The 57,671-nt window shown below is 57.6% G+C and carries 48 protein-coding genes (1 of these 48 running past the window's edge); 40 read left to right on the forward strand and 8 right to left on the reverse strand.

The annotated features are described in order from the left end of the window. On the reverse strand, window positions 1-381 hold the beginning of the coding sequence (locus AC6I8J_RS07410; RefSeq protein WP_161736077.1) for a sugar-binding transcriptional regulator. 576 nt of this gene lie to the left of the window's left edge; 381 of the gene's 957 nt are visible here — the first part of the coding sequence; its start codon is at window positions 379-381; its stop codon lies beyond the left edge, outside the window. 183 nt (window positions 382-564) lie between these two features. Between AC6I8J_RS07410 and AC6I8J_RS07415 the strand changes: the two genes are divergently transcribed. The 8 genes from AC6I8J_RS07415 (at window position 565) to AC6I8J_RS07450 (ending at window position 9,610) form a co-directional block, all read left to right on the forward strand. Then, on the forward strand, window positions 565-1,506 hold the full coding sequence (locus tag AC6I8J_RS07415; RefSeq protein ID WP_013357546.1) for a D-ribose ABC transporter substrate-binding protein: 942 nt from the start codon (window positions 565-567) through the stop codon (window positions 1,504-1,506). Between the two features lie 2 nt (window positions 1,507-1,508). Next, the gene (locus tag AC6I8J_RS07420) at window positions 1,509-2,108 is read left to right on the forward strand and encodes a DUF2291 family protein (protein ID WP_497825204.1); all 600 of its coding nucleotides are present in this window, start codon (window positions 1,509-1,511) and stop codon (window positions 2,106-2,108) included. Further along, window positions 2,108-3,622 carry a sugar ABC transporter ATP-binding protein gene (locus AC6I8J_RS07425; protein ID WP_440829396.1) on the forward strand — a complete coding sequence of 505 codons (1,515 nt, stop codon included), beginning with the start codon at window positions 2,108-2,110 and terminating at the stop codon, window positions 3,620-3,622. Before AC6I8J_RS07420 ends, AC6I8J_RS07425 begins: the two co-directional genes overlap by 1 nt. Before the next feature lie 2 nt (window positions 3,623-3,624). Continuing rightward, the gene (locus tag AC6I8J_RS07430) at window positions 3,625-4,731 is read left to right on the forward strand and encodes an ABC transporter permease (protein WP_161736073.1); all 1,107 of its coding nucleotides are present in this window, start codon (window positions 3,625-3,627) and stop codon (window positions 4,729-4,731) included. Between the two features lie 182 nt (window positions 4,732-4,913). Beyond that, a complete protein-coding gene (locus tag AC6I8J_RS07435) occupies window positions 4,914-5,744 on the forward strand; it encodes a transketolase (RefSeq protein ID WP_033732315.1) in 831 nt (276 codons plus the stop codon). Beyond that, window positions 5,737-6,681: a transketolase family protein gene (locus tag AC6I8J_RS07440; protein WP_161736072.1), complete on the forward strand. Its 945-nt coding sequence runs from the start codon at window positions 5,737-5,739 to the stop codon at window positions 6,679-6,681. Before AC6I8J_RS07435 ends, AC6I8J_RS07440 begins: the two co-directional genes overlap by 8 nt. 2 nt (window positions 6,682-6,683) lie before the next feature. After that, window positions 6,684-8,171, forward strand: coding sequence for an FGGY family carbohydrate kinase (locus AC6I8J_RS07445; RefSeq protein WP_222924167.1), 1,488 nt, complete (start codon window positions 6,684-6,686; stop codon window positions 8,169-8,171). 20 nt (window positions 8,172-8,191) lie between these two features. After that, the gene (locus AC6I8J_RS07450; protein ID WP_161736070.1) at window positions 8,192-9,610 is read left to right on the forward strand and encodes an L-fucose/L-arabinose isomerase family protein; all 1,419 of its coding nucleotides are present in this window, start codon (window positions 8,192-8,194) and stop codon (window positions 9,608-9,610) included. Between the two features lie 111 nt (window positions 9,611-9,721). On the opposite strand, the gene AC6I8J_RS07455 is transcribed toward AC6I8J_RS07450, so the two are convergent. After that, window positions 9,722-10,852: a mechanosensitive ion channel family protein gene (locus AC6I8J_RS07455; protein ID WP_497825205.1), complete on the reverse strand. Its 1,131-nt coding sequence runs from the start codon at window positions 10,850-10,852 to the stop codon at window positions 9,722-9,724. Window positions 10,853-10,948: 96 nt separating this feature from the next. After that, a complete protein-coding gene (locus tag AC6I8J_RS07460; protein WP_161736068.1) occupies window positions 10,949-11,683 on the reverse strand; it encodes a flagellar brake protein in 735 nt (244 codons plus the stop codon). A gap of 209 nt (window positions 11,684-11,892) precedes the next feature. Between AC6I8J_RS07460 and AC6I8J_RS07465 the strand changes: the two genes are divergently transcribed. Further along, window positions 11,893-12,141, forward strand: coding sequence for a GlsB/YeaQ/YmgE family stress response membrane protein (locus tag AC6I8J_RS07465; RefSeq protein ID WP_031375306.1), 249 nt, complete (start codon window positions 11,893-11,895; stop codon window positions 12,139-12,141). A gap of 66 nt (window positions 12,142-12,207) precedes the next feature. Here the strand turns inward: AC6I8J_RS07465 and AC6I8J_RS07470 are convergent, their stop codons facing one another. Next, window positions 12,208-14,307: a TonB-dependent siderophore receptor gene (locus AC6I8J_RS07470; RefSeq protein ID WP_480343618.1), complete on the reverse strand. Its 2,100-nt coding sequence runs from the start codon at window positions 14,305-14,307 to the stop codon at window positions 12,208-12,210. Window positions 14,308-14,498: 191 nt separating this feature from the next. Next, window positions 14,499-16,184 carry an alpha,alpha-trehalase TreA gene (treA, locus tag AC6I8J_RS07475; RefSeq protein WP_497825206.1) on the reverse strand — a complete coding sequence of 562 codons (1,686 nt, stop codon included), beginning with the start codon at window positions 16,182-16,184 and terminating at the stop codon, window positions 14,499-14,501. Window positions 16,185-16,393: 209 nt separating this feature from the next. On the opposite strand from treA, the gene ghrA reads away from it, so the two are divergent. Genes ghrA through AC6I8J_RS07490 form a run of 3 tightly spaced genes read left to right on the forward strand, consistent with a single transcriptional unit; the run spans window position 16,394 to window position 18,707 of the window. After that, complete coding sequence (gene ghrA, locus AC6I8J_RS07480; protein ID WP_161736065.1) at window positions 16,394-17,335, forward strand: glyoxylate/hydroxypyruvate reductase GhrA; 942 nt, start codon at window positions 16,394-16,396, stop codon at window positions 17,333-17,335. A gap of 39 nt (window positions 17,336-17,374) precedes the next feature. Further along, on the forward strand, window positions 17,375-18,112 hold the full coding sequence (locus tag AC6I8J_RS07485) for a phosphatase (protein WP_161736064.1): 738 nt from the start codon (window positions 17,375-17,377) through the stop codon (window positions 18,110-18,112). A gap of 28 nt (window positions 18,113-18,140) precedes the next feature. Then, entirely contained in the window at window positions 18,141-18,707 is a 567-nt protein-coding gene (locus AC6I8J_RS07490) for a TorD/DmsD family molecular chaperone (RefSeq protein ID WP_497825207.1), read from the forward strand. A gap of 1 nt (window position 18,708) precedes the next feature. Here AC6I8J_RS07490 and AC6I8J_RS07495 read toward each other — a convergent pair whose 3' ends face one another. After that, window positions 18,709-20,088, reverse strand: coding sequence for a CoA transferase (locus tag AC6I8J_RS07495; protein WP_497825208.1), 1,380 nt, complete (start codon window positions 20,086-20,088; stop codon window positions 18,709-18,711). Between the two features lie 46 nt (window positions 20,089-20,134). Further along, window positions 20,135-21,019 (reverse strand): DMT family transporter, encoded by an 885-nt coding sequence (locus AC6I8J_RS07500; RefSeq protein WP_222924163.1) that lies wholly within the window; start codon window positions 21,017-21,019, stop codon window positions 20,135-20,137. Window positions 21,020-21,191: 172 nt separating this feature from the next. On the opposite strand from AC6I8J_RS07500, the gene AC6I8J_RS07505 reads away from it, so the two are divergent. Beyond that, complete coding sequence (locus AC6I8J_RS07505) at window positions 21,192-21,917, forward strand: glutamine amidotransferase (protein WP_161736060.1); 726 nt, start codon at window positions 21,192-21,194, stop codon at window positions 21,915-21,917. Here the strand turns inward: AC6I8J_RS07505 and AC6I8J_RS07510 are convergent. Next, window positions 21,905-22,468 carry a class I SAM-dependent methyltransferase gene (locus AC6I8J_RS07510; RefSeq protein WP_161736059.1) on the reverse strand — a complete coding sequence of 188 codons (564 nt, stop codon included), beginning with the start codon at window positions 22,466-22,468 and terminating at the stop codon, window positions 21,905-21,907. The two genes, AC6I8J_RS07505 and AC6I8J_RS07510, sit on opposite strands and share 13 nt — an antisense overlap. A 233-nt stretch (window positions 22,469-22,701) precedes the next feature. Here AC6I8J_RS07510 and exaC point away from each other — a divergent pair, with 233 nt between their 5' ends. From exaC to AC6I8J_RS07645, 27 genes are all read left to right on the forward strand, one after another. After that, complete coding sequence (gene exaC / locus AC6I8J_RS07515; RefSeq protein WP_222924162.1) at window positions 22,702-24,222, forward strand: acetaldehyde dehydrogenase ExaC; 1,521 nt, start codon at window positions 22,702-22,704, stop codon at window positions 24,220-24,222. Between the two features lie 1,046 nt (window positions 24,223-25,268). Continuing rightward, entirely contained in the window at window positions 25,269-25,868 is a 600-nt protein-coding gene (locus AC6I8J_RS07520) for an SH3 domain-containing protein (RefSeq protein ID WP_161736237.1), read from the forward strand. 23 nt (window positions 25,869-25,891) lie between these two features. Further along, window positions 25,892-26,389, forward strand: coding sequence for a type VI secretion system lipoprotein TssJ (gene tssJ, locus AC6I8J_RS07525; protein WP_497825209.1), 498 nt, complete (start codon window positions 25,892-25,894; stop codon window positions 26,387-26,389). A 5-nt stretch (window positions 26,390-26,394) separates the two neighbouring features. Then, complete coding sequence (tssK, locus tag AC6I8J_RS07530; RefSeq protein WP_260058082.1) at window positions 26,395-27,735, forward strand: type VI secretion system baseplate subunit TssK; 1,341 nt, start codon at window positions 26,395-26,397, stop codon at window positions 27,733-27,735. Window positions 27,736-27,752: 17 nt separating this feature from the next. After that, the gene (locus AC6I8J_RS07535) at window positions 27,753-28,991 is read left to right on the forward strand and encodes a DotU family type VI secretion system protein (protein WP_161736239.1); all 1,239 of its coding nucleotides are present in this window, start codon (window positions 27,753-27,755) and stop codon (window positions 28,989-28,991) included. Window positions 28,992-28,994: 3 nt separating this feature from the next. Next, on the forward strand, window positions 28,995-32,624 hold the full coding sequence (tssM, locus tag AC6I8J_RS07540; protein ID WP_260057953.1) for a type VI secretion system membrane subunit TssM: 3,630 nt from the start codon (window positions 28,995-28,997) through the stop codon (window positions 32,622-32,624). 14 nt (window positions 32,625-32,638) lie between these two features. Beyond that, window positions 32,639-33,355: a type VI secretion system-associated protein TagF gene (gene tagF / locus AC6I8J_RS07545; protein ID WP_013357572.1), complete on the forward strand. Its 717-nt coding sequence runs from the start codon at window positions 32,639-32,641 to the stop codon at window positions 33,353-33,355. Between the two features lie 16 nt (window positions 33,356-33,371). Continuing rightward, on the forward strand, window positions 33,372-34,388 hold the full coding sequence (gene tssA, locus AC6I8J_RS07550; protein ID WP_222925485.1) for a type VI secretion system protein TssA: 1,017 nt from the start codon (window positions 33,372-33,374) through the stop codon (window positions 34,386-34,388). Window positions 34,389-34,467: 79 nt separating this feature from the next. After that, complete coding sequence (gene tssB / locus AC6I8J_RS07555; RefSeq protein ID WP_013357574.1) at window positions 34,468-35,001, forward strand: type VI secretion system contractile sheath small subunit; 534 nt, start codon at window positions 34,468-34,470, stop codon at window positions 34,999-35,001. Continuing rightward, on the forward strand, window positions 34,998-36,497 hold the full coding sequence (gene tssC, locus AC6I8J_RS07560) for a type VI secretion system contractile sheath large subunit (protein ID WP_013357575.1): 1,500 nt from the start codon (window positions 34,998-35,000) through the stop codon (window positions 36,495-36,497). The genes tssB and tssC overlap by 4 nt, the downstream gene beginning before the upstream one ends. Before the next feature lie 545 nt (window positions 36,498-37,042). After that, on the forward strand, window positions 37,043-37,525 hold the full coding sequence (locus AC6I8J_RS07565; protein WP_033779371.1) for an Hcp family type VI secretion system effector: 483 nt from the start codon (window positions 37,043-37,045) through the stop codon (window positions 37,523-37,525). A 124-nt stretch (window positions 37,526-37,649) separates the two neighbouring features. Beyond that, window positions 37,650-38,525: a DUF8812 domain-containing protein gene (locus AC6I8J_RS07570; RefSeq protein WP_253421648.1), complete on the forward strand. Its 876-nt coding sequence runs from the start codon at window positions 37,650-37,652 to the stop codon at window positions 38,523-38,525. Between the two features lie 12 nt (window positions 38,526-38,537). Further along, window positions 38,538-38,939 (forward strand): lysozyme inhibitor LprI family protein, encoded by a 402-nt coding sequence (locus tag AC6I8J_RS07575; protein ID WP_222924158.1) that lies wholly within the window; start codon window positions 38,538-38,540, stop codon window positions 38,937-38,939. 142 nt (window positions 38,940-39,081) lie between these two features. Then, window positions 39,082-39,480, forward strand: a complete 399-nt coding sequence (locus AC6I8J_RS07580) for a lysozyme inhibitor LprI family protein (RefSeq protein WP_497825210.1) — start codon at window positions 39,082-39,084, stop codon at window positions 39,478-39,480. A gap of 386 nt (window positions 39,481-39,866) precedes the next feature. After that, a complete protein-coding gene (tagH, locus tag AC6I8J_RS07585) occupies window positions 39,867-41,726 on the forward strand; it encodes a type VI secretion system-associated FHA domain protein TagH (protein ID WP_497825211.1) in 1,860 nt (619 codons plus the stop codon). Then, entirely contained in the window at window positions 41,723-42,514 is a 792-nt protein-coding gene (locus AC6I8J_RS07590) for a PP2C family protein-serine/threonine phosphatase (protein WP_013357582.1), read from the forward strand. The genes tagH and AC6I8J_RS07590 overlap by 4 nt, the downstream gene beginning before the upstream one ends. A 10-nt stretch (window positions 42,515-42,524) precedes the next feature. Then, window positions 42,525-43,502: a hypothetical protein gene (locus AC6I8J_RS07595; protein ID WP_222924155.1), complete on the forward strand. Its 978-nt coding sequence runs from the start codon at window positions 42,525-42,527 to the stop codon at window positions 43,500-43,502. Window positions 43,503-43,518: 16 nt separating this feature from the next. After that, window positions 43,519-44,346, forward strand: coding sequence for a type VI secretion system accessory protein TagJ (locus AC6I8J_RS07600; RefSeq protein ID WP_222924154.1), 828 nt, complete (start codon window positions 43,519-43,521; stop codon window positions 44,344-44,346). After that, window positions 44,336-44,911 (forward strand): type VI secretion system baseplate subunit TssE, encoded by a 576-nt coding sequence (tssE, locus tag AC6I8J_RS07605; RefSeq protein ID WP_161736253.1) that lies wholly within the window; start codon window positions 44,336-44,338, stop codon window positions 44,909-44,911. Before AC6I8J_RS07600 ends, tssE begins: the two co-directional genes overlap by 11 nt. Before the next feature lie 2 nt (window positions 44,912-44,913). Then, window positions 44,914-46,785 (forward strand): type VI secretion system baseplate subunit TssF, encoded by a 1,872-nt coding sequence (gene tssF / locus AC6I8J_RS07610; protein WP_497825212.1) that lies wholly within the window; start codon window positions 44,914-44,916, stop codon window positions 46,783-46,785. Beyond that, window positions 46,782-47,828: a type VI secretion system baseplate subunit TssG gene (tssG, locus tag AC6I8J_RS07615; protein ID WP_497825213.1), complete on the forward strand. Its 1,047-nt coding sequence runs from the start codon at window positions 46,782-46,784 to the stop codon at window positions 47,826-47,828. Before tssF ends, tssG begins: the two co-directional genes overlap by 4 nt. 54 nt (window positions 47,829-47,882) lie before the next feature. Then, entirely contained in the window at window positions 47,883-50,492 is a 2,610-nt protein-coding gene (tssH, locus tag AC6I8J_RS07620; RefSeq protein WP_480343630.1) for a type VI secretion system ATPase TssH, read from the forward strand. 27 nt (window positions 50,493-50,519) lie between these two features. Continuing rightward, window positions 50,520-52,022, forward strand: a complete 1,503-nt coding sequence (locus tag AC6I8J_RS07625; protein ID WP_161736257.1) for a serine/threonine protein kinase — start codon at window positions 50,520-50,522, stop codon at window positions 52,020-52,022. 16 nt (window positions 52,023-52,038) lie between these two features. Next, complete coding sequence (locus tag AC6I8J_RS07630; RefSeq protein ID WP_497825214.1) at window positions 52,039-54,186, forward strand: type VI secretion system Vgr family protein; 2,148 nt, start codon at window positions 52,039-52,041, stop codon at window positions 54,184-54,186. A gap of 2 nt (window positions 54,187-54,188) precedes the next feature. Beyond that, complete coding sequence (locus tag AC6I8J_RS07635) at window positions 54,189-55,343, forward strand: DUF2169 family type VI secretion system accessory protein (RefSeq protein ID WP_497825215.1); 1,155 nt, start codon at window positions 54,189-54,191, stop codon at window positions 55,341-55,343. After that, window positions 55,336-56,598, forward strand: coding sequence for a Tle-like phospholipase domain-containing protein (locus tag AC6I8J_RS07640; RefSeq protein WP_497825216.1), 1,263 nt, complete (start codon window positions 55,336-55,338; stop codon window positions 56,596-56,598). The genes AC6I8J_RS07635 and AC6I8J_RS07640 overlap by 8 nt, the downstream gene beginning before the upstream one ends. Then, on the forward strand, window positions 56,595-57,317 hold the full coding sequence (locus AC6I8J_RS07645) for an ankyrin repeat domain-containing protein (protein ID WP_497825217.1): 723 nt from the start codon (window positions 56,595-56,597) through the stop codon (window positions 57,315-57,317). Before AC6I8J_RS07640 ends, AC6I8J_RS07645 begins: the two co-directional genes overlap by 4 nt. The last annotated feature ends 354 nt before the right edge of the window (window positions 57,318-57,671 follow it).

A 57,671-nucleotide genomic window follows, 5' to 3' on the forward strand; every position in this document is an offset into this window, starting at 1 on the left:
CACCATCGCCCGGATAGTGCCGCTCCACGACGAAATACCAATCAGCTCATCGTTGCGCAGCCGGGTCTCCAGATAGTGAGCAGCCGCCGAACCAATCGCCTGTTTAATCTGCAGCGGCGAGGCCTGATCCGGCACATCCACCACAATCGCCTGCGGCAGGTTGTAGGTCTGCTCAATCGCCTTTTCCAGTTCCGGATAGACGTTGGCCGGTGGCACCACGCTGATCTTGACCACCCCCTCTTTCACGCTGCGATTAAGAATGCGTGAGACAAATGATTGCGATAGGGTCAGCGACTGCGCGATCTCTGACTGCTTCAGCCCTTCGACATAGTAAAGCGTGGCAATCTTCACCATCAGTCGCTGTTCATCCTGTTTTGCCATCGGTTTTTCCCTCTCTGAATCTGCCCGGTATTGTTAACCAGGATGATCAAAATCACAACGCAGGCTAATTTGTGATCGTTTTCGCTTTTTAACGATCGCGCATTGGACGGCGCGTCAGCGCAGGCGCATAGTCATTATGCATATAAAATCGCGTGTGAATATATATTCAAGCGGAGAGAAATAATGACGCGTCCTCTGATTAAACTGACCCTGCTGGCTTCGATGTTCGCTTTTTCTGCAACGGCGCTGGCGGCAGAGCAAGGCCTGCTGGCGATTATTACCCCATCCCATGACAACCCGTTTTTTAAAGCCGAGGCAGAAGGCGCGTTAGCTAAAGCCAAAGAGCTGGGTTATGCCACGCTGGTAGCGTCGCACGACGATGACGTTAACAAGCAAAACCAGCTGATTGAGACCGCGATTGCGCGCAAAGCGAAAGCGATCATTCTGGATAACGCCGGCGCGGACGCCACCGTCGGGCCGGTGCAGAAAGCCAAAGATGCCGGTATCCCGACCTTTCTGATTGACCGTGAGATCAACAAAACCGGTATCGCCGTGGCGCAGATCGTCTCCAATAACTATCAGGGTGCGCAGCTGGGTGCAGAGAAATTTGCAAAGTTGCTGGGCGGCAAAGGCGAGTACGTTGAACTGCTGGGCAAGGAGTCTGACACCAACGCGGGCGTGCGGTCGCAGGGCTATCACGACGTACTGGATGACTACACCGACCTGAAAATGGTGGCGCAGCAGAGCGCTAACTGGAGCCAGACCGAAGCCTTCAGCCGCATGGAAACCCTGCTGCAGAAGCACCCCAACATCGTGGGTGTGATCTCCGGTAACGACACCATGGCGCTGGGCGCGGAAGCCGCGCTGAAAGCCGCCGGGAAAACCTCAGTCATCGTGGTGGGCTTTGACGGCAGCGATTACACCCGCGATTCGATCCTCAATAAAGGCAACATCAAAGCGACGGTACTGCAGCCGGGCTGGGATCAGGCGCAGATGGCGGTCACGCAGGCGGACTACTACCTGAAGAACGGCAAAGCGCAGAAACAGGAGAAGCAGCTGATGGACTGTGTGCTGATTGACGACAGCAACGCCGCTAAGCTGAAAAACTTCAACCTGGCGAAATAACCATGAAACGGATACTGGCGGTATTGACCGGTATGGCGCTGCTCAGCGCCTGCACCGTGGTGGATCTGGATGCGGACGGTAACCCGATTCTGCCGAAAGATCCGCACGCGAAGCCCAGCTATACCACCCAGACGCCACAGCAGATTGCGGAAGAGACCTGGCAGCCGCGGGTCATGACCACCGCGAACAGCCACGCGCTGAGCTGGGCCGACATGGAGGCGAAAAGTCAGACGGTTAAACCCGACGGGCGTAAAAGCGTCTTCGTACGGGCCAGCGGGACGGCCAGCGCCCTGGATGAGAGTAATCCGCGTGAACGCACGCTGACGCTGACGATCAACGGTAAACCGGTGGCAGTCAGCGTCGGGCCGGTGCTGCGCAGCAACGCTATTCGCGACGCCGCCGGGTTCCGTTTCGAGGAGTTTACGAATCAGGTGCAGTACGCCCAGCTGACCAGGGCGCTGAACCGTCATGCGGTGAAGCAGCTGCCGCCGCTGGATGCCAGCTGGGTCAACCAGCCGGTGCAGGCGCTGCTGGCGGTGAGCATCGGTCACAACAGCGTTGAAGAGGTGGTGGCGGTTGAGCTGAAGCGGGGGACGCCCTGATGAACGATGAGATCATACTGCGGGCCGAACAGATATCGATGCTGTTTCCCGGCACGCTGGCGCTGGATCGCGTCGACTACCGGGTCTGGCGCGGCAAAGTTAACGTCATCATCGGTGAAAACGGGGCGGGAAAATCGACCCTGATGAAGATTCTGGCCGGGGTACAGCAGCCCACCGCCGGTTCGCTGTTCCTGAATGGCGAGCCGCTGACGCTGAGCAGCACCCGTGACGCCGCCCGGCACGGTATCGGCATGGTGCATCAGGAGCTGAATCTGTTTGAAAACCTCACGGTGGCGGAGAACCTCTTTCTGGGCCGGGAGATCCAGCGCGGCCTGTTACCCATCAATGAGGCGGAGCAGGCACGCCGCACCGCCGCACTGATGGCACGACTCGACCAGCCGATTTCGCCCACTGAGCGGGTCGGCAATCTCAAAGTGGGTCAGCAGCAACTGGTGGAGATCGCCAAAGCGCTGGCAGAAGATGCAGACATTCTGATCCTCGACGAGCCGACCTCTGCGCTGAGCAAAACCGAAGTGGAGATCCTGTTCCGGGTGATCCGCGACCTGACGCAGCAGGGCGTGACCCTTATCTATATCTCCCACCGGCTGGAGGAGCTGATGGCAATTGGTGACGTGATTACCATTCTGCGCGACGGACGTTTCCAGGCGGAAGCACCGGTCAGCACCATTGATGTGCCATGGATCGTGCGCGAGATGCTGGGCAGTGAGCCGGTCACGACCTTTTTGCCGGATGAGCGTGAGTTTGGCGCGCCGGTGCTGGAAGCACAGCATATTACCTGCGTCAGCCCCAACGGCAATACGCTGGTCGATGATGTCAGTTTTCAGGTGCGTGCCGGCGAAATTGTCGGGATCTACGGACTGATGGGCGCGGGTCGCACCGAACTGTTTGAGTGTCTGCTCGGCAGCCAGCGTCACTATCTCGGCAAGCTGTGGCTCGACAGTAAACCGCTGCCAACCCGTCTGCCGACCGCCGATCGCATCCGCATGGGCATGAGTCTGGTGCCGGAAGATCGCAAACGCGCCGGGATTTTCCCGGTCTCGTCGGTCGCCAGTAATCTCACCATCGCCAGCCTGTGGCGGCGGCTGTCGCGCCGTTTTGCCATAGCGCATCAGGCGGAGCTGCAGGCGGTGAACCAGACGGTGGGCAACCTGGCGATCAAAATCTCTTCGCCGGACGTCGCCATCAGCGCACTCAGCGGCGGCAACCAGCAGAAAGTGGTGATTGGCCGTGCGCTGCTGACCAATCCGCGCCTGCTGCTGCTGGATGAGCCGAGCCGCGGCATTGACGTCGGGGCCAAAGCCGAGGTGTTTCGCACCATGGTGGCGCTGTCGCAGCAGGGTATCGCCGTGCTGTTCTCCACCTCAGATCTGAAAGAGATTATGGCGGTAGCCGATCGCATCCTGGTGATGTCGGGCGGCAAACTTACGGCTGATCTTCCCCGCGACCAGGCGGAAGAGGCAGCGCTGGTGAAAGCAAGTGCGCAGGGGTTCTGAGCATGAAAAGCAATAACAGCGTCGCGCTGAACACGCTTCCGGCTAAGGCATTCAGTTCACGCGAAAGTATTCTGCTGCTGCTTCTGAAACTGCGCACCTTTATTGCGCTGATTCTGATTGTCGGCTTCTTCGCCATCACCGTGCCGGACTTTCTCGCCACCGGCAGCCTGGTGATCATGGTGAAGCATATCGCCATCAACGCCTTTCTGGCGCTGGGCATCACCTTTGTCATTATCACTGCGGGGATCGACCTGTCGATTGGGGCCACCTTAGGGCTGTGCGGCATGATCGCCGGCTGGCTGATCACTAAAGGGATTGTGCTGCCGATGTTTGGCATCGCTATCTTTCCCAGCGTCTGGGTGATTGTGCCGGTGGTGCTGTTTATCGGCGCGCTGATTGGCGCGGGCAATGGCTGGATCATTACCCGCTACAACGTGGCCCCCTTTATCTGCACTCTCGGCACCATGTATATCCTGCGCGGCGCGGCCATGCTCACCTCCGGCGGCGAGACCTTTCCCGGTTTACAGGGTAATCCGCTACTGGGCAATACCGGCTTCGATCGGATTGGTGCGGGGACGTTACTCGGGCTGCCGTATGCCATCTGGATGATGGTGCTGCTGGCGCTGGTCATCGGCTATATCGCCCGTCGTCTGCCGTTTGGCCGTCAGGTCTATGCCATCGGCGACAACGAGCGTGCTGCTGAACTGTCGGGTGTGAAAACCCGGCAGGTGAAAATTCTGGTCTACACCCTGTCGGGCTTCTGCGCAGCCATTGCCGGCATCGTGGTCTCATCGCAACTGGTCGCCAGCCATCCGGCGAACGGCACCGCGTTTGAGATGAACGCGATTGCCGCCGTGGTGCTGGGCGGCACGTCGCTGGCGGGCGGACGCGGCACCATTGTCGGCACGCTGATTGGGGCGTTTGTCATCGGCTTTCTGGCGGATGGCCTGATCATGATGGGCGTCAGCGAATTCTGGCAGATGGTCATTAAGGGTATTGTCATCATCATTGCGGTCATTATCGATCAGACTCAGAGCCGGATGCAGCAGAAGGCGGCGGTGGTGGCACAGAAAGCATTAATCGAGGAGGGCACACCGGCAAAACCCTGATCGCGCTGAGTCGGGCAGGCCGGACTGCTGCATGTTTCTGCTCACGGGGATGGCCTGCCCGGTCAGACGCGCAGAGTGGCAGACAGAAGGGCGTGCCAGTGTAAGGCACGTATTTTTGGCAGAAATTTTTTTAACCGACGTGAATATATATTCATAAACGATTTAAAATTCAGAGGTAGTGTATGAATCCTTTCAATCTTCCGGTCGAAGACCTTGAGCGTCGGGCGCGTGCTATCCGTCGTCGCATCATCCAGCTAAATGCGGGTAGCCCGGCAGGCGGTCATACCGGTGCCGATCTGTCACAGGTGGAGATCCTCACCGCGCTCTACTTCCGCATCCTGAACTGCGCCCCGGATCGCACGGACGACGATCAGCGTGACATCTACATCCAGTCTAAAGGACACGCGGTGGGCGGCTATTACTGCGTGCTGGCGGAGGCGGGCTACTTTCCTACCGACTGGCTGGCAACCTATCAGCATGCCGACTCACATCTGCCCGGCCATCCGGTGCGGCAGAAAACGCCTGGCGTTGAGCTAAACACCGGCGCGCTGGGTCACGGCCTGCCGGTGGCGGTGGGCATCGCTATCGCAGCGAAAAAAGATAACAGCTCGCGCCGCATCTTTGTGGTGACCGGCGACGGGGAACTGGCCGAAGGCAGCAACTGGGAGGCGGCACTGGTCGCGGCACATTACGGCCTCGACAACCTGATCATCATTAATGACAAGAACAAGCTGCAACTGGCGGGCGCGACCCGCGACATCATGAACACCGATCCGCTGCCGGAAAAATGGCGTGCCTTCGGGCTGGAGGTTACCGAATGCAACGGCAATGAGATGGCGGCGGTCGTCGACACCATCGAAAACCTGCCGAAGAACGGCAAGCCGCAGGTCATTGTCGCGCATACCGAAAAGGGCTTTGGTATCTCCTTTATTCAGAGCAAAGCCGAATGGCATCACCGGGTGCCGAAAGGCGAAGAGATCGCACTGGCACTGGAGGAACTGAAAGATGAGTAATGCACAACATTTAGCAAGCGTCATGGTGACGGCTTTCATCGACGCGGTGAATCGCGGCGTGGATCTGGTGCCGGTGGTGGCTGACTCCACCTCAACCGCCAAAATCTCCCCCTTTATTAAGGCGTTTCCCGACAGGCTGATCAACGTCGGCATCGCCGAGCAGACGCTGGTGGGCACAGCGGCGGGGCTGGCGCTGGGTGGCAAAGTTGCGGTGACCTGTAACGCCGCGCCGTTTCTGGTATCACGCGCCAATGAGCAGGTGAAAGTTGACGTCTGTTACAACAACACCAACGTCAAACTGTTCGGGCTGAATGCCGGGGCCAGCTATGGCCCGTTAGCCAGCACCCACCACAGCATTGATGATATCGCGGTGATGCGCGGTTTCGGCAACATCGAGATCTATGCACCTTCCTGCCCGCTGGAGTGCCGCCAGATCATCGACTACGCCCTTGAGCATGTCGGCCCGGTTTATATCCGTCTGGATGGCAAAGATCTGCCGCAGCTGCATGACGAAAACTACCGGTTCAGGCCGGGCGCGATCGACCTGTTACGGGAAGGCAGCGACATCGCGCTGGTGGCAATGGGCTCAACGGTTCACGAGGTGGTTCACGCCGCTGAGCAACTGGCTGAACAGGGCATTTCAGCCGGTGTGATCGCGGTTCCATCGATTCGTCCCTGTGATACCCAACAGCTGCGCAACCTGTTAAATCACTACCCAGCGGTGATTACCGTAGAAGAGCACAACGTCAATGGTGGTGTCGGCAGCCTGGTGGCCGAGGTGCTGGCGGAGGGCGGCTGCGGCATCCCGCTGTTACGGCTCGGCATTCCGGATGGCGAATACGCGATTGCCGGCGATCGCGCCTCGACCCGCGCCCGTCATGGCATTGATGCCAGCAGCATAGTTAACAGTGCAGCACGCATCTGCGCAGGAGCATAAAAATGGTGGGACCCCTGATTCTGGCGATTGACGAAGGCACCACCAACGCCAAGGCGATTACGGTTGATCGCAGTGGCCGCGTAGTGGCGCGCGGCAGCCAGAGTTTAACCCTGCAACATCCGCAGCCCGGACTGGCGGAGCAGGACCCTATGGCAATCTGGCAGGCGGTAAAGCAGGCAATCATCCAGTGTCTGTCAGCCTGTGATGGCGCGCCTGTTGCGGCCGTGGCGATCAGCAATCAGCGCGAGTCGGTGCTGATCTGGCAGCGGTGTGATGGTCAGCCCCTGACGCCACTGGTGAGCTGGCAGGATCGCCGCTCTGAATCATTCTGTCGCGATCTGCATCAGGCGGGCAAAGCGCCACGTATCACCGGCTTAACCGGGCTCGCCGTTGATCCGATGTTTCCTGCCGCCAAGCTGACCGGGATGCTGGCCGCCATTCCCGATGGCGCAGCGCGGGCCGCAGCCGGTGAGCTTTGCATCGGCACTGTCGACAGCTGGCTCAGCTGGCAGCTCAGCGCAGGCGAGATATTCGTTACCGATCACGCCAACGCAGCCCGCACTCAACTTTACAGCCTGCATCTCAATGACTGGGACGACGAGCTGCTGACGCTGTTTCAGCTACCGCGCGCCGCACTGCCACGTATTACCTCCTCCGCCAGCGAACAGGGCGTTGTCGCGGTGCGTAACATTCCCGGCTTAGCGCCCGGCACGCCAATTCTGGCGCGCATCGGTGACTCCCATGCTGCACTGCAGGCGCAGCGGCGCGGCGAGTCAGAAGTGGTGAAAGCCACCTACGGCACCGGCTCTTCACTGATGATGTCGATGGCGACGCCGCTGCTGACGGAAAATGGCCTCAGCACCACCGTGGCCTGGCACGACGGCACGCTGCGTTATGCCTTTGAAGGCAATATCACCCATACCGGTTCCGGTGCCGCCTGGCTGGGCAAACTGCTCGGCGTGCAGGATCCGCGTGCGCTGACCGCCATGGCGCAGCGCTGCGACGACAATCAGAGCATCTATTTTGTCCCGGCGCTCTCCGGTCTGGGCGCGCCCTGGTGGGATCTGCAGGCGCGCGGCATGGTATGTGGACTGACGGACGCCGCCACGCCCGATGTACTGGCACGGGTCGCGCTGGAGTCAATCGTCTGGCAAATCGCCGACGTCTTTTTTGCGATGGAGCAGGCCAGCGGCCAGCAGCTCCCGGCTCTCTGTGTGGATGGCAGCGCCACCGAAAACAGCTGGCTGATGCAGTTACAGGCGGATGTGTTACAGCGGCCGCTGCAGCGTGTGCCGACCGCCGAGGTTTCCGCGCTGGGCGCGGCGCTGCTGGCGGGCAAAGTACTGGGATGGTGGCAGCAGGGCAGTGATATGCAGGCACTGCAGGGTGGCAGTGTCATCATGCCGCGTGAAGAGCTCGCGCAGCGTATGCAGGAAAACTATAAAGGCTGGATCGACGCCGTTGCACGCTGTCGTTATCAGCCACATTAATCCTTAACCGGAGCAGAGCCATGTCAACACTTCCTCAGCAGTTAACCTTCGGCGTCATTATTGGCAACCGGGGATTTTTTCCCAGCTATCTGGTGGGCGAGGCGCGCCAGCAGGCGGTTGCGCTGTTTGAAAAGATGAACATTAATACGGTGATGCTGGATGAAACCCAGACCAATCTGGGCGGCGTCGAGACGCGGCAGGAGGCCAAAACCTGCGCTGCGCTGTTTCGCCAGCATCGCGAAGCGATTCACGGCATTGTGGTGCTGCTGCCTAACTTTGGTGACGAAAAGGCCATTGCCGAAGCGCTGCGTCTGGCCGGGCTGAATGTGCCAGTGCTGGTGCAGGCAGAAGAGGACAACCTGGATAAAATGGGGCTGGCGACCCGACGTGACAGCTTCTGCGGTAAAATCTCGCTCTGCAACAACCTGCGGCAGTACGGCATCCCGTTTACCCTGACCCGTCAGCATGTCTGCGCCCTGAGCGGCGAAGTTTTTCAGCAGGATTTACAGCGTTTCAGCCAGCTCTGTCGGGTGGTGAATGCGATGCGGCGGGTTCGTGTCGGCGCGATTGGTGCGCGGCCCGCCGGATTCAACACCGTGCGCTACAGCGAAAAGCTGCTGGAGAAGATGGGCATCGCGGTAGAAACCCTGGATCTATCAGAAATTTTTACCCGCACTAACCGGCTGCGTGATGACGATATCCGCGTGGCAGAGAAGCGCGAAATCCTGGAAGCCAACGCCGATGCGCGCGGGATTCCGGGTGACAAACTGGTGACCATGGCCAAACTGTTTGTGGTGATCAGCGAGTGGATCAGCGACAACGATATCGATACGACTGCCATTCAGTGCTGGACGTCGCTGCAGGAAAACCTGGGCATCAACGTCTGCTCAATTATGAGCGTGATGTCGGGTCAACTGATGCCCAGCGCCTGTGAAGTGGACGTGATGGGTGCGCTGTCGATGTATGCGCTCGCCAGTTGTTCGTTGAGTCCTGCTTCACTGGCGGACTGGAACAACAACTTTGGCGACGAGCGGGACAAGTGTGTGCTGTTTCATTGCGGGAATTTTGCCAGCGCCAGCCTGGAGTCACCGACCATGGGCACGGCGGATATTATTGGCACCACCGTGGGCAAAGAGAACACCTGCGGCGCGGTGCATGGCCGGATGAAGCAGGGCGATCTCACCTATTTTCGCCTCTCGACCGATGACTTCAGCGGCGAAATCAAAGCCTATGTGGGTGAAGGAATATCTGTCACCGATCCGCTGGACACGGTCGGCTGTCGCGCGGTCATTCAGGTGCCGCAGCTGGAGACGCTGCTGGCGTGGATCTGCCGCAATGGCTTTGAGCATCACGTGGCGATGAACCACTCGGCCACGGCTGGCGTGCTGCAGGAAGCGTTCAGTGAGTATCTCGGCGTGAGCTGCTACCGGCATCAGTAAGCGGTAAGGCGGAACGGCTGAATGCAAGGGGTGAAGCAGCCGATGCGGTCACGATTCCGCCCGCACCGGCTTGTATGCCCGCCACGCCTGAAAAGAAAGGCGGGCACTGATTTAGCGCGCCACTCTGCGCATCTCGTCATCGTCATTCTGTATCGCAACCAGATCCACCGGCGGCAGATTACCCCCGCTGAACTCAACCTGACGAATCGGTAAGGCGAAACGGATGTTACGCTCTTCCAGTGCCGCCATCAGCTGCAGGTTAATCTCCTGCTGAATATCCATGTACTTATTGTAATCCGCATCCAGCACAAAATAGACCACTTCAAAGGTCAGTTTTGAATCTTCAAAGGCCAGGAAGTGGGCGCGGTCAAAACGGGTGGTCTCAACGCCCTGGATAATCTCTTTCACCAGCGGGCTGATCTCCCGGACCTGCTCTGACGGCGTGGCGTAGCTGATACCAAACTTAAACACGATGCGGCGCTGCTGCATACGCTTATAGTTGTGGATCGTCTGCTGCAACAGAATGGTATTTGAGCAGACGATCTGCTCACCACTCAGGCTGCGCAGCCGGGTCGTTTTCAGGCCAATGTGCTCAATGGAACCGGCAATATCACCAAAGACAATAAAATCGCCGTGCTCGAACGGCTTATCGAAGCCAATCGCCAGCGACGCAAACACATCGCTCAGTACCGTCTGAATCGCCAGCGCAATCGCGATACCACCCACTCCAAGGCTGGCGACCAGTGCGGTAATATTGATGCCCATGTTCGACAGAATGGCCAGGAACATCATGATCCAGACCACCACCCGCAGCAAAATCCCGAGGATCACCGTAGTGACCGGGTTGCGTACGTGCAGCGGGTCACGCAGCAGGCTTTTCAGCCAGAGCCGGATGCCGCAGTCGATCCACAGCGCGAGCTGAACGATCAGCGCCAGGAACCAGCCGTGTGCGATGGTGACGCTCCAGGACGCGGGCAGATCCACAAACTTCAGGGCAATCAGCAGTGAAAAGATCAGCAGCAGGGTCTGGCTGGTGCTGCGCAGTATCTCCACCAGAATCGCGGTCGCGCGGACATGACGATGTTCGCTGTAAAGTGCAATCCGGTTGGAGATAAAGCGAATCAGGGTACGTAATACCCAGTAAATCACCAGCGTGGAAACTACTACGATGGCGCTGTTGAGCCAGAGTTCCTGATTAAAAAAGAGGGATTGAAAACGACGTGAAGCGAGCCAGTTTTCCATTGGGGAGGGTCTCCTTGCTGGGTTCCGGTTTAAAAGAAAACAAGCAAGAAGCATAGCCTGGATGCGGCCCACCTGCGTGGCGCATCCATAAAGCGGTTACTGGAAGCGGTTTGATTTATCGCGAGCCAGGCGCTCAAGGGCAAAAATAATCTGCTGAAGCTGCCGCTCCTGCGTCGGGTTCAGCGTGGCAAAACGAAAGCTCAGTCGCGGTGTGATGCGGGTTTCGTTCTTGCGGGTCACCACGCTGCGCTCGCCAATGCTCAGCAGCTTTACCGGCACGTCAAAATGACCATACTCCCCCAGCTCGACCCGGAACGGATTGAAGCTGTCACCGTTCTGCAACCCCTCCGGCAGCGGTTCATCCACCAGCACGCCGATTCCGCCCAGTGACAGATCCTGTAACCGCAGGCGTGTTTTACTGCCATCCGGCCACACGGTATGACACCAGAACTGCGGTTCCAGCGGGGCGCAGACGCGGAAAAACTCACGACGCTGAATCTGCCACAGCAGCTCCGGTAACGGTGCGCTGAAGGCAGGCAATCCTTCAAACTCCACCCTCTCCAGTGAGGCGAGGCTGAACTCTACCTTCGCGCCATAGGTTTCAGCAGTAATGCTGAGATCGTCGCTGGTCAGGGCGTACTCGTTATCCAGATTATTACTGCCCAGGTCAAACAGCAGACGATCTTCATCGGCAGCCAGCATCCGGCTGATAAACTGCCCGCGCGCGAAGCGCACCAGTAGTGGCGTCTGCAGGCGCAGCAGATCTTTCATTACGCCCAGAACCGCCAGCGTGCCACGTTTTAAATATTGTTCCTGGTCGGCTTCTTTCACGTCCTGCTCCGCAAGGGGTTACTGTATTTATGCTGTTTTTTTGCCTCATCCCGGTTATCGGCGCGGCAAAAAAAAGCTTTAGTCGCTGAATTCTTAAAAAATAGTGTGACCCGTGAGGCGTTTTTCAAAAAGCTGGCTATACTTATCGCGGTAAACCGCTTGATAAATCAGGCGTTCACGCTTTAATCATAAAAAGGAAGGAGCAACAGATGGGTATTATTTCCTGGATCGTCTTTGGCTTAATCGCGGGTATTCTGGCTAAGTGGATTATGCCGGGTAAAGACGGTGGCGGTTTCATTCTGACTATTGTTCTGGGTATTATCGGTGCTGTAGTGGGTGGCTGGATCAGTACGCTGTTTGGCTTCGGCCGCGTCGATGGGTTTAACTTCGGAAGCTTTGTGGTCGCTGTTATCGGTGCCATCGTGGTGCTGTTTATCTACCGCAAAGTACGCAGTTGACCGTAACGGTTTAAACGAAAAAGGGGACGAAGCGATTCGTCCCCTTTTTTTATCTCTTACTTTTAATCAGAAGTCGTAACCGATGGTCGCCATCACGCTGCGTTCTGCGCCCCAGTAGCAGTAGCCCGTACCGTAACAACCGGCTACATAGGTACGATCGGTCAGGTTGTTAGCATTGACCTGAACCCATGCCCCTTTCAGGCTGCTGTTCCAGACGCCAAGATCGGCCCGCACCGACGCATCAAACAGCGTCACTGACGGCACACGTGTGGTGTTTGCATTGTCTGCCCACTGTTTGCCGATGTAACGCACGCCTGCACCCGCACTCAGACCGTAATCAAACTGATAGTGACCCCAGAGCGCCGCCATGCTGTTGGGGGTGACATACGGGGTATGCCCACTGTTGCCATCCACCGAATCTTTGAAGCGCAGATGATTCAGCGTATAGCTCGCCACGGTGCTCAGACGTGGGGTGAGCTGGTTACGCGCTTCCAGCTCGATACCCTGTGAGTGAACTTTGCCTGAGGGGGTAAAGGTTCCGTCCTGAACGTTGCGGTTCGCCACATCTTTCTGCGTCAGGTCATAGACCGCCACGCTATAGAGATCGCGGGTGCCATTTGGCTGATATTTCACCCCGGCTTCATACTGCTCAGCGGTGGTCGGCTTGAGCAGGTTATTGTTGGGATCGGTGAGCGCGGTCGGGGTAATCGCCTGGCTCCAGCTCACGTAAGGCGAGATACCGTTGTCGAAGGCATAGAGTAGTGCCGCGCGTCCGCTGATATGATCATCCTGACGGCGATCGCTGCCGCTGTTTTCGGCGACGATGCGATCGTAACGGCCGGAAAGATCCAGATGCCAGCGGTCCAGCTTCATCTCATCCTGCAGATAGAGGCCGGTCTGGTAATAACGGCGGGTGTTTTCAGCCCAGCTCTGAGCAGGCATTTCACCCACCTGCTCGCCGGTCAGCGCATTAAGCTGGTTGGCCGCACCGGAAGCCTCGCTGATCTCATTTTTATAACGATGATACTCGGCTCCTACCGTAACGCGGTGCTCCAGTTCGCCCGTGTCAAACTCTGCCTGTAAACGGTTATCGGTGGACCAGGCGGAGAGCGACGAGCGCTCGCCAGAGTAGTAGCGGTTCAGCAGATCGGGATTATTTTCGTCCCAGCCAATCTGATAGACCTGATCGAGATCGACATTTGAGTGGCTGTAGCTGCCAGTTGAGGAGAATGACCAGACGTCGTTAAAGCGATGGGCGAAGTCGAAGCTGTAGATCTGCTCGCGGCGCTTGAACTGATCGAGGTCGCTGTTACCCTCATAAAAGCCATTGCTCAGCTTGTAGCCGTTGTGTTCGGTGAGGCTGCCGTCGCCTGGTACGGAACCGTGGTAACCCCCTGACGGATCTTTCTGAAGATAGGCTTTCAGGATCAGATGGGTATCTTCATCCGGCTGCCACATCAGCTGCGGCATCAGCGCATATTTCTCTTCGCGGGTGTGATCGTACTGCGTATCGCTGTTGCGGGTCACGCCGGTCAGGCGAAACGCCCACTGGTCGTTGATCGCATTGGTGTAGTCAAACATCGTGCCGGTGGTGGCATTACTGCCCGCCTGCAGCTGGATATGCCCCTCTTCGCTGAACTGCGGACGTTTGGTCACCATATTAACCAGCCCGCCCGGCACCGTCTGACCATAAAGGGCAGAAGAGGGGCCTTTGATCACGTCGATGCGCTCAAGGAAGGCGTTATCCACCTGCAATACGTTGAAACTGCCGCCGTCGCTCATCAGCCGCATGCCGTCGAGGAAGGTGTTATCGACATCGCCGCCGTGGAAGCCGCGCAGCGCAATGGTGTCGTAACGGGTCGCGGCACCCCCAAAGTTGGTGAAGACGCCGGAGCTATAGCCCAGTGCCTGGTTCAGGGTCAGCGCGCCCTGATCCTGCATCTGCTGGCGGGTGACCACGGATATCGACTGCGGCGTGGTGATCAGCGGACGGTCGCTTTTGGTTGCGCCCTGGCTGGTGGTGGCCAGATAGCCCTGGGTCGGCGAGGTCGAATCTTCCTGCGGTTGTGCAGTCACCACCATATCGGCAGCGAAACTCAGAGCAGGCGCGGTCAGCGCCAGGGTGCAGAGGCGAATATACCCTCTCAGCGACAGTGACAGTTTCATCGGAGTTCCTTTCATAGCAAAGATTAAGGCAGGTGAGTAAAGTTGTTAATAGGCAATCTCATTATCATAATGAGAATTATTACCTTTTGTAAATTGGCTGCAATTTTGCCTGTTGATGTAAGAAGGTCAAGTAAAATTCGCTGAAAAGGCGTGCGGATACCTCCGGCGAGGCCAGAGGTATCCAGAGTGGATCAGTTTTGCGAGGCAGACGCCTGAGGAATATCGTGGGCGCTGTTACAGGTTTTATCTTTCGGGCAGTACTTATCGAGCAGTTTCAGCGTGACGCCGTTGGTCCAGCCGAAGCCGTCCTGCAGCGGATACTCACCGCCACCGCCACCGCCGAGATTTTTGCCATCAACGACATATTTCTCCACCAGCTTATGCTCACGGTCATAGGTCATCTGGACGTTTTGCAGGAAGCGTAAGCCTACCTCTTTCGCCAGTTTTGGCTGGTTGTAATGCTCCAGGCCTTCCACGGCAACCCACTGCAGCGGGGCCCAGCCATTCGGGGCATCCCACTGCTGGCCGTTGTTCACGGTGGTAGTCACCAGACCGCCGGGCTTCAGCAGCTGCTTTTCAACCGCGCTGGCAGTGCTTTCAGCCTGCTTATCGCTGGCGACCTGCAGATAGAGCGGGAACAGCGCGGCAGCCGTCAGCTGCGGATGAACCTGCTTTTTCTGCCAGTCATAGTCGGCATACCAGTTCTGTTTGCTGTCCCACAGATAGCGGTTGATCGCTGCCTGGCGCTTCTCTGCGCGATCGGCGTACTGCTTCGCCAGATCGCTCTGCTTGTTCATCTGATAGCCTTTCGACAGGGTCTGCTCCAGATGGAACAGCAGGCTGTTGAGGTCAACCGGAGCCAGTTGCGTGGTACGGATTGTCGACAGGTTATGCGCATCGGTAAACCAGCGCGAACTGAAATCCCAGCCCGACGCCGCACCGGAACGCAGCTCACGGTAGAGTTCGGCTTTATTCCTCTGCGGCGCTTTCTGCGCGGTGGCAATGTCATCCATCCAGGATTCGGTGCGTGGCACGTCGCGTGCATCCCAGTAGCGGTTGAGCAGGGTGCCGTCTGCCAGCTTAATCACCCGCTTGCTGGCTGCACCCGCCGCGACGTTATTGCTGTCGGCCATCCAGTAGTCGTACTCTTTCTGCAGCTGTGGCAGATAACGGGTATAGGCTTTGCCGTTATCGTGCGTCGCCAGCAGATCGACCATCAGGCTGAAGAACGGTGGCTGTGAACGGCTCAGGTAGTAGCTGCGGTTGCCGTTGGGGATGTGGCCATAACGGTCGAGGAGTGAGGCGAAGTTATCCGTCATATCCTGCACTTTATCCCAGTGTCCGCTCTCGGCCAGCCCCAGCATGGTGAAGTAACTGTCCCAGTAATAGACTTCGCGGAAACGCCCGCCTGGCACCACATAGGGCTTAGGCAGCGGCAGCAGCGAGTCATACTGACCAGCGCTGCTGGTGGTGCGGGTCAACACTGACCACAGGCCATCAATGTGCTCACGCAGATTTTGGCCGGCGGGCGGCACATATTTGTCGCCCGCAGCGGGCAGCGTAAAGTTAGCGTCAACAAAACGTTTGAGATCGAAATTGCGCTGTTTCTTCTGCATCTGCCAGTCGGCAAGAATCGACGCGGGATCAAATTTCGGCACCGCATCGGCAAAGGTCTTCTGATCGGGGTAGAACTTCGCCTGCTGCACGGCATTAAACAGCGGCCCTAAACGCACGTCCGGCGGCTGCGGCTGATTATTCAGCATGCGGCTGTTGTCGTCGGCATGGGCGGTGAAAGCAGGTACGCTCAGCAGCAACGTGAGCAGAAAAGGCGCATAACGCTGACGCCGTGAGTCGGCGTTTACCTCAATTTTTGTCATCGGTTTTTCTCCTTGTCCGAAATGCGGCCGCGCGTAACGCATTGACCACAGGACCAACTTTAGACCTTATCTGCCCACTTCACCCTGAAGCGAGCCGGAAATGTGAAGCCACGGGAATTATTTTTATGGGAAAAACCGCTTTTTCACGCGGGTTTTTTCTTGCTCTCACCTCGCTTTTCCCTGACGCTGAAAGAAAAAAGGAGAGCAGGATGGAGATCATCTGGTATCACCCGTCGCAGTCTGCAGCGGCCTGGATTAACGGTTTACAACAGCGTCTGCCCCAGGCGCGGGTGCGTGCCTGGCAGCCGGGCGACGACGGCCCGGCTGATTATGCGCTGGTCCGCTCACCGCCCGCAGCGATGCTGCAGGGACGCGCCACACTGCGCGGCGTCTTTGCGCTGGGTGCAGGCGTTGATGAGATTCTGAAACAGCTGCAGCAGCACCCTGAGATGCTGCCCGACAGCGTGCCGCTCTACCGGCTGGAAGATACCGGGATGGCGCGCCAGATGCAGGAATATGCCGTCCATAGCGTACTGAACTGGTTCCGTCGTTTTGACGACTACCGTCTTCAGCAGCAGCAACAGTGCTGGCAGCCGCTGCCTGCTTACCCGCGTGAAAGTTTCACCGTCGGGATTCTGGGGGCGGGCGTGCTGGGGCAGCGCGTGGCGGAGAGCCTGAAACCCTGGGGATTCCCGCTGCGCGTCTGGAGCCGCTCACCGAAAACCATCGACGGCGTGACCAGCTTTGCCGGACGCGATGCCTTGTCAGCCTTTCTGCAGGAGACGCGGGTGGTGATCAACCTGCTGCCGAGCACGCACGAGACCATTAATCTTATTGACCACGCCTTTTTACAGCAGCTACCGCACGGCGCGTTCTTCCTCAACATCGCACGTGGCGCGCAGGTGGTGGAAGACGATCTGCTGGCCGCGCTCAATAGCGGGCAGCTGAAAGCGGCGGCGCTGGATGTGTTTCAGGTTGAACCGCTGCCCGAAGCGCATCCGTTATGGTCGCATCCGCGTGTGACGATTACGCCCCATAATGCGGCGGTAACCTTGATCGACGAAGCTATCGACTACATCGCCCGCGCCATTACCCAGGATCAGGCAGGCGAGCCGCCGCAGGGCAGGGTTGATCGTCAGCGCGGCTATTAATGAACCGGCCCCGTCAGGGGCACTCAGCAGGAGAAGAGGATGTATCCGGTAGATCTGCATATGCACACCATCGCCAGCACGCATGCTTACAGCACGCTGCACGACTACGTGACCCAGGCGAAGCAAACTGGCCTGAAACTGTTTGCCATTACCGATCACGGCCCCGATATGGCCGACGCACCGCACTACTGGCACTTTATTAATATGCGCGTCTGGCCGCGCGTGATCGATGGCGTGGGGATTCTGCGCGGTATCGAAGCCAATATTAAAAATCAGCAGGGCGAAATCGACTGTTCCGGCCCGATGCTCGATGCGCTGGATTTAATCGTCGCCGGTTTTCACGAGCCGGTTTATGCGCCGCGCGACCGGAAACATCACACAGACGCGATGATCGCCGCGATGGCGGGCGGACTGGTTCATATTATCAGCCATCCGGGCAACCCGAAATTCCCGGTCGATATTCCGGCGATTGCCGAGGCCGCAGCGCACTACGACGTGGCGCTGGAGCTGAACAACTCCTCCTTTACCCATTCGCGTCCGGGCAGCGAACCTAACTGCCGCGCTATCGCCGCCGCCGTGCGCGATGCCGGTGGACGCCTGGCATTCGGCTCCGATTCCCACACCGCGTTTACGCTCGGCCATTTCGATCACTGCCTGCGGATTGCCCGCGAAGTGGATTTTCCTGAGGATCGGGTGTTAAATGTCACGCCGCGTCGCCTGCTCGACTTTCTGGAAATGCGTAGCGGCAAACCTATTGCTGAACTGGCTGACTTTTAATTTATTTTGCCTCAAGGAAATCTGACTCATGAATGAGTTTTCCATTCTGTGCCGCGTGATCGGCTCACTGTTTAATCGTCAGCCGCAGGACCCGCTGCTGGTGCCGCTGTTTACACTGCTGCGTGAAGGCAAACTGCAGTCGCAGTGGCCGCTGGAGCAGGATGAGCTGCTGACCCGTCTGCAACAGAACAGCGATCCGCAGGCGCTGGCCGCCGATTACAACGCGCTGTTTGTGGGCAGCGACTGTAATGTGCCGCCTTACGCCTCACAGTGGCCGGAAGGCAAAACGGAACCGGAAGTACGTGCGTTCTTAACCTCACGCGGCATGCCGCTGAGCGATGCGCCTGCTGACCATTTTGGCGTGCTGCTGCTGGCCGCGTCCTGGCTGGAAGATCAGTCAGCGGAAGATGAGAGCGCAGCGCAGCTGGCGCTGTTTGAAGAGTACCTGCTGCCGTGGTGCGGAACGTTCCTGGGCAAAGTGGAAGCACACGCGACTACCGCGTTCTATCGCACCCTCGCGATGCTGAGCCGTGAGGCGATTCAGGCGATGTACAACGAACTGCTTGAGAGCAGTGAAGAGACGCCCGACGCCTGATTCACCACGTCGCCGGGTGCGTGCCCGGCGTACAACCCGGTGTTGCGCAGAGCTCTGGAGTACCGGGCAGCCAGGCGGCTGCCCTGAGCCTTACCCCAAACCCCCACGGCGTTAACTCGTAACAGGGCAGGTTATCCTTAACCTGCGGCACAATGCCGGAACCCGCGTGCTCACCGGTGGGATGCTGCTGCAACAGCCACGCGGTGCGTGCCAGCGACAGCCGCACCTGGCTGCCCTCTCCTTGCGTCACGCGTCGCCGTAATCCTTCCAGCACGGCGGCTGCCAGCAGATAACCGGTGGCATGATCCAGGGCCTGCACCGGCAGCGGAACCGGTTTGTCGCTCTGCTGCCACTGCATGCCCCGTTCAGCAATGCCGCATCCCATCTGCACCAGACTGTCAAAACCCCGGCGGTTGCGCCACGGACCCTGCCAGCCCCATGCATTCAGACCGGCATCAACCAGACCGGGCGAGAGTGACTGAAGCGTCTGGGCATCAAATCCAAGGCGTTCCAGCGCATCCGCCCGGTAGCCATGCACCAGCACGTCCGCTTCACGCAGCAGGCGGATAAACCGATCGCGATCGGCGGGCTGCGTCAGGTCGAGCACCGCGCGACGCTTGCCGCAGCTTATCTCCTCATCCAGCGTCGGCTCCTGCCAGCCGGGCGGATCGATGCGCAGCACGCTGGCGCCCAGACTGGCCAGAAAACGGGTGGCGACCGGCCCGGCGATAATCCGCGTCAGATCCAGAACTTTAATACCCAGCAACGGACGCGCTTCGGCCAGCGGCCAGTCCGGCGCAGGAGCAGGCTGTGTGGTCTGCCAGCGAAACAGCGATTCATGCTGTACGGCCTGGCCCTGCGGATGCCGTTGCCAGGCGGCAGCGCTGCGCATTTCTGCGGCACAGCCACCGGCATCAATAATCGCCTGCTCCAGTTCGCTGGCCTGCCACTGTTGCACCTGCTGCGCCAGCGCCGCGCGATCGGCGTGCGTACCCAGCACCTTTTCCATCGCCAGCCGGTGATGTGTGGCGTTGGTATGCAGGCGGATCCAGCCATCGCGGCTGCGATAGTCACCGGCAAACGCGTCCCACATCGCAGGTGCCGCACGGTTAAGCGGGATAAAACTCTGCTGGAACCAGCGTGACGCCAGGCGCACATTGACGGCGACAGGCGGAGAGCGATATTCAGGGCAGGAGGCGGCGATCAGTGCGGCGGTGGCCTGCGTTGCCAGACCGATGCTGGTGGCCGCCAGTTCACTGACGGCAAAAGCAGAAGCGAAGGTGGCGCGATCAATGAAGGCAGGAAGAGGCAAGGCGTCGTCGCGACCCCGCAATCCCTGCTGCATCTGCTGCCAGAGAGAGGCGGCAAGCTGTGAGTCCATGTTGTGCTTCCTGAAAGGGGTGATTTCTCAAGCATAGCACGCAGGATCAACGTCGCCGCAGGCGCGGGAAGCGGGCATGCATCCGCAGGTTTCGCAGGTTGAGCACCGCGATAGCCGTGCCGAGGATCACCAGTGAGGCCCCGATAATCTTGAAGCTGTTGAGGCTGTCACCCAGCACGACAATCCCCATCACCACCGATAAAACCGGCGTCAGCAGCGAATAGGGCATGATCAGATTGACGTTATATTTCTTCAGCAGCATATACCACAGCGTATAGGCCACAATCGACGAGGCGATGGCGCTGTAAAGAATGGCGAACCAGCCGCGCCAGCCCGCATGCTGCAGTGCATAAAGCTGATGGGATTCCATCACCAGACTGGAGCCGCCGACGATGGGAATCGCCAGAAACGCAATCCAGCCGGTCATGGTCAGCGGTTTAATCGGCGGTGACTTTTTCACTATCAGGTTACTGACGGCCCAGCCGGTGGCGCTGCACAACAGCAGACAGAGCACCCACCACGAGGGAATCGTCGGACTGCCTGATAGCACCACCACGCCGCTCAGCGAAATCATAATGCCCAGCAGCTGCACCAGCTTCAGCTTCTCTTTCAGTACCACCATTGCCAGCAACATTGCAATCGGTGTGCCCAGCTGCACTACAATCGCGCCCGTGCCGGCATCGGTGTAGCGCAGGCCGACAAACAGCAGCGAGAAGTGCATAAAACCGAAGGTAAAAGCCAGCAGCAAAAGCCAGGGCAACTGCTGACGGTTAATGCGGCAGAACGGTACCAGCACGATGGCGACGACTACAAAGCGCATAAAGGTCAGAAACAGCGGCGGCAGTTCCAGCAGCCCCCATTTCACCGCCACGTTGTTGAAGGCCCAGATAGAAACCACCATCAGAATCAGAAAAAAATGCCGCACAGCCACGATAATATCCTTTTGATGATTTTTGCTTAGCCCGCTAATGATGGCACGAACTGCGGTACTCCAGCCAATCGCAGTGAGAAATTTTCTGCGATGGCGGTGCAGCCCGATGAGACTTTCGGATGCGATGCTGGCAGACTGATTCGAAATGACTTCTTAAAGGAACCGATTCGGTATGACCTATTCGTCCGCCTTACCCCTTGCGTTAATTCAGCTTGAAGTCCCACCCGCAAACGTCGTTTCAGAGATTGGTGAACAGCCGCGCTGGTTTATTGATGCACTGAATCTCCAACCCGATGAGTACCTGATTGTGCGGCCTCATCTGGGCGAAGCGTTACCCGATTTTGACACGATTTCCGGCGCAATCCTCAGCGGTTCCTGGGCAATGGTCACCGATCACGCCGACTGGAGTGAACGCAGCGCCGCCTGGATCAGAGCGGCGATTGATCATGGTCTGCCGCTGCTCGGTGTGTGCTACGGCCATCAGCTGATGGCGTATGCGCTGGGCGGTGAAGTGGCAGACAATCCCAACGGCTGGGAGCGCGGTCTGTTACCCATTCGCTGCTCAGATCAGACACAGCGCGATCCGCTGCTGCAGACGCTACCCGCCGACTTCAGCGTCTGGCTGTCGCATCGTCAGTCGGTCGTCAGCGCGCCGTCCGGGGCGCAGGTACTGGCCGCTTCTGCGCGCGATGGCTGTCAGATTGTGCGTTATTCACCGCAGGCGCTCTCGGTACAGTTTCATCCCGAATTTTCACGGCACATCATGAGTGTCTGTACGCCGCCGGGCTGCACAGAGGATGGGGCCAACGAGATTGAAGGGAAAGACTGGGCGCGTGAGTTGCTGGTGACCTTCTGGCAACAGACGCGCCCGGCAGTAGGGCGTGCTCAGGGCGCGTAGTGACGCGTGCAGCGGTAAACCCAGGCGGGTGGTACATTTTTCAGCACCCGCTGGCGCTCCCAGGTGAAGTACCGCGACAGGTCAGGCTGGGTCAGCGAGGTGTACTGAAACTGTATAAAAACGCCGTCCGGGCCGAGGGCGTTATAGACCGCCCGCAGAATGGCTTCACGCAGTTCGGGCGGTAAGGATAACAACGGCAGGCCGGAGAAGATCACGTCATAGTTGCCGTTCAGATACTCCGCAGAACAGGTGCGCACGGTCATGCGCGGATCCTCCAGCGCGGTTAGCTTGCCTGCCAGCGAAGTGCTGATTTCAAAGGCATCCAGGGTGGCGTCGGGCGCCATCTGTGCCAGTATCTGCCGGGTCAGTACGCCATCGCCCGCACCAAGTTCCGCGATGCGCGACGCTTCAGGCCATTTCACCGATGTAATCATCGTCCGGCACAACGCCTCTGACGAGGGGGTAATGCTGCCCATCTTGCGCGGATTGCGGATAAACTGATGCACGAAATTGGCTTTAGCGCGCATCTGGGTAAAAGCTGAAGCCAGCATGCTTATCTCCAGAATGAATTCATCCTCAGGTTGACCCCCTTTGTGCCGCACAAGTTTCTCTCTGACTACGTTTTCGGGAAAAAGTCGGAATTTTCTCTAAGCGCAGCGTAAACGCCTATTCCTTCGGGGCGGTCACAGTTTCCGGTTAACAGACCTGACAGGCTCACAATGATCCTTCATGTTAATAATAAGTTTAATCATTGTTACGTCAGTCACCTGTCAGGAGAATGATCATGCGTTACGCTGCCCCCGGAGAACAAGGTTCTCTGATTACGCTACAGAAGAATTATGGCAACTTCATTAATGGTGAATTCGTCGCGCCAGTGAAGGGTAACTACTTTACTAATACCTCGCCGGTAAACGGCTCTGCGGCCGGTGAGTTCCCGCGCTCAGATGCTACTGATGTGGATAACGCGGTGGCCGCTGCTGCTGCTGCTGCGGACGCCTGGGGCAAGACCTCGCCACAACAACGCTCACTGCTGCTACTGAAAATTGCCGATCGGCTGGAACAGCATCTGGAGACCATGGCGGTCTATGAAACCTGGGATAACGGTAAACCGGTGCGCGAAACGCTGGCGGCCGATATGCCGCTGGCGGTCGACCACTTTCGCTACTTTGCCGGTTGTGTCCGGGCGCAGGAGGGCAGCGCGGCAGAGATTGATGAGTTCACCGCCGCCTACCATTTCCATGAGCCGCTGGGCGTGGTGGCGCAGATTATCCCCTGGAACTTCCCGCTGTTGATGGCAGCCTGGAAACTGGCTCCGGCGCTGGGAGCAGGGAACTGCGTGGTGCTTAAACCGGCTGAACAGACGCCGCTGTCGATCACCATATTTGTCGATCTGATTAAAGATCTGCTGCCGCCGGGTGTGCTGAACGTGGTGCACGGCTTTGGTAAAGAGGCGGGGGAAGCGCTGGCGTCCCATCCCGGTATCGCCAAGGTCGCCTTTACCGGCTCCACCGCTACTGGCGGGCATATTCTGGAGCTGGCAGCCAAAAGCCTGATCCCCTCGACGGTCGAGCTGGGCGGCAAGTCACCGAACATCTTCTTTGAAGACATCATGCAGGCGGAGGAGAGCTTTATTGAGAAAGCGGCCGAAGGCGTGGTACTGGGCTTCCTGAATCAGGGTGAAGTCTGCACCTGTCCATCGCGTGCGCTGGTGCAGGAGTCGATCTACGAGCCGTTTATGGCAGCCGTAATGAAGCGGGTAAAAACCATCAAACGCGGCGACCCGCTGGACACCGAGACCATGGTAGGCGCGCAGGCGTCGCAGCAACAGTTCGATAAAATTCTCTCTTATCTCGAAGTGGCGCGGCAGGAGGGGGCCGAAGTGCTGGTGGGCGGCGGCGTAGAGAAGCTGGATGACTCACTCAACAGCGGCTACTACATCCAGCCAACCCTGCTGAAAGGCAACAACAGCATGCGGGTTTTCCAGGAGGAGATCTTTGGCCCGGTGATCGGCATCACCACCTTTAAAGATGAAGCGGAAGCGATCAGTATCGCCAACGACTCGATTTATGGCCTGGGTGCCGGCGTCTGGACCCGTGATATCAACCGTGCCTATCGGGTGGGCAGGGCGATCAAAGCGGGGCGCGTCTGGACGAACTGTTATCACCTCTATCCGGCGCACGCTGCCTTTGGCGGCTACAAGAAGTCGGGCATTGGCCGTGAAACCCACAAAATGATGCTCGATCACTATCAGCAGACGAAAAACCTGCTGGTCAGCTACAGCATCGAACCGCTGGGCTTCTTCTGATAGCCTCAATCGTGCCGGAGTAATGCGGCACGCTCTCTCGCTAAACCACGCTACGGCGTGGTTTTTTTATGCTCTGTCGGGGCTGTGAGCTGCTCACTAAGCGAGCCGGTAAAGCATAATTAATCAGTCTGCTCTTAAAGCGGGCATGACCTGGTTAACGCTTCGCTTATTGCGTTTTAATCGCCATCCATTCTCTGTCTGCGCCATGCCAGGCGCATAGCTGCTTAATCATCTGATAATCAGGCATTTGCCGCGCAGCCGACTGACGCAAAGCGCTGAATCTGGCTGCCTGAACAACATGAACGTCTTTTGATTTGGCTTAAATCAGAACCATTTAAAACATGAGTGATTTTAATGCCAGTCTCAGAAAAAACTTATTTATGTGCAAAAAAACTTCATACTTTCGTATGTTGTTAAGATTAGTCCTAACCGCGTGCTTAAAACTAATCCCTATTTGTATTAACTTAATTAGTTAAACTTTACTTAACTAAATTCTTCTGAAAGTGCGCCGTTGAAATTTTGTCAATCTTCTGTAAACTCGCAGCTAATATTTACACATGGATTGTAATTTCAGACTCACGGGCAGGATCTACCTGACTCGTGCGGTAGCTATGAAATTTCGTTAAAGTTATAAGATATTGAAATTAAAGAAATATAATGAGAATTTATCGGGCATAACGCGTCATTTTTTACTGCCGGGTAATTAACTCACTGTTACTGGCTTAATTCAATTCGACGGTTTTTCGACCAGGGATGGCATAAGGAAAGCTTGGGTTTACCCCACCTTCTTAAATTTGCCGGGAAAAAATTGATCATGTTTCTGATCGTTGTTTACCAGGTCAGATTCCTCCCTTTTCCCGTTTACGTCCCCGATGTTGCTTTTTTATACTTAACTTTTGCTGATCGGTTAACCTTTCGCAGCAAGACGCTTAAGCGCTTTTTGTTTAAGGATTGTTTTTTAATCTGGCACTAAGCGGCTTCCTGTGAAGATGACATCTCGATTTTCATTACTGACACCCGGCCTCTGGCCACTCTCCAAGGTATGAATGGAACACAACATGAAAAAAATGGTGAAGCTCCGCGTTGCGTTAGGCCTGATGTTTGTTTTTTCAGTCGCCGGTTGTAAAACCCCGCCAAAAATGACCGATGACACCCTGGTGACCAGCACGGTGGACGGTGTGGCGATCAGTCACCGTTATGCCGTAAAACCGCCAGCGCAATTCAGTCCGGTCAATGAAACCTATCGCGCCCTCTATCCCGGCTCGGTGATGAGCCAGCCAGGTTACGGCGGCAAGGTGGTAGAGACGCTGAAAACCGGCGAAAGCTACACCGTGATTGGTCAGGTCGAGAACAACTGGCTGGCGCTGGGTGAACCCGCACAGGCCGCAGCAGAAGCTAAGCCGGACAGCGCCACCACTGCCGTGAAAGATGCCGCTCAGCCTGCCGCGCCGCAGGCAACCGTCCAGCTGACAGGCTATGTGCCATTCCGCGCCGTAGTGAAAAGCGCACTCTACGATCAGACCGTTAAAGCCGATCAGCCGAAACGCCGCGTGCGCAGCAGCAGCAAGAAAAAAACCTGCGTCGCGGTTAACGGTGACAGCACCGCCTGTCAGAACAGCACTAACGGAACCTGGATCATTAACTAATCGCACTGAGCAGGGAGGGCTTGATGATGAGAACAACACAACTGCGCGGTGGGTTGATCGTGCTGCTGATGTGGCTACTGACGGCCTGCAGCGGCAGCAGTACGCCGCCGGTGGCTTACTACAACCTGGACGTTCAGGGGCAGAATCAGCTTAACGGCGGTGCGCCGCTGAAGGTCCGTGTGGTGTTACTGAGCTCCGATGCGGAGTTCATGTCAGCAGACTTTTACTCCCTGCAAAACCAGTCTGCAACGGTGCTGGGCAGTGCGCAGCTTAACACCCAGCAATTCTTCCTGACGCCAGAGCAGCGCAGCAAAACGCTGCGGATTAAGAGCCTGCCTGAGGCACGCTTTATCGGCATCATGGCGGAATATCAGGCGCTGGATGGCAAGGTGTGGCGACTGTCGCTGCCGGTTCCCGAAGGGGAGTCGCCCTCATTCTGGGCATTCTGGAAACGAAACGATAGCGAGCTGAATGCGCGCATCGTGGCGGGAATGAATGGCCTTCGCGTGGAAAAACAGTGATGCCGATGAACAGAGCCGAAAAGGTCATCTGGACCGAGGGGATGTTTCTGCGTCCTCACCATTTCCAGCAGTCAGAAAATTATCTTCTCAGCACCCTGCGTGAATGGGGTCAGTCACAGCGTGTCTACACCTGGGGCTTTTACGATCTTGAGTTTGATGAAGCGCTGTTGCGTCAGGGCAAACTGGCGCTGAGCGCGGCCAGCGGTTGTCTGCCAGACGGCACGTTTTTCGCCTTCAGCCAGCCACAGCATGGCCCGGCACCGCTTGATCTGCCGGCCTCTGTTGATCGCAGCAAAGTGGTGCTGGCAATACCGACCCGGCGCAACGGTCGCGAAGCCGTCGCCTTCCAGGAGTCGCAGGATTCTCTGGCGCGCTATCTGGCCTGGGAAGCGGACGTGGAAGATGACAACGCACAGGCCGTGGGCAGCGCGACGGTACAGTTCGGCAAGCTGCGCCTGCGGCTGATGCTGGAGCAGGATCTGACCGCCGAGTGGACCGCAATGGGCGTTGCGCAGGTGATTGAAAAACGCAGCGACAACCACATCCGGCTCGACAGCGATTACATCCCGCCGATGCTGACCCTGAATAGCAGCCGTCCGCTGCAAAACATGTTTAATGACCTGCACGGGCTGATCCAGCAGCGCAGCCAGCAGCTGAGTCAGCGTGCACCCGGAACCGGCCGCTTCAACAGCGCTGATATGGTCGATTTTATGCTGCTGGCGCTGCTCAATCGTCAGCTTGGCCTGCACAGCCATCTGCAACATCTGCCGCTGCTGCATCCTGAAACCCTCTACAGCCACTGGCTGCAACTGGCCGCCGAGCTCAGCACCTGGACGCCCGCGCGCGCGCCGGAAGGCCTGCCGCTTTACGATCATGACGACCTGCACAACTGCTTCAGCCGTCTGTCGCTGCTGCTGCGTCAGGGGCTATCGCAGGTGATGGAGGAGAGCGCCATTCAGCTGCCGCTGACGCAGCGTTCGCACGGCCTGAACGTCGCCACCGTGCCGGAGAGCAGCATGGTGCATGAGTTCGGCTTTGTGCTGGCGGTGAAAGCCAGCGTGCCGGCCGACACCCTGAAAACCCATTTCCCGGCACAGATGAAAGTCGCACCGGTCAGCAAAATCCGCGATCTGGTGCAGCTTCAGCTGCCGGGTCTCGCACTTCGGGCGATGCCCGGCGCGCCGCCGCAGATCCCGTGGCATGCCGGATACAGCTATTTCGAACTGGATAAGAACAGCGAGCTATGGAAAGAGATGGAGCGCTCGGGCGCTTTTGCGCTGCATCTTGCCGGTGAGTTTCCGGGCCTGAACATGGAGTTCTGGGCCATCCGCAGTCAGTCAGAATAATAAACTGAGCACGCAGCATGATGCAGGAACAACAACATTCACACAGCGATCTTGCGCCGGATGCCAGCCACCAGAATGTGCTGGTTGCGGCGGCCAACCCCCTGATTAACGCGATTCCACAGATCCGCCATTCGGTGTCGCATGAAGACCCGGCGCAACTGCGTCAGCAGCTGATCGACCAGATCCGCCGCTTCGAGCTGAGCTGCCAGCAGTCTGGCCTCGGCTACGAAGTGATCATCGGCGCGCGCTACTGTCTCTGTACCGCGCTGGATGAGGCGGCGGCGCTGACGCCGTGGGGCAGTCGCGGCGTCTGGACCAGCAATGGTCTGCTGGTCACCTTTCACAACGAAACCTGGGGCGGCGAGAAGTTTTTCCAGCTGCTGGCGAAGCTGTCGCAGAACCCCAGACGTCACATTCTGATGCTGGAGCTGATCTACTTCTGCCTGCTGCTGGGGTTCGAAGGACGCTATCGGGTGCTGGACAATGGCCGCTCGCAGCTGGAGACCATCAAACAGCGCCTGCTGCAGATGATTAAAAGCGTGCGCGGCAGTTACGCCGCGGCGCTGTCACCGCATCCCACCGATCAGCCGGTGCTGCGCAAGCTGTGGCGACCAATGATCCCGCTGTGGGCCTGCGCCGCCGTGGCCGGGCTGGCGGCCTGTCTGTTCTATATCGTGCTCAACTGGCGTCTGGGCGATTACACCTCGCCGGTACTGGCCCGCATCTATCAGACGGCGCTGCCGGAAGTGAAGATCGGCAACCCGGCACCGCCTCCGCCTGCCACGCTCAACCTGCGGGCCTTCCTGAAGCCGGAAATTGATGCCGGGCTGGTGGCGGTGCGTGATGAAGCGGACCGCAGCGTGGTGACGCTGAAAGGGGATGGGCTGTTTGCTTCGGCGGCGACCGAGGTGCGCGGCGGCTACATTGACGTGATCCAGCGCATCGCAGCGGCCATGAACAACGTCAGCGGGCAGATTCAGGTGATTGGTTACAGCGATAACGTGCCGATCCGCAGCGCGCGCTTCGCCTCCAACTTTGAACTGTCGCTGGCGCGCGCCCGTTCGGTCCAGACTCTGCTGCAACAGCAGCTGGCGCAGCCGTCACGCGTGAAGGCGGAAGGGCGCGGTGAAAGCAATCCGCTGGTGCCGAACACCAGCGCAGAGAATCGCGCGCGTAACCGTCGTGTTGAAATCACGTTACTGGTTGCGCCGGATGCGACGCATGCCGAACTCAACGGCCTGGCGAGAGGGAACTGATCCATGCTGAATATTCTGTTTGCGGTGCTGACCAGCCGCCTTGCGTGGGGCTTTGTCGGCATCACCGCGCTCTCATTTATTATCTGGGTGATTGGCCCGGTCTTCTCTATCGTTGATTCGCGGCCGCTTGAGCCAGAGCAGAACCGCATGATCAGTATCGCGCTGCTCTATCTGGTCTGGGGCCTGGGGCAGGCGATCCCGCGGCTCTACAACTACTGGCTTAACCGCAAGCTGATGTCGAGTCTTGAAACCGGCAAAAGCGATGCACCGGAAGCCGATCGTCAGCGTCTGACCAGTGAAGAGCAGGTGCTGGCAGGGCGTTTTTCCGAAGCGACTGAGATGCTGAGAAAGGCGCACTTCCAGCGCCACAGCAGCAAAGGCACGCCGTTCTGGGCGCAGCGCTTTGGCCGTCAGTATCTCTATCAGCTGCCGTGGTACATGATTATCGGCGCACCTGGTGCCGGTAAAACGACGGCGCTGGTCAACTCGGGCCTGCAGTTTCCGCTGGCGGATAAGTTTGGCAAGTCAGCGCTGCGCGGCATTGGCGGTACCCGCAACTGCGACTGGTGGTTCACCAACGACGCGGTGCTGCTCGATACCGCCGGGCGCTACAGCACCCAGGAGAGTCAGCAGGAGCGGGATGCCAGCGAATGGCACCATTTCCTCGACCTGCTGCGTAAATATCGCGGACGTCAGCCGATCAACGGCGTCATCGTCACCCTGAGCGTTTCCGATCTGCTGAGTCAGTCACCTGAGGCGCTGCGCAACCAGGCGCTGGCGCTGCGTCAGCGCCTGATGGAGCTGCACGATCGTCTCGGCATCCGTTTCCCGGTCTATGTGCTGGTCACCAAAGCGGACCTGCTCAAAGGCTTCCGCAGCTACTTCGCCTCGCTGGACAAAGCGCAGCGTGAACAGATCTGGGGATTCACCTTCCCGTGGGCGAAAGCGTCCGCCGCCGATTTCGAGCTGAACAGCCAGTTCCAGCAGGAGTATTCCCTGCTGCAACAGCGGCTCGATGCCGGACTGGCCGATCGGCTGCTGACGGAGAGCGACGCGCAGGCGCGGGCAGAAAGTTATCTCTTCCCGCAGGAGTTCGCTGCGTTGCGTCCGTTGCTGGCCGACGCGCTCGACACGTTGTTCGCCCGCTCCGATTTTGAAACCCAGTTCGCGCCACGCGGCATCTACTTTGCCAGCGGCACCCAGGAAGGTCTGCCGTTTGATCGGGTAATGGGTGAACTGAACCGTGCCCTGAATCTGCCTGGCCAGCAGGCGGGCGAATCGGGCAGCTGGGATCAGGTCGATAAGGACGCCCCGATTCCGCAGAACAAAGGACAGAGCTTCTTCCTGAAAGGCGTGCTGGAGAATGTGATTTTCCAGGAGTCAGGTCTGGCAGGCAGCAACCGCTGGTGGGAGCTGCGCAACCGCGCCGGACTCTGGTCAGGCTATCTGGCGCTGCTATTGCTGTTACTGGTCGCGGGCGGTCTGTGGCTCACCAGCTACAGCAAGAACAAAGCCTATCTGCAGGAGATGGCCGCTAAAGCGCCGCAGGTGGAGCAACTCGGCGACCAGCTTCAGAAGCAGGTCAACGGCGATCTCTTTGCGCTGGTGCCTTATCTCAACACCCTGTTACACCTGCCGGAAAGCGCCGACTTCTCGCTGGAATCGCCGCCGCTGACGCGCCGTATGGGCCTTTATCGTGGTACCGAGGTCAGCGATGCGACGCGTGCGCTCTACGATAAAGCGCTGAAGCAGCTGCTGTTGCCGCAGGTGGCGCAGAACATCACCCGCTGGCTGCGCAATGACAATGGCAGTGACGCTGACTACAGCTATGAAGCGCTGAAGGCATATCAGATGCTCTACCAGCCGAAGCACTACGACGGCAAGTTTTTGCAGGCGTGGCTGATGCTTAACCTGTCGCGCGAGCTGCCGCAGAACGTGACGCAGCAGCAGGTAAAACAGCTGGCGTGGCATCTGCAACAGCTGCTGGAGACGCAGATTCACTCGTCGCCGTATGCGAAGGATGACGCGCTGGTAAAGCGCGAGCAGGCGCTGATTAATCAGATGCCGCTGTCACAGCGCGTCTACGGACGGCTGAAGCGCCTGCTGCAACGTGATGACAGCCTGCAGCCGGTGACGCTGGCAGCGCTGGGCGGTCCCCAGAGCGAGCTGGTTTTTTCCCGTAAAAGCGGTAAATCGGTGAATGATGGCGTAGCGGGGCTCTATACGCCGGACGGCTACTGGCAGCATGTGGACAAGCAGATTGGTCCGGTGACGCAGGCGCTTTATCAGGACGATCTCTGGGTGCTGGACGGCGCTGCGCCGCAGCAGAAAAGTGAGCAGACCGATCTTGCGGTGCGCCAGCTCTATGTGCAGGACTACATCCGGCAGTGGGAGCAGTTCCTGAGCGATATTCAGCTCAACAGCAGTGCCGATCTTGCGCAACGTATCAACACTGCGCGCTTGCTGTCGGGCAACCACTCGCCGCTGCGCCAGCTGGTAATCAACCTCAGTAACCTGCTGACGCTGAACCGGGCGCAGCCCGATGAGAAAACCGCGCAGGCGGCGAAGCCGTCGGATAACAGCGCCACCCGCACCCTTGAAGCGCTGTTTACCTCGCCCGAAGCGGCTGCGGCGCGTGGGCAGGCGGCAGCGCAGGCGTCACCGGAGCAGGCGGTTGCGGTGCATTTTGCGCCAGTGCTTGAGCTGGCCCAGCCGTTACAGCAGGGCAGTAAGGTGCTGGCGGTGGACGACTTCCTGCACCAGATTGACGATCTCTATCGCTACCTCACGGCGGTGCAGGATGCCGCCAACAGCGGAATGCCGCCACCGGCCAGCGATGCGATTAGCCGTTTGCAGGCCAGCGCCGGACGTCTGCCCGGTTCGCTGCAGAATATGGTCTCCAGCATGGCGGTCGGGGCCAGCAGCGATGCGCAGCGCCGCGACATGGATAACGTCCGTAAACGCATCACCATGGAAGTCGGCAGTTTCTGTCGTCAGGCGATCGCCGGACGTTATCCGCTGGTGCGTTCCGCGCGCAGTGAGGTGACACCCGACGATCTGGCGCGGATGTTTGCTCCCGGCAGCGGCATGATGGACAGCTTCTTCCGCGACAATCTGGCCAGCAAAGTCGACACCACCAACGCCTCATGGCGCTTTACGCCGGGTATTGACGGTAAAACCCTGCCGGGTGGCGAAGCACTTCTGCGTCCTTTCCAGCAGGCGCAGTCGATTCGTGATGCGTTCTTTGCCAACGGCGCCACCACGCCAGGTTTCCGCGTCACGCTGCGCACCGTAAAAATGGACAACGACATTCTTAACCTGACGCTGGATGTGGATGGACAGCAATTGCGTTACAGCCACGGGCCACAGGCGGTGCAGATGGTCAGCTGGCCCGGTCCGGGCGGCACCAGCCAGGTGCGGATGCAGCTGGGCCTGACCAACGGCACTACCTCAACGCTGGTCACCAGTGGGCCCTGGGCACTCAATCGCTTCTTCGATCGCGCCCGTGTTACGGCGGCCGGCGGCCTGACCCGTGAAGCCACCTTCAGCGTGGAGGGGCATCAGGTCACGCTGTCGTTCACCCCTGGCAGCATTCGTAACCCGTTCCAGCTTCCCGGCTTTAGCTGCCCCTGAAACAGGACCCGACAATGACTCATTACGCTGCACCCTGCTGGTACGGCAAATTGCCCAGCGCCGGTGACTTTGTGAAGCGCCGCTTTCCTGATGTCCTCTATCGCCAATGGTCCAGCTGGTTCCAGGTGGGCCTGCATCACTGGCAGAGCAGTCAGGAGGGGGATAACGCGCCGTCGCGCCCGTTCCTCAACGCGCCGGTCTGGAATTTTGTGGTGCCGCCGATGCTGGGCAGTCAGCTGATCCAGATGGGCTGCCTGATTGCGGCTCGGGACAGCGTGGGACGTAACTACCCGCTCTGCGCGCTGCGTCACTTTACCCCCGCCGAGTGGTCGCCGGCCCTGCTGGCACGCTCCGGCGAGTGGTATCAGCAGGTGGGCAATACGCTGCTGCGGGTGGTACAGGGCGGCGGATCGCCGGAGCAGCTGGATCAGGCGCTGATCAGCATTCCGCAGCCGCAACCGCCGCAGGAGACGGGCGAGCCGTCAGATATTCTTAACGTTATCGGCCATGGCGACACGCCTTCAACGCTGAACTGGACGCTGCCGGGCGAGAATTTCGACCCGCAGTTCTATACCAGTTTCTGGTGGACCAATCAGAGCGATGGGTTCCCGCTTTATACCCAGGTTCACAGCGGTAACTTCACCGCGCAGCTCTTTTCCTTGCTGTTTGATCCGGCCGGTGGGGCAAAGCCGGGACGAAACGGACTTTATCCCCCGATGTTTGAATCCTGAGGCGACACGCATGACGATGAATACAGAGGCTTTACTGGCTCCGGTCAGTGATGACAATCCCGGCGGCGATAACCTGGAGTACGACGCCGATTTTCAGGCGATGGAGCAGGCCAGTGCCGGTAAAGCGGAACAGCAGTTCGGCAACACCATCATTCCGGCAGAACCCGCCGACTGGAACAAAGTTGAGAAGCTGGCGATAGCGCTGCTGGCCCGCAGTAAAGATTTACGGGTGATGCTGGCGCTGACCCATGCCTGGACGGAACTGAAAGGACTGCCGGGCTATGCCCAGGGACTGAAGCTGATTGAACAGGCGCTGCTGCTCTACTGGGAGCCGTTGTGGCCCCGGCTGGAAGAGTACGGCGAGCAGGACCCGTTCTATCGCATCAATGCCCTGGCGCTGCTGGGTGACAAGACTGAACTCAGTGGCGCGGTGCGTCAGTGCTGGCTGCTGCGCTATCCGTCTGACGGCATCACGCTGCGCGATGCGGCCGCCCTGTGCGACGGCAGCAAAACCGAGGTGGCGGACTACCCTGGCGGTCTGCCGCGTCTGATCGACGAACTGGCGCGTGGCGACCAGCCTGGTATAGAGGCGGTACTGCAGATTCATGAGCGGCTGCAGACCATCTGCGAAACCGTGGCCGAACGGCTGGGCGACGCGGCGGTGCCGGAACTGGCCCTGCTGCGCAGACAGATTGCGCTGATCGCCGAACGCTGCCAGGCCACCGACATCAGCCAGCTGATTCCCACCGCAGCGGCGGAACAACCCGCAGAAGCGGCGGCCCCGGCGGCAGTCGCCACGGCGCCGCGCGCGGCCGCGGACTGGCGTACGGTGCAGATCGGTTCCCGCGCCGATGCCCAGCTGATGCTGGAGAAGGTGAAGCTCTACTTCACTCAGCATGAGCCGAGTCATCCGGCCCCGCTGATGATCGACCGGGTGCAGCGCTTAATCGAGCGCGACTTCCTGGAGATCATCCGCGAACTGGCACCCGATGGCGTGCATCAGCTGGAAACCATTTTCGGACGTCGCGACTAAGCAGGCGTGACCCACTCACACAGCGGGACCTGCGCGCCTGCTGTGGCACATTATCCGCGCATCATTGATGGAGAAAACCATGGCAACAAGCAAATCCAGTGGGCAGAAGTTCATTGCCCGCAATCGCGCGCCTCGCGTTCAGATTGAATATGACGTGGAAATTTATGGCGCGGAACGCAAAATTCAGCTGCCGTTTGTGATGGGCGTGCTGGCGGATCTGGTGGGTAAACCGCTGGAGCCGCAGCCGGGCATCGACGACCGCAAATTCCTTGAAATCGACATCGATAACTTCGATGAGCGCATGAAAGCGCTGAAGCCACGCGCCGCGTTCCAGGTAGACAACACCCTGAATGGTGAAGGCAAGCTGAACATCGATCTTACCTTCGACAGCATGGATGACTTCTCGCCGGATGCCGTGGCCCGCAACGTCGAGCCGCTGAGCAAGCTGCTGGAAGCGCGTACCCAGCTGGCAAACCTGCTGACCTATATGGACGGCAAAAACGGCGCTGAAGAGCTGATTGGTAAGGTGCTGCAGGACCCAACGCTGCTGCAGGCTCTGACCCATCTGCCTAAGCAGGATGAGGCCACTGAAGGTAAGGAGCCGCAGGCATGACGCAGACTTCACAACAACCCCAGTCGCAGGGCGCGGCCAGTTTCAGCCAGGATGAGTTCAGCGCGCTGCTGAACAAAGAGTTCCGGCCGAAAAGCGACCAGGCACGCGCCGCCGTCGAAAGCGCGGTGAAAACCCTGGCGCAGCAGGCGCTGGAGAACACCGTCACCGTCTCCAGCGACGCCTATCGCACCATTCAGGCGCTGATCGCGGAGATCGACGAAAAGCTGTCACAGCAGGTGAACCAGATTATTCACCATCCGGAGTTTCAGTCGCTGGAAAGCGCCTGGCGCGGCCTGAGCTATCTGGTGAACAACACCGAAACGGACGAGATGCTGAAAATCCGCTTTATGAGCATCTCCAAGCAGGAGCTGGGTCGTACCCTCAAGCGCTATAAAGGTGCTGGCTGGGATCAAAGCCCGCTGTTCAAGAAGATCTATGAGCAGGAGTATGGGCAGTTCGGCGGCGAGCCGTTTGGCTGCCTGGTGGGCGACTACTACTTCGACCACAGCCCGCAGGATGTTGAGCTGCTGGGTGAGATGGCGCGCATCGGTTCGGCCGCCCACTGTCCGTTTATCACCGGCACCGCGCCGGAAGTGATGCAGATGGAATCCTGGCAGGAGCTGGCGAATCCGCGCGATCTGACCAAGATCTTCCAGAACACCGAATATGCCGCCTGGCGCAGCCTGCGTGAGTCGGAAGATGCACGCTATCTGGGCCTGGTGATGCCGCGTTTCCTGGCGCGTCTGCCTTATGGTATTCGCACTAACCCGGTCGACAGCTTCGATTTCGAAGAGCAGACCGACGGTTCCGATCACGGCAACTACACCTGGAGCAATGCCGCCTACGCCATGGCCGCCAACATTAACCGCTCGTTTAAAGAGTATGGCTGGTGTACGGCCATTCGCGGCGTGGAGTCGGGCGGGGCAGTGGAAAATCTGCCGTGTCACACCTTCCCGAGCGACGACGGCGGCGTGGATATGAAATGTCCGACCGAAATCGCCATCAGCGATCGTCGAGAAGCCGAGCTGGCGAAAAATGGCTTTATGCCGCTGGTGCATCGCAAAAACTCTGACTTCGCCGCCTTTATCGGTGCGCAGTCACTGCAAAAGCCGACGGAATATCACGACGCCGATGCCACCGCCAATGCCCGTCTGGCCGCGCGTCTGCCTTATCTGTTCGCCTGCTGCCGCTTCGCGCATTACCTGAAGTGCATCGTGCGTGACAAGATCGGCTCCTTCCGTGAGCGTGATGAAATGGAACGCTGGCTGAACGACTGGGTGATGAACTACGTCGATGGCGATCCGGCTAACTCCTCGCAGGAGACCAAGTCACGCAAGCCGCTGGCGGCTGCCGAGGTGAATGTGGAAGAGCAGGAAGATAACCCAGGCTATTACGCCGCGAAGTTCTTCCTGCGTCCGCACTATCAGCTGGAAGGGCTGACCGTTTCGCTGCGTCTGGTCTCTAAGCTGCCGTCACTGAAAAATGATAATGCGTAAGGGCTGAGTTGCAGTGGTATCAGGCGCGAAAGGGTTTTGCGCCTGATGTCTCACAGAAAGGTTGCTGAGATGAACGTCAGGGAGGATGACAGGATGGTTAAAAAATTAGTTCTGCATTTACTACGTTATTTACTGGTTTTTATTTCAGCCCTGATTTTATCCACCTGCGCAGGTTATTTCATTTTCTTCTGTGACTGGAATGTCACGATGATCAGGAAAATAACTAACGGCATTCTGATTACTCTTTCAGTCACTGTATCGTTAAGTTTTTACTGGGCGGCGGGTAAGCTAAGGAAATTTATTGAGTGCTTGTCTGCTTCCTGAATAACGGGTCAGAACCTCAATTTCTCATCATGAGAATTCAATAAATACATTGCCCGGCCTGGTGCCCGGCAACGCACTATCTGAAATATGGTTTATGACGATATTTCAGAAGCAAGGCAAAGGTAAAATATGGACTGTTTTATTCAGCCCCATGCTTTTCTTTTTGCCATATCCTTGCTTTTTTGAAAGCAATAATCTCAACCAATAAAGAGTGAAAGATAATGGCTATTGATATGTATCTGAAGGTAGACGGCATTACCGGCGAATCTAAAGATTCAAACCACACTGGATGGATCGATATTGACTCCTTTTCCTGGGGTGCCAGTCAGCCAGGCAATATGAGCGTGGGTGGCGGTGGCGGTGCGGGTAAAGTTAATTTCAACGACCTGCACATCAACGCCAAAATCGATAAGGCGGTCACTGCACTGCTGAAAAACTGCGCCAGCGGTAAGCACGTCGCGAAAGTCGAAGTGTCAGTTTGCAAAGCGGGTGGCACCCAAATCGAATACACCCGCATCACGCTGGAAGATGTGCTGGTGACTAACGTTCAGTTTGTGGGTTCTGAACACGACGACACCCTGGGCGTAACTTATGCCTTCCAGGCTTCTAAAGTGAAACAGCAGTACTGGGAGCAGAGTTCTTCCGGTGGTAAAGGCGCAGAAACCAGCGCTGGCTGGGATATCAAAGGCAACAAAGAAGCGTAAGAAGCGATACGCCTCCGTACAGGAGGCGTATCTCTCCTGGCCAGAGAAGCACGCGTCGTCATGCGCATTCTCCAGCCGGTTTACACGGATTCTCTGAATCAACATTATTGTGCGGAGAGAGTAAATGAGTATTTCTGGCTCGGTTGGTGTCGGTGGCCGTAATCAGTACGGCGACGTGAAAACAGTACAACAGTTGTTACAGCGCAATGGATATCCACAACTCCGTGCCGATGGCCGCATGGGACCCAAAACCATTGAGGCGATTAAGCAGTTTCAATCCCGTTTTATGTCTCGCCCGGATGGTGTTGTCGATATCCATGGCAAGACGTGGAATACGCTTTCTAATCCTTCAGGTAGCAATACAATAAACCCTCCGTCTACGCCATCAGAAAATATTAATAATAATTCTGGTCGCCTTACTGTGAGTGCCGGACAGGTTACCTTCGATGCCGAAGGTAATGATAATCCCCATAGTCCTTTTTTTAGCCGGCATATACACTGGCCTGGTGGTAAGTCAGGCGTAACCATTGGCCGGGGTTATGATATGGGAGGAAGAAGTTCAGATGAAGTCTATCTGGATCTTATTCGGGTTGGAGTTGAAGAACAGCAGGCAAGAGCGCTATCTTTAGGTGCTACTAAAAAAGAAACTTCAGCGCAATTATGGGTAAGAAGAAACAAAATAGAGTGCGGTGTAATTACGCGTGAATCGCAGGCCAGGCTTTTTGAAACTATCTATCCTATATATGTAAGTCGGGCCAGATCGGTTTATTTATCAGCGACTGCGGAGAAAGCTGAAAGAACGAGTTGGGATGAATTAAAACCGGCGATAAAAGATATCGTGGTGGATTTGGTTTATCAGGGAGCTGGTTTTAAACTTAACATGCAAGCCGCTATGTATAATGATATTGACAAGCTGGCTGATTTTATTGATAGTTCAAGCTTTCTTCAACAGTATGAGAAAGGCCGTAATCGTGCTCGTTATCTTCGAAGCCGGAAATGAAATGGGAGATGTATGAAAAAGTTGTTATTTATCTCGATGTTAGCAGCTGGTTTTTTTGCGGTGCAGCCTGCTTATGCAACAACGGACTGCTCACAAGGTAATAATGTTCAGGAAGTTTATTCCTGTGCCCAAAAAAACAGAAATGAAACTGAGCTTGATTTAAATAAAGAATATAAACTTGCTAAAGGAAGAGTTGAAACACTTTTTAAAGGTGATGATAAAGAGTTAAGTCAATATATGGATACGTTGACTGAAGCTCAGCGAGCCTGGCTGAAATATCGAGAGAATGACTGTAAGCTGGCATCTTATGCTGCAGATAAGGGAAGTGATTTAAGTAACGCTAACGTCAATATGTGCACTTCAGAACTTAATGAGCAAAGAATTAAAAAACTTAAGTTACTACCTTATCATTGATAGTGAAAGTACTGTTGACAGTGTTGAAATTTGCATGCCGTGAAAAAATTAAGCGTTATATGATTTCTTAAAATTATTTATCAGCCCCGATAAAGTCGGGGTTGATAAAAATTTGGTTTGTATTAAAACGGCTGAGAAAAGTATGAAGAGACTACATAAATTAGCTCTAATCGCTGTCTCTCTTTGCATAAGCGCTTCAGCATTTGCTGAAGATACCTGTGCAAAACAGCCATCAGACGGTGCATTGTTTCAGTGTACTGTTCAGCAGAAGAAGCTGGCGGAAGATGACCTGAACAAAGCGTACCAGACAGCTAAAAAACGCATTGTACAGATGTACGGCACGCAGAAAAAACTGGCTGATGACTATGTCGCCACGCTGGTGGATACGCAGCGCAGCTGGCTCAGGTATCGTGACGGTCAGTGCAAACTGGAAGCCTTTGCCGCTGAAGAAGGCAGCAATGCGAATGCGGTTGCCACCAGCCTCTGTGTTATCCGCATCGACAAAGAGCGTACTGCTATTCTGAAGCAACTGCCTTACTGATTACGTTGTCGTGCTCAGTCTTTACAGAATGGGCACGACATTAATTATAAAATAACTCTCTGCATTACGCTGTAATCGCGTTTATTAAATTCAGGTAAGTAATATTTTGTTAATTATATTCCTGCGGATTACGCACTGTTGATTTGTATGGAAGCTAAATTCGAGTCTATTTTTATTTTTATCCCATCGTTCATTGGGATTAATTTTTTTCGCAATAATCTTATTTAAAAAAGCTGCCTAACCGCTCTGTTTAAATAGGTAAGTCAGCCCAGCGATAATATAAAAACCCAACCCCACTATTAAAAACTCACCGCTCCCTATACCCCGCGTCTTTCCCCGAAAGGTGCGCGGTATAGATGCCGAACCGCTAACCGCAGGAATCCGTTATGCGCTTTACGATAATAACGACTAAACCCGGCCAACAGCCGCCGCAAACTCATTGTGATTTCTTTCCGCCCGGCGGCACCATTGGTCGCGGCGTGGATAACAATCTGGTGCTGCCGGATGACGACCGAACGCTCTCCCGGCTGCAGGCCATTGTGCACATCACCGCGAACGGTGAATGTCGTCTGACTAACCGTGGCAATGTGACGCGCGTGCTGCTCAACGATATTCCGCTGGAACGCGGTCGTCAGGTTGAGCTGCAGGATGGGGACATTCTGGGCATCGATGATTATCAGCTGCTGGTCAGCGATCTCAATAGTGCGCAGCAGCCGCAGGCTGAAAGGGCGGTTCCGCGTCCGGAGCCGGTCCAGCCCGCCGCGGCTCCTCGTGAACCGGTAGCCGAAAAAGCCAGTACCACCGCCGCTATCCCCAGCGAAATCTGGGACAGCCTGGCGAAAGAGTTCTCGATTTCCGACGATCTCTCTAAACGCAAAGCCGCGCCAGAGATGCCGGATGCCCATCCGCTGACCGCGCCCGCCATGCCAGATCGGAATCCGGAAGATCCACTGGCACAGCTAATCAATGATGCGCCGCTGGATTATGGTCAGCAGCCCAAAAACAGCAGCCTGTTTGATGACGGTGATGCGCTCTTTGCGCAGCAGAGTATTTTTGACGACCGTACGCCGAGCACGCTGGCGGCTCAGCCGCACACTACGCCAAAGCAGGCTGAGGCGCCTACTGCGGAACTGGATCCACTGAGCCTGTTCGACGGCGAGAGCAGTGCGGATGTGCGCAACCATGATGATCCATTAGGACTGATGATGGGGAACGCGGTGCCGCTGGCGCAGCCGGAGCCAGCGAAACCGGCGGCGCTGCATGTGCCGCCTCAGCCAGAGACAAAGCCTGAGCCGGTTGCCCCACGCTCACCTGAGCAGGCTTCCGTCAGCCTGAACGAAATGGATCACTCTCCGCTATTTAGCGGCATCGACTTACCCGTTGATGACCAGCCTCATAGTGAATCCCCGCGCCAGACGCTGCTGGCGGATGAGGCAGAGTCCGGTCAGACAGACGCTGTTAATCCGCAAAACGACTACGGCGGCATTACGCTGCCGACACCGCAGGCGGTGCAGCGTACTCCTTCTCCGACGCCAAAAGGGCGGCTGCGCATTGATCCGGTTGCCTCGGGTCACCAGCATGCCGCCGCCGTGCAGCCCTCCACCTCCAGCCAGAGCAGCGGCGAGGCCCTGAAAGGCGAACTGCTGGACGCGCTGCTGGAAGGGATGGGCCTTCGCGATCTGCAGCCGACGCCGCAGTTTGACCGCGAGCAGATGCTGCAGTTTGGTCAGATGCTCAGTATGTTCTCGCAGGGTACGGTCGCGCTGCTCTCGTCGCGCTCGATCCTTAAGCGCGGCGTCAAGGCCGACATGACGGTGATCCTCGACGACGCCAACAACCCGTTCAAGCTGCTGCCATCGGGCAAAACCGTATTAATGCAGATGTTCGGCAGCCGGATGCCGGGCTTTATGCCACCGCGTCAGGCGGTGCGGGATGCGCTGATCGATTTGCAGGCGCACCAGCTGGGCATGATCGCCGGTATCCGCGCCATCATCGCCTCGATGCTGCAATCCTTTAATCCCGAGCAGCTGGAAGAGGAGGCGCGTCAGGCGGGGTCGGTTTCCCGTATCGGCCTGCCGGGTAGCCGTAAAGCGGCGCTGTGGGAGCATTTTGTTGAGCGCTACGGCGAGACAGCGGGCGAGATCGAAGACGATTTCCACACCCTGTTTGGCGAAGCGTTTCTGCACGCCTATGACCTGGAAGTTAATCAGTACAAAGACTCACAAACCCACACGGATGACGCATGAATATCACTATTGCCTCGACGTCGAACCAGGGCGATCGCGCCAGTAATCAGGATCAGATCGGTGATGTCATCGGTAAGCGCTCCGCCTGCTTTGTGGTGTGCGACGGTGTGGCCGGGTTTCCCGGCGGCGATAGGGCGGCCGCCATCGCCCGCAGCAGCCTGCTGGAAGCGTTTGATGGGGATGCGCATCTCAATGCGCAGTCGATTCGCAACTACGTCAATCACGCGAATCACGCTATCCGGCAGCAGCAGAAAGCCAGCAGCGAGCACAGCCGGATGGGCACCACGCTGGTCAGCCTGTTCATCGACCGCGACTACCATCTTGCCTGCTGGGCCCATGCCGGTGACAGTCGCCTTTATCTGTTCCGCCGCGGCTATCTCTATCTGGTCACCACTGACCACAGCCTGGTACAGCAGATGAAAGATGCCGGACATCGTACCGAAGGCATCAACAGCAATCTGCTCTATTTTGCACTGGGAATGGGTGATGAGCAGCGCGACGCCAGCTACAGCGACGTGGTCGGGATTGAGGATGGCGATGCCTTTCTGCTCTGCACCGATGGTTTCTGGCACGGCGTGACGCTGGAGCAGATGCAGCAGTCACTGCACATGGTGAATACGCCGGAAGAGTGGCTGACGCTGATGCAGCAAATCATCAAAAACGATCAGTCAGATCAGGGGCAGCAGGATAATTTCAGCGCACTGGCCGTCTGGATTGGATCGCCCCAGGACACCACTTTGCTGCACTCGCTCTCTGAAGCGGCGCAGTTCTTCCCTCTGCGAGATTGAGAACGCCAACATGAAATATGGATTACTGGGTCTGGCTGCGCTGCTGCTCAGCACGCACGCTTATGCTGAAAACTATCGCATCGTTCAGTCCCCGGCTCAGAAACTGGATGTCTGGATTGATGACGTCAAAAACAATCAGCTGTCGAGCTGGTGTAACAGCACCATTAACCTGCGCATCGTCACGCTGGGTGAGAAAAACGCGTCGGTGCTGAAAGAGTTTCTGCCACGGGTGGCTGGCCTGATGGCGTCGCAGTGTAAACCGCTGCAGCAGTTGCACTGGCAGCTGACCGATACAGCGGGCAGTGAAATCGCTACCGGCAGTGCCGCCCGGGCGCAGCAGTGGAAGACCGTGGTGACGCCGCCCGCGCCGCCAGCACAGCAACAGCCAGCCACGGCTGCCGTGCCCGCGGACCCATTGGTCAATGCCGCCCAGGCGGATACCTCGCCATGGCTGCAGTTCAGCCTGCTCGACGGCTGCCATTTCCGCACCTGGTGGCAGCATCCGGCGCAGGGTAGCGCAATGTTTGTGCCGGCTAAGCAAGGGCTGGTCTGCGGTTCCGATGGCTGGCTCAGCGGACACAGTCGTCTGACGCAGCAGGGCAACGGCGCACCGGCAACCGTCGGCGTGACCTTCCTGCAGGGCTTCCCGGTGATGGGGCTGAACAGTCAGTCGCCCACCGCCGAACTGCACATCACCACGGTTAATAGCGAGCGCATGGTGCTGAGTAACGAGAAATCCCCGGACAGCTGGCTGGTTCTGCCGTTCAGCAACCGCTTTAACGGCTGGCAGGCGACCCGTCAGGTGGTGGTGCTGATGCCCGCCAGTGAAGCCGCTGATGAGAGTGCTTTGCAGGCACGTCTGCAGGAAGTCCGTAAAGTCTGGTCACCGTGGGTCAGTGGCAATACCACGCTGAGCGTGCAGCTGGTGGAAAAACTGCACCCTGAACTGAAAGATCCCGCCGCTGCGGTTTATCGCACCCTTAACTGACGCAAAAGGAGTTTGCATGGAATCCTTACAACATCATCTTGCGAACGCCACGCTCAGCGAGACGCTGGCTGACGTTACCCGCCAGATTCAGGCCAATCCGGCGAACGCCGATCTGCGCGCCGCCTTTGTGCAGCTGCTCTGTCTGGCGGGCAACTGGTCGCGTGCGCAGACGCAGCTGCAATCCTGGCTGGCGTTAAGCCCGCAGGCGCAACCTACCGTCAATCTGTTGCAGCAGGCGATTGCCGGTGAGCTGCAGCGTGACGCCGTGCTGCGTGGCGTGGCACAGCCGGTGCTGCCGGGCAGCGCGTGGCACTGGTGCGATACGCTGCTGGCCGCGTTGCAGGCCGAAACCGCGGGCGATGTCGCGCGCGGCAGCGCACTGCGTGCTGACGCGCTGGAGCGTGCGGCCGCCAATCCCGGCACCGCGACTCAGCAGGATCAGCCGACCGCCTTCAGCTGGCTGATGGATGGTGACAGCCGTTTTGGGCCGGTGTGTGAAGTGATCAATCAGGGCCGTTATTACTGGATCCCGTTCGCCGCCATTCGTGAGATGCAGTTCCAGGCACCCGCCAGCGTCACCGATCTGGTGTGGCGTCATACGCGGGTGCAGCTGGTGGATGGCAGCGAGCAGGTGTGTCAGATCCCGGCGCGCTATCCGCTGCTGGCGGGTGCGGATGAGCGTTTTCTGCGTGCCAGCGTTACCGAATGGCAGCCGCTGAGCGACGACCCGGACCAGTTTATCGGCCAGGGACAAAAAATGTGGCTCAGCGACAGCGCAGAGTTCTCGCTGCTGAGCCTGCAGCAGGTCGCGTTTGATAATACAGAGTCTGCCGATGAGTCATGATTCCGGCGCACACAATGATGGCTATGCCCAGCTGCATGGCGGCTTTCGCGCGCGCAAAAAGCGCGATGCCCTAACCGCCCGCGACAAGCTGCAATCCTCATTGCTGGATCGCCTGACCGACAACGCGCCGGACAGGCAGCAGGAGGCGGAAAACAGCATGCTGATCAGCCACAGCACGCTGCGCCGCCACGTCCTGCGCGATCTGCAGTGGCTGTTCAACACCATTAATAACGAAGCGCAGCAGGACCTCAGCGGCTTCGGTCAGGTGCAGCGCTCGGTCTGGAACTTCGGCGTTGCGCCGCTGGCCGGGCAGAACGTCTCCGATATCGAATGGCAGGATATGCAGCGCAAAATGACCAACGCCATTCTGCACTTCGAGCCGCGCATTCTGCCGCAGGGACTCCAGGTGCGCTGCGTCAGCGATCTCGGCTCGCTTAGTCTGCACAACGTGCTGTCGATTGAGATCAAAGGGCGGCTCTGGTGCGTGCCTTATCCGCTGGCGTTTCTGTTCCGCACTCAGGTTGATCTGGAGAGCGGCCATTTCGAACTTCAGGATGCAGGGTAATCATGGACAGCAATCTGCTCGACTATTACAACCGTGAACTGGCTTACTTGCGCGAGATGGGGGCGGAGTTCGCGACGCGTTACCCTAAAGTGGCGGGACGTCTCGGCATGCATGGCATCGACGTGGCAGATCCCTACGTCGAGCGACTGATGGAAGGATTCGCCTTCCTGACGTCGCGCGTGCAGCTGAAGATGGATGCGGAGTTTCCGCGCTTCTCGCAGCGTCTGCTGGAGATGATTGCGCCATCCTATCTCTCACCAACCCCGTCAATGGCGATCGCTCAGCTGACGCCGGACAGCCGCAAGGGTGACATCACCCAGGGCTTTCGCGTGCCGCGCGGCACCATGATGGAGAGCCAGAACCTGAAAAAAACCGGGGTGACCTGCAGCTACACTACCGCGCACGATGTGATACTGCATCCGCTGCGCATCAGCGAAGTCACTCTCGGCGGCGTGCCCGGCGATCTGCCCTCCGGCGAACTTAAATTGGGTGGTCTGGGGGCGGTCAGTGCGCTGCGTATCCGCATCACGTGTGAAGGGATCTCCTCGCTCAGTCAGCTCAGTGTGGATGACCTGATGCTGTTTCTCAGCGGCCCGGATATCCAGGCGCTGAAACTGCTGGAGCTGCTGATGCAGCACCGGGTGGGCATCGTGCTGCAGTCCGCAGAGCAGCGGCCACAGCGTCAGGTGCTGACGGATGAGGCCCTGCAGCAGGAGGGCTTTGCGCCGGAGCAGGCGCTGCTGCCAGACGATCTGCGCAACTTCGACGGTTATCGTCTGTTGCAGGAATATTTCGCCTTTCCGGCACGTTTCCAGTTTATCAGCCTGAGTCAGCTCGGCCCGTTCCTGCGCCGCTGTGACAACGCCACCGCATTCGACATCATCATCCTGCTCGACAAAGCGGACAGCGCGCTGGAAAGCGTGGTCGATAGCACACATCTGGCGCTGCACTGCACGCCGGTTATCAATCTGTTCCCGAAAACCGCCGAGCGCCTGAAGGTCAGCGACAGCCAGCATGAATATCATCTGGTGGTGGATAACATCCGGCCACTGGATTACGAAGTGCATTCGGTGCAGCGGCTGTTCGCCACCGTAGAAGGCCAGCGGGAAGAGCAGGTTTTCCGTCCGTTCTGGAGCACCTTCAGCGGTGACCAGGGTGACTACGGCGCTTACTTCTCGCTGCGCCGCGAACAGCGCACCCTGTCTGAGCAGGCGCAGCGCTACGGCACGCGCACCGGTTACATCGGTTCCGAAGTGTTTCTGTCGCTGGTGGATGAACATCACGCGCCGTGGCGCGATGACGTGCGCTATCTCTCCGCCGAGGTGATGTGTACCAGCCGCGATCTGCCGCTGATGCTGCAGCAGGATCAGGGCAACTTCGTGATGCCGGACTCCATTCCGGTGTCGGAACTGAAACTGTGCAAAGGGCCGACGCCGCCACGTCCGGCACTGGCCGAGGGCCTTTCTGCCTGGCGGCTGATCAGCCATCTGCAGATGAACTACCTCAGCCTGATGGACAGCAGCGACGGGGAAGGCGCGGCCGCCCTGCGCCAGTTGCTGAGCCTCTACGCCAACCTCGCGGAAGCGCCGGTTGCCCGCCAGATTGACGGTATCCGCCATTGTACGCTCAGCGCGGTCAACCGCCGCGTGCCGGAGCCGGGTCCGGTGGTGTTTGCGCGCGGCGTCAGCATCACGCTGGAAGTGGATGAGCAGGCGTTTTCGGGTGCCAGCCCGTGGCTGTTCGGCAGCGTACTGGAGCGGGTCTGTGGCCGCCTCGTGGCGCTCAACAGCTTCACGGAGTTCACCCTTAACAGCCAGCAGCGCGGCGAAGTGGGCTACTGGCCGCCGCGCATGGGCAGGAAAGCGCTGATATGAGTGGCGAAAAAGTGATTTCGCTGCCGCGGCTGACCCGACTGCCGGATGATTTCTGGCAAAAAGTGATGGCCGCGCCGTGGCGCTACGATCTGTTCCAGCTGCTGCGGCGGCTGGATGCGCAGGGCGGTCAGCGCTATCCGCTGGGCCGTGCGCCGCTGCCGAAGTTCGAATCGGTACGCATCGGTCAGACGCCATCACTGGCGTTTGCGCCCGCCACCGTCGCCAGCGCCATGCCACGTGAGGAGGCGGGACGCCATGAGCTGTCGATCTACAGCTTCGGTCTGTTTGGCCCCAATGGGCCGCTGCCGACCCATCTGACTGAATATGTGCATGAACGTATCGTGCATCATCAGGATCACAGCCTGTCGGCGTTTGCTGACCTGTTTCACCATCGCGCTACGCTGCTTTTTTATCGTGCCTGGGCCGATGCGCAGCCGACCGTATCGCTGGATCGCCCCGACGACAGTCGCTTCCTGAACTATCTCGCCTGCCTGGCGGGCATCGGTTTACCGGCCCAGCAGCAGGCCAGCTCGCTCAGCCTTCATGCCCGACTGATGCTGGTGGGTCACCTCAGCCGCCACGGCCACGATGCCGAAGGGCTGGTGCGCATTCTGCGCCACTACTTTGGCGTGCCGGTCCGGCTGACGCAGAACCTGCCGCACTGGCTGACGCTGGACAGTCGCGATCAGGCCCGGCTGGGCGCGGGACGTCACATGCCCCGGCTGGGCGCTTCTGCATTTCTCGGCGTGGCGGTGCGCGACGTGCAGCACCGTTTTCGCCTGCACCTGGGCCCGCTCAGCGCCGCGCAGTATGCCCGTTTTCTGCCGGATGCCCCCGGCGCGCAGGAAGTGCGCGACTGGGTGCGTCACTACCTCGGCATCGAAATGCAGTGGGATCTCAGCCTGATCCTGGCCGCTGACGAGGTGCAGGGCGTGGCACTGGGCGGCACTGCCCGACTTGGTTACAACAGCTGGCTGGGGCAGATGCCGCAGCCGCAGGATCGAGAAGATTTTATGTTTGAGGTTGAGGCGGCTTCGCGCTAGCCCAGCCGCTTTCCCTGTTACACAGCCTGCGTCTTTCATTGAAGAGAGCCCCCTATGTCAGAAATCAGCCGTGCCGTGCTATTCGGCAAACTGGATACGCTGTTATTTACCTCGCTGGAAAGCGCCACCGCCTTTTGCAAACTGCGCGGCAATCCCTATGTCGAGCTGGTGCACTGGCTGCATCAGCTGATGCAGCAGCAGGATGGCGACTTACAGCAGGTCATCACACATTTTTCACTGGATGAAAAGGCCCTGACTCAGGACATCGTTGCCGCGCTGGATCGCCTGCCGCGCGGTGCCAGTGCGGTCTCCGACCTCTCTGAGCATATCGACAGCGCCGTCGAGCGGGCGTGGGTTTACGCCTCGCTCAAATATGGTGCGACCCGCATTCGCGGCGGCCATCTGCTGATCGGCATGCTGAAAACCTTCAACCTGGCCAGCGTGCTGAAGGGCATCTCCGGCCAGTTCAGCCGCGTCAACGCCGATGCGCTGCTGGCGGAGTTCGACACGCTGCTTAGCAACAGCAAAGAAGCCCAGCAGGCGCTGAGCGCACCGGCGGATGCCGCTGGCGCACCCCCTGCGGCCGGTAGCAGCACGCTGGAGCAGTACGGGCAGGACCTCACTGCGCGCGCGCGTGAAGGCCGCATCGATCCAGTGACCGGGCGTGACGATGAGATCCGCCAGATGGTCGATATCCTGATGCGTCGTCGCCAGAACAACCCGCTGCTGACCGGTGAAGCGGGCGTCGGCAAAACCGCGGTGGTCGAGGGCCTTGCGCTGCGTATCGCGGCGGGCGATGTCCCTGCGCCGCTGCGCGATGTGCAGCTCTGGCTGCTGGATATCGGCCTGCTGCAGGCGGGTGCCGGGATGAAAGGGGAGTTTGAAGCGCGACTGCAGGCGCTGATCAATGAGGTGCAGTCCAGCCCGACGCCGATTGTGCTGTTTGTGGATGAGATCCACACCCTGGTCGGCGCAGGTGGTCAGCAGGGCACAGGCGATGCCGCCAACCTGCTGAAACCGGCGCTGGCGCGCGGCCAGCTGCGCACCATCGGCGCGACCACCTGGGCCGAATACAAAAAGTACATCGAGAAAGATCCGGCGCTGACCCGTCGCTTCCAGACCGTGCAGGTGCAGGAGCCGGATGAAGCCAAAGCGATTCTGATGCTGCGCAGCACCGTCAGCGCGCTGGAGAAACATCATCGGGTGCTGCTGCTGGATGATGCGGTCAGTGCGGCGGTGAAACTGTCGCATCGCTACATTCCGGCGCGCCAGCTGCCGGACAAAGCCGTGGCGCTGCTGGATACCGCCTGCGCCCGCGTGGCGGTCAGCCAGGGTGCGCAGCCCGCGGCGCTGGAAGATTGCCTGCACCGTCTGGCCGCGCTGGAGATTGAAGCGGAGATCATTGACCGCGAAATCCGGGTGGGTCTGGGCGATGTGACCCGACAGCAGGCGATTACCGCAGAGCGAACGGGGCTGGAAGCCGAACGCGATGCGCTGCAACAGCGCTGGCTGCAGGAGCGCGAACTGGTCGAGACGCTGATTGCGCTGCGCGCCCGCTGTGTGACCGAAGAGGATGCGGCGCTGCGTGAACAGCGTGATGCAACGCAGCAGCAACTCACTGCGCTGCAGGGCGACACGCCGCTGCTCTTTGCCGCCGTCGATGCGGGCGTGGTCGCCGCCGTGGTCTCTGACTGGACCGGTATTCCGCTGGGCCGGATGGTGAAGAATGAGATCGACGCCGTGCTGAACCTGGCTGACACTCTGAACCAGCGCGTTATCGGCCAGCGTCACGGCCTGGAGCTGATCGCGAAACGGGTTCGCACCACGCGCGCTCGTCTCGATAACCCCAACAAACCGGCGGGCGTCTTTATGCTGTGCGGGCCTTCCGGCGTCGGCAAAACTGAGACCGCGCTGGCGCTGGCCGAGTCACTGTATGGCGGCGAGCAGAACATCATCACCATCAACATGAGCGAGTTTCAGGAGGCGCACACCGTCTCGACGCTGAAAGGCGCACCGCCGGGCTACGTCGGCTACGGCGAAGGTGGCGTGCTGACCGAAGCCGTTCGCCGTCGTCCCTATAGCGTGGTGCTGCTGGATGAGATTGAGAAAGCCCATCCGGATGTGCATGAGCTGTTCTTCCAGGTGTTTGACAAAGGCTGGATGGAGGATGGCGAAGGCCGCCACATCGATTTCCGCAACACCATCATCATTCTGACCTCAAACGTCGGTACGCAGTTAATCAGCGCGATGTGCGCCGATCCTGAGCTGATGCCCGATCCCGATGCCCTGAGCACCGCGCTGCGTAAGCCGCTGCTGGAGGTGTTCCCGCCTGCGCTGCTGGGCCGTCTGCTGGTGGTGCCGTATTACCCGCTCAGCGATGAAATGCTGGCGGAGATTGTGCGACTGCAGCTGGCGCGCATTGTGCGTCGTCTGGCCGACAACCACGGCATTGAGGCGCAGATCGACGAGTCGGTAGTGAGCCAGATCGTCCAGCGTTGCACCGAAGTCGAGTCGGGCGGTCGCATGGTCGATGCCATCCTTACCAACACGCTGTTGCCGCAGATGAGCCAGATACTGCTGAGCGCCCATGCCCGCGATGAACGCTATCGCCGCGTTGAGGTGCGTTGTGAGCAGGGCGAATTTGTCTGCCAGTTCGCTGTTTAAAGCCCAGTCATCAGAGAGTTTTCGAATATGTCGGAACATGATCAACCCCTGAATGTCCCCAACGCCCTGCCGCTGGGTTACCGCTTCAATGAGTTTGAAATCAAAGAGGTCATCGGCGGTGGCGGCTTTGGCATCGTCTATCGCGCCTGGGATCACCAGCTTGAGCGCGATATCGCCATCAAAGAGTTTATGCCCGCTTCGCTGGCGGTGCGCAGCGATGACCTCAATCTGGTGCTGCGCAGTGAGCGCTTCAGCAAAACCTTTCACGCCGGACTGAACAGCTTTATCCAGGAGGCGCGGCTGCTGGCGCGCTTTAACCATCCGAACCTGCTGCACGTGCTGCGTTTCTGGGTGCAGAACGACACCGCCTACATGGGCACGGTGTTCTACAGCGGCACCACGCTCTCGAACTTCCGCGAACGTCATCCGCAGTCGGTGAATGAGGCGTGGATCCGTCGCATGCTGCCGCCGCTGCTGGGGGCGATTAAAACCATCCATGAAGCGGGCTATCTGCATCGCGATATCTCGCTGGATAACATCCAGATCCAGAGTAGCGGCGAGCCGATCCTGCTGGACTTCGGGTCGGCCCGTAAAACCATCGGCAACCTGTCGGATGAGAGCGAGACCATGCTGCGTCCCGGCTATGCGCCGATTGAGCAGTACAGCGATAACGATGAGAGCGAGCAGGGCGCATGGACTGATATCTACGCGCTGGGCGCGGTGCTGCATACGCTGATTACCGGTGCGCCACCGCCGGTGAGCGTAGTGCGCAGCATCGAAGATAACTACCAGCCGCTGGTGCAGCGTCGTCTGGCGGGCTACTCCACCGCGCTGCTTAGCGCTGTCGATCGCGCGCTGGCGCTGAAACCGGAAGATCGTCCGCAGAGCATTGATGATTTTGCGGTGCTGATGGCGCTGCCGGAACGCGAGCCTGAACCGCTGCTCAGCGCAAAAATGAGCGGGCCGGGCACCATGCTGGTGCCGATTGAAGAGGAGGCGATCATCCCGCCCGCCTCGCCGTTGAAAACGCTGCTGGGACACCGCTTTGCGCTACCGGGCCTGGTGGCCGCGGGTGTGCTGGTCGGCCTGTGCGCCGGTATGCTGATGTCGCGTGGTGATGACCAGACGGCGCTGGCTGAGACCGCGCAAAACAGCACGCCTGCCGTCACCGTCGCGCCGGTTAACCAGCCGGTGGCTGCGCCACCGACGCAGGTTGAGACCCCGCCGGATACGGTTGCCAGTGCCCCGGCTCAGACTTCTGAGCCCGCGCAGACCGCCGCGCGTGACCCTGATCCACAACCGGCACCACCACCCGCGCCGGTTGCTCAGGTCTATATCCGTCTGCAGCAGGGTGAACGCGTTCAGGTGAACGGTCAGCCGCAGGCGCTGGTCCCGGCGGTGAATGGCTTCGCCACGCTGCAGCTGGCACCGGGTAACTACACCTTTGCCATCAGCGGCCAGAGTGGCACCCGCCAGCAGACGCTGAACATCAGCGAAGAAGGCGTCTGGTTGCTCGATCCACACAGTTAATAGTCAGGGATTACTTATGTTCTCACGCATTACTGCACAGCTGCCGGCGGACGGCCTGCTGTTCCACACGCTCACGGGCACCGAGACGCTGTCCCGCCCGTTTGTGCTCACCGCCGAACTGCTGGCCACCGACGCGCGCATTGACCGCCACGCCCTGCTGGGCAAGCCGGTGACCTTTACGCTGCCGACCGATGGCCTGATGAGCGCGCTCAGTCCGCGCTACCTCAACGGCAAAATCACCCGGGTGGCGGTGCGCAGCCAGGAGCTGAGCGGCACCCGCTACGCGGTCTACCAGCTGACGGTCGAGCCGGACCTGTGGCCGATGAAGCGGGACCGCAATCTGCGCATCTTCCAGAGCCAGACGGTGCCGCAGATTGTGCAGACGCTGCTGAAGGAGTACGGGGTCAATGTGGAAACGCGCCTGGCGGGCAGCTACCGGGTGTGGGAGTACTGCGTGCAGTATCAGGAGAGCAGCCTGGACTTCATCAGCCGCCTGATGGAGCTGGAGGGGATTTACTACTTCTTCCGCCACGAGGCGGACAAACACACGCTGGTGCTGTGCGACGCGCCGGACCAGCATCAGGCGTTTCCGGGCTATGAGACCATTGCCTATCACGTCACCCCGTCGGGCGGGGTGGTTACGGAAGAGGGCATCAGCCAGTGGTCACTGGCGGAGAGCGTGACGCCGGGCATCTACAGCACCGACGACTACGACTTCCGCAAGCCGAACGCCTGGATGCTGCAGGCGCGCCAGAACCCGGCGTCGCCGGTGCCGGGCTCGGTGGATGTTTACGACTGGCCGGGCCATTTTGTCGACCACAGCCACGGCGAGTCCTACGCGCGCATCCGTCAGGAGGTATGGCAGGCGGAGCACCACAGCGTCAGCGGGTCGGGCACGGCCACCGGCATCGCGCCGGGCTTTACCTTCTCCATCATCAACTCGCCGCACTTCAGCGACAACGGCGAGTACCTGGTGACCTCGGCGACCTATGACTTTGCCGAGAACAGTTACGCCAGCGGCGATACCGGCGACAGTCGCCACAACATCCATTTCACGGTGCTGCCGTCGTCGGTGACCTACCGCACGCCGCCGGAGACGCCGTGGCCGAAAACGCACGGCCCGCAGACGGCGAAGGTGGTGGGACCCAAAGGCGAATCGATCTGGACCGACCGCTACGGCCGGGTAAAGGTGAAGTTTCACTGGGACCGGCTGGCGAAGGGCGACGACACCAGCTCCTGCTGGGTGCGCGTCTCCAGCGCCTGGGCCGGTCAGGGGTTCGGCGGGGTGCAGATCCCGCGTGTTAACGACGAAGTGGTGGTGGACTTCATCAACGGCGACCCGGATCGTCCGCTGATCATCGGCCGCGTCTACAACGAGGCGAGCATGCCGCCGTGGGCGCTACCGGCGGCAGCGACGCAGATGGGCTTTTTGAGCCGGTCGAAGGATGGCACGGCGGACACCGCGAACGCGCTGAGGTTTGAGGATAAGGCGGGTGAGGAACAGGTCTGGCTGCATGCGGAAAAGAACATGGACACGGAGGTGGAAAACAATGAAACCCACAGTGTTGGCAGCAACCGGACCAAAACCATCGGCGGCAATGAAACCACCGAGGTGAAGAAAAACCGTACTGAAACAGTCGATCAGAATGAAACCATTACCGTTCATCAGAACCGTACTGAGACGGTGGATGGTAATGAAACCATCACCGTGCACAGCAATCGCACCGAAACGGTCGATCAGAATGAGAAAGTGCGGATTGGGCAGAATCAGTCGGTAACGATAAATGGCAATCAGACACTGAAAGTGGATCAGGCGAAAACTGAAACGATTGCTCTGGCGTCAATGCTCAATGTCGGCCTGGCGCAGAACACGAACATCGGAGCCGCCTATGTGCTCAATGTCGGCGCTGGCTGGATGACTAATGTCGGCGCAATGCAGATGCACAATGTCGCTATGAAATATTCGCTCAATGCCGGGCGGGATATCGCACTTTCTGCCGGAACAAATGCAGAGTTCAGTGCTGAAGACAAAATCACCCTGGTATGTGGCGAATCGATGATTGTGCTTGAGCAGAATGGCACCATCACCATCAGCGCGAATAAAATCAAGCTGGTTGGTGAGAAGGTGATTGATATCGACGGAACACAGATAGACATCAACTGATTATGGAAAACTTTGCCAATTTAACAGCCTTTCCTGCATTACTCTTTGATTCCTTAGATCAACACGACCACGGCTTTTCAACAGTCGTTGCCCGTCTTAGCTATGATCTGGATATAAAAAGTGGCGAACTGGTTTTCTGTGAGGATCAGGGTGAGTTGGTTGAGCAGGACAGCTATTTCGCTGAGCAGGGCCGGAGTAGTGTCCGATTTGAAAGCGATTTGGCCCCCTATAAACCACGTATGGATGTGGTCATTAATGCGACGGCCTGGGCACCTGAAGATAAGCCGGTAAAAAGTTTTACCGCTGGCGTTCAGTTAGGGGATTTTACCCGTCTCATTAAAATTAATGGGCCGCGTGAATGGCGAAAGATGATTGCGACCTGGCAGCTAAGTGAATCTCAACCGATAACATCGCTGGATCTTCGATATGAATACGCCGCGGGAGGATTCTACTCTTCAGAAGGTGAAAAAATTATTGCCTCCCCGGTAAACAGTGTTGGGATGGGATGGTATCCTCCCGAAGTACTGAAAAACCTGAAAGCCCAGCGCCTGACAGCCCCACAGATCGAGTGGCCAACACAGCCAGTACAAAAAATTGATCAACAGTCATCACCTGCGGGTTTTGGCTTTTTTGGTCGGGGCTGGCAAGGAAGGATTGAACTGGCAGGACGCTACGATGAAAAATGGCGAAAAGACCGTCATCCTTTGCTGCCGCAGGATTTTGACTTTGCTTACTGGAATGGCGCGCATCCTTTAATGCAATTTCCCTTACCGGAACCCCTCAAAAGTGTACCTGTAACGCTGCGTTATTTTATTTCATCCCGTGAGATTGAGAATCAGCAAATTCATTTGCAGGTACCCGTGGAGTCACTTTTTGTCTTTATTACCACGGAGAAAGGGGCTGGAGTGGCAAAAGATATGGTCCTTGATACGCTGGTTATCGACCTGAATGAGCGAAAAGTACATTGTAGCTATCGTACTGTAATTTCGGAGCTTATGGAGCCGGTCATGACCGAACTGCGTTTCATCAAAGCGGAACAACGCCAGCAGCAGCTTGAGCTTGCCGCACGCCTTAATAGTCATTCTGCTGCACAGAAGTTTGTGCCGTTACCACCAAGCCTGTTGGCGAAATTACAGCAGGTGAAAACGAATGGCTGAAAACTATGCTGCCCGTAAAGATGGTGCATACAAAGTCGTTGGTATGGCACCTGATCTTTGTTTTACGCCGGGATCGCAATCTCCGGTTCCCTATCCCGTACAGACCACGCTTGACTCATCTGCATCCACAATTAATTCTGTCAAATTTAATGGTCATCCTGCCTTTGTATTCAATCAAAGTTTTGTGCCCAAAACGATTGGAGATGCAGCAGGAACGAACAAGGGTGTTACCAGCGGAACGGTAGAGGGAAATTGTTGGCCGATTGAACATAGTCCTGATACCAACATAGGCGGTTTCAAAATTATCAGAGTTCAGGATATGTTTTTCATGAATGGCAGTTTCTTGCCAGGCATGCTCGGAATGTCCAAAAGTCAACGATGGAAATATCGTAAGCATCTGATTGAATTAGGAAAGAGCAGTGGTGACAAGGATGTGCAGGCTGCAGCAAATCGTCTCGAACTGGATAACACCGCCGTTGAAAAAGCCCGTCTGGCCTCAGTGATTTATGATGGAGGAGAGCCATCGGAACCAACCCCCGGTATGCCTGAAGGATGGATTGATATAAGTAATGATTCAGAGGCATTAGGTAAAATCAATTTGAAACCTGAAAATCTTATTGCTGACGGGTCTCCGGGGTTCAGAGCCAGAGTTTATGCGCCGGATCCGGCTGTATTTGGTGATGATATGAAAACATCTGTTGTTTTCCGAGGTACAAGGCAGAGTGAGATTGAAGACTGGAAGGCGAATTTCAATCAGGGAGTTGACAAAGAAACGGGCTATTATGGTCAGGCGGTTAAGATCGGCTCGCGTTTATCTACAGCGGATAATGTTGATGTTGTAGGGCACTCTCTAGGCGGTGGGTTAGCATCTTCTGCGTCAGAAGCGGGAAAGGTTAAAGGATGGACATTTAATGCTGCAGGATTAAACCAGAATACCGTCTCACGATATTCCGGTTCACCAGGTTCCGGGGATGCAAAGAATATCGATGCATTCAGAGTGAAAGGAGAGATACTGACTGATGTTCAGGAGAATAGTCCTGGAAGGTTGCTGGAGTTTGGAATGAAGTATGGGTCTGGGCTGACTGCATTGAAGGCGTATATTGCAGGAAAGGCGCCTGACTCTGTAGGTATCAGGCACAATCTATCCGGCGGAGAGGGCAATCCTGTCACGTTGCACGGCATGGAGCAGGTGATACATTGTCTGGAGTTAGAAAAGAGCCACGATATAGCAACGATTACAGGAGGAAAAATTTGAACATTCTAAGAAAGATGATTTTTTTGCCTTTTTTATTTGCGTTTTTAACTTTACAGGCTTGTGATATGAAGAAAATTCATCCCGAAGATTATTTTTCAGGAAGCCAGCTCCAGCTGGCGCAGGCAATTGAAGAGGGCAACGTTGATGAGGTGGAAAAATTATCAACGCAAACCGATCTTAATAAGCCTGGCGAGAAGGATTTAACGCTTTTGTATTATGCCCTGAGTGAGGCATCAAAAAAGGAAGTTAACAGAATAAATATATTGAGTGTTTTAGTAAAACATGGCGCTAATCCTCTTCAATACGTTGTCGACATGGGATCTGTGGCAACTAATACAGCAGGATACGCAGACCCTGTGTTTCTTAAAGCCTTAATTAAAGGCGGGATGGATAAAAATGCGAGATTTGAAAGCACGCCGATAATATTTTATGCAACCAATGAAAGATCCTTCCCGACTCTGAAATATCTTGTAGAGATTGGTACTGATGTCAATGCAAAAGATAGCTTAGGTCAAACGGCAATTTTCCAAGGTCTGTATGGTCAACAATATGATCAGGTTGAATACCTTCTCAATCATGGCGCAGATGCAAATATTACTGATGTTAATAATGTAACTTTTAATCAGTTTTTGGATAAAATCATCAGTAATACCAATAAAGATAATAAGATGGCAATCGATAAGCTGGAAGATATAAAAAAATTAACCCACAAAAATTAACAGGTATTTGGGCCAAATTTAAAATCAGCTTCTGATGGATGCCTGAGCGTGCGATTAATTCAGACTGATGAACCTGGCATGGTTATAATAAGTGACAGGTTCAGATTGCATAACGGCCTGCTTAAACCGCTCTGCTCGTGATTTAACAGGCGCTAAGAAGTGCTGGCTGGCGTGTCAGATGCATAGTGATAAACCCTGAATTATTCACTTTCTGGCATGATAGCGAGATGGTGCGGTACTGGTATCAATCCTCGCACCTGAATAATGTGGGTATTATGATGATTGCTCTGGAATTTTAATTATTACATGCTTGTATGTTACGATCTCACTCATTGATTTTGTATAAAAACCCTT

Source organism: Pantoea sp. X-Soil-ISGK-355 (genome assembly GCF_059730805.1).

Bases quoted from the DNA above. Each gene is read 5' to 3' on its own strand.
- AC6I8J_RS07470 (WP_480343618.1), bottom strand. From the start codon at position 14,307: ATGAAACTGTCACTGTCGCTGAGAGGGTATATTCGCCTCTGCACCCTG.
- AC6I8J_RS07505 (WP_161736060.1), top strand. From the start codon at position 21,192: ATGACCTATTCGTCCGCCTTACCCCTTGCGTTAATTCAGCTTGAAGTC.
- tssB (WP_013357574.1), top strand. From the start codon at position 34,468: ATGGCAACAAGCAAATCCAGTGGGCAGAAGTTCATTGCCCGCAATCGC.
- tssJ (WP_497825209.1), top strand. From the start codon at position 25,892: ATGATGAGAACAACACAACTGCGCGGTGGGTTGATCGTGCTGCTGATG.
- AC6I8J_RS07435 (WP_033732315.1), top strand. From the start codon at position 4,914: ATGAATCCTTTCAATCTTCCGGTCGAAGACCTTGAGCGTCGGGCGCGT.
- AC6I8J_RS07450 (WP_161736070.1), top strand. From the start codon at position 8,192: ATGTCAACACTTCCTCAGCAGTTAACCTTCGGCGTCATTATTGGCAAC.
- tssM (WP_260057953.1), top strand. From the start codon at position 28,995: ATGCTGAATATTCTGTTTGCGGTGCTGACCAGCCGCCTTGCGTGGGGC.
- tssH (WP_480343630.1), top strand. From the start codon at position 47,883: ATGTCAGAAATCAGCCGTGCCGTGCTATTCGGCAAACTGGATACGCTG.
- AC6I8J_RS07520 (WP_161736237.1), top strand. From the start codon at position 25,269: ATGGAACACAACATGAAAAAAATGGTGAAGCTCCGCGTTGCGTTAGGC.
- AC6I8J_RS07595 (WP_222924155.1), top strand. From the start codon at position 42,525: ATGAAATATGGATTACTGGGTCTGGCTGCGCTGCTGCTCAGCACGCAC.
- AC6I8J_RS07570 (WP_253421648.1), top strand. From the start codon at position 37,650: ATGAGTATTTCTGGCTCGGTTGGTGTCGGTGGCCGTAATCAGTACGGC.
- AC6I8J_RS07600 (WP_222924154.1), top strand. From the start codon at position 43,519: ATGGAATCCTTACAACATCATCTTGCGAACGCCACGCTCAGCGAGACG.
- AC6I8J_RS07445 (WP_222924167.1), top strand. From the start codon at position 6,684: ATGGTGGGACCCCTGATTCTGGCGATTGACGAAGGCACCACCAACGCC.
- AC6I8J_RS07565 (WP_033779371.1), top strand. From the start codon at position 37,043: ATGGCTATTGATATGTATCTGAAGGTAGACGGCATTACCGGCGAATCT.
- AC6I8J_RS07575 (WP_222924158.1), top strand. From the start codon at position 38,538: ATGAAAAAGTTGTTATTTATCTCGATGTTAGCAGCTGGTTTTTTTGCG.
- ghrA (WP_161736065.1), top strand. From the start codon at position 16,394: ATGGAGATCATCTGGTATCACCCGTCGCAGTCTGCAGCGGCCTGGATT.
- tssC (WP_013357575.1), top strand. From the start codon at position 34,998: ATGACGCAGACTTCACAACAACCCCAGTCGCAGGGCGCGGCCAGTTTC.
- AC6I8J_RS07465 (WP_031375306.1), top strand. From the start codon at position 11,893: ATGGGTATTATTTCCTGGATCGTCTTTGGCTTAATCGCGGGTATTCTG.
- AC6I8J_RS07580 (WP_497825210.1), top strand. From the start codon at position 39,082: ATGAAGAGACTACATAAATTAGCTCTAATCGCTGTCTCTCTTTGCATA.
- AC6I8J_RS07490 (WP_497825207.1), top strand. From the start codon at position 18,141: ATGAATGAGTTTTCCATTCTGTGCCGCGTGATCGGCTCACTGTTTAAT.
- AC6I8J_RS07430 (WP_161736073.1), top strand. From the start codon at position 3,625: ATGAAAAGCAATAACAGCGTCGCGCTGAACACGCTTCCGGCTAAGGCA.
- AC6I8J_RS07455 (WP_497825205.1), bottom strand. From the start codon at position 10,852: ATGGAAAACTGGCTCGCTTCACGTCGTTTTCAATCCCTCTTTTTTAAT.
- tssG (WP_497825213.1), top strand. From the start codon at position 46,782: ATGAGTGGCGAAAAAGTGATTTCGCTGCCGCGGCTGACCCGACTGCCG.
- AC6I8J_RS07635 (WP_497825215.1), top strand. From the start codon at position 54,189: ATGGAAAACTTTGCCAATTTAACAGCCTTTCCTGCATTACTCTTTGAT.
- AC6I8J_RS07535 (WP_161736239.1), top strand. From the start codon at position 27,753: ATGATGCAGGAACAACAACATTCACACAGCGATCTTGCGCCGGATGCC.
- tssE (WP_161736253.1), top strand. From the start codon at position 44,336: ATGAGTCATGATTCCGGCGCACACAATGATGGCTATGCCCAGCTGCAT.
- AC6I8J_RS07415 (WP_013357546.1), top strand. From the start codon at position 565: ATGACGCGTCCTCTGATTAAACTGACCCTGCTGGCTTCGATGTTCGCT.
- tssK (WP_260058082.1), top strand. From the start codon at position 26,395: ATGAACAGAGCCGAAAAGGTCATCTGGACCGAGGGGATGTTTCTGCGT.
- treA (WP_497825206.1), bottom strand. From the start codon at position 16,184: ATGACAAAAATTGAGGTAAACGCCGACTCACGGCGTCAGCGTTATGCG.
- AC6I8J_RS07425 (WP_440829396.1), top strand. From the start codon at position 2,108: ATGAACGATGAGATCATACTGCGGGCCGAACAGATATCGATGCTGTTT.
- AC6I8J_RS07485 (WP_161736064.1), top strand. From the start codon at position 17,375: ATGTATCCGGTAGATCTGCATATGCACACCATCGCCAGCACGCATGCT.
- exaC (WP_222924162.1), top strand. From the start codon at position 22,702: ATGCGTTACGCTGCCCCCGGAGAACAAGGTTCTCTGATTACGCTACAG.
- tagH (WP_497825211.1), top strand. From the start codon at position 39,867: ATGCGCTTTACGATAATAACGACTAAACCCGGCCAACAGCCGCCGCAA.
- AC6I8J_RS07625 (WP_161736257.1), top strand. From the start codon at position 50,520: ATGTCGGAACATGATCAACCCCTGAATGTCCCCAACGCCCTGCCGCTG.
- AC6I8J_RS07440 (WP_161736072.1), top strand. From the start codon at position 5,737: ATGAGTAATGCACAACATTTAGCAAGCGTCATGGTGACGGCTTTCATC.
- AC6I8J_RS07510 (WP_161736059.1), bottom strand. From the start codon at position 22,468: ATGCTGGCTTCAGCTTTTACCCAGATGCGCGCTAAAGCCAATTTCGTG.
- AC6I8J_RS07590 (WP_013357582.1), top strand. From the start codon at position 41,723: ATGAATATCACTATTGCCTCGACGTCGAACCAGGGCGATCGCGCCAGT.
- AC6I8J_RS07420 (WP_497825204.1), top strand. From the start codon at position 1,509: ATGAAACGGATACTGGCGGTATTGACCGGTATGGCGCTGCTCAGCGCC.
- tssA (WP_222925485.1), top strand. From the start codon at position 33,372: ATGAATACAGAGGCTTTACTGGCTCCGGTCAGTGATGACAATCCCGGC.
- tssF (WP_497825212.1), top strand. From the start codon at position 44,914: ATGGACAGCAATCTGCTCGACTATTACAACCGTGAACTGGCTTACTTG.
- AC6I8J_RS07640 (WP_497825216.1), top strand. From the start codon at position 55,336: ATGGCTGAAAACTATGCTGCCCGTAAAGATGGTGCATACAAAGTCGTT.
- AC6I8J_RS07630 (WP_497825214.1), top strand. From the start codon at position 52,039: ATGTTCTCACGCATTACTGCACAGCTGCCGGCGGACGGCCTGCTGTTC.
- AC6I8J_RS07495 (WP_497825208.1), bottom strand. From the start codon at position 20,088: ATGGACTCACAGCTTGCCGCCTCTCTCTGGCAGCAGATGCAGCAGGGA.
- tagF (WP_013357572.1), top strand. From the start codon at position 32,639: ATGACTCATTACGCTGCACCCTGCTGGTACGGCAAATTGCCCAGCGCC.